At 40.8% G+C, this 46,582-nt stretch carries 51 protein-coding genes and 1 pseudogene; 16 read left to right on the forward strand and 36 right to left on the reverse strand.

Annotated elements, in window-relative coordinates; translation table 11 throughout:
- Positions 1-281: 281 nt before the first annotated feature.
- The 3 genes from K8U60_RS18235 to K8U60_RS18245 all read right to left on the reverse strand — a co-directional run bounded on the left by K8U60_RS18235 (position 282) and on the right by K8U60_RS18245 (position 2,704).
- Positions 282-644, reverse strand: a complete 363-nt coding sequence (locus K8U60_RS18235) for a YolD-like family protein (protein ID WP_223643393.1) — start codon at positions 642-644, stop codon at positions 282-284.
- 121 nt (positions 645-765) lie between these two features.
- Positions 766-1,017: a DUF3006 domain-containing protein gene (locus tag K8U60_RS18240; protein WP_223643395.1), complete on the reverse strand. Its 252-nt coding sequence runs from the start codon at positions 1,015-1,017 to the stop codon at positions 766-768.
- On the reverse strand, positions 1,004-2,704 hold the full coding sequence (locus K8U60_RS18245) for an S-layer homology domain-containing protein (RefSeq protein WP_223643397.1): 1,701 nt from the start codon (positions 2,702-2,704) through the stop codon (positions 1,004-1,006). Before K8U60_RS18245 ends, K8U60_RS18240 begins: the two co-directional genes overlap by 14 nt.
- Before the next feature lie 238 nt (positions 2,705-2,942).
- On the opposite strand from K8U60_RS18245, the gene K8U60_RS18250 reads away from it, so the two are divergent.
- Entirely contained in the window at positions 2,943-3,284 is a 342-nt protein-coding gene (locus K8U60_RS18250; protein ID WP_223643399.1) for a hypothetical protein, read from the forward strand.
- A gap of 290 nt (positions 3,285-3,574) precedes the next feature.
- On the opposite strand, the gene K8U60_RS18255 is transcribed toward K8U60_RS18250, so the two are convergent.
- The 21 genes from K8U60_RS18255 to K8U60_RS18355 all read right to left on the reverse strand — a co-directional run bounded on the left by K8U60_RS18255 (position 3,575) and on the right by K8U60_RS18355 (position 22,475).
- Complete coding sequence (locus tag K8U60_RS18255) at positions 3,575-4,999, reverse strand: ArdC-like ssDNA-binding domain-containing protein (protein WP_223643401.1); 1,425 nt, start codon at positions 4,997-4,999, stop codon at positions 3,575-3,577.
- An 8-nt stretch (positions 5,000-5,007) separates the two neighbouring features.
- The gene (locus K8U60_RS19125) at positions 5,008-5,943 is read right to left on the reverse strand and encodes a DUF3991 domain-containing protein (protein WP_223643403.1); all 936 of its coding nucleotides are present in this window, start codon (positions 5,941-5,943) and stop codon (positions 5,008-5,010) included.
- Between the two features lie 33 nt (positions 5,944-5,976).
- Entirely contained in the window at positions 5,977-6,261 is a 285-nt protein-coding gene (locus K8U60_RS18265; protein WP_223643405.1) for a hypothetical protein, read from the reverse strand.
- 18 nt (positions 6,262-6,279) lie between these two features.
- Positions 6,280-6,735, reverse strand: a complete 456-nt coding sequence (locus K8U60_RS18270) for a hypothetical protein (protein ID WP_223643407.1) — start codon at positions 6,733-6,735, stop codon at positions 6,280-6,282.
- Positions 6,736-6,770: 35 nt separating this feature from the next.
- Complete coding sequence (mobP2, locus tag K8U60_RS18275) at positions 6,771-7,913, reverse strand: MobP2 family relaxase (RefSeq protein WP_223643409.1); 1,143 nt, start codon at positions 7,911-7,913, stop codon at positions 6,771-6,773.
- The gene (locus K8U60_RS18280) at positions 7,903-8,157 is read right to left on the reverse strand and encodes a hypothetical protein (protein WP_223643411.1); all 255 of its coding nucleotides are present in this window, start codon (positions 8,155-8,157) and stop codon (positions 7,903-7,905) included. Before K8U60_RS18280 ends, mobP2 begins: the two co-directional genes overlap by 11 nt.
- Before the next feature lie 220 nt (positions 8,158-8,377).
- On the reverse strand, positions 8,378-9,223 hold the full coding sequence (locus K8U60_RS18285; RefSeq protein WP_223643413.1) for an AAA family ATPase: 846 nt from the start codon (positions 9,221-9,223) through the stop codon (positions 8,378-8,380).
- On the reverse strand, positions 9,224-9,865 hold the full coding sequence (locus tag K8U60_RS18290; protein WP_223643416.1) for a hypothetical protein: 642 nt from the start codon (positions 9,863-9,865) through the stop codon (positions 9,224-9,226).
- 3 nt (positions 9,866-9,868) lie between these two features.
- Positions 9,869-10,984, reverse strand: coding sequence for a lysozyme family protein (locus K8U60_RS18295; protein ID WP_223643419.1), 1,116 nt, complete (start codon positions 10,982-10,984; stop codon positions 9,869-9,871).
- Position 10,985: 1 nt separating this feature from the next.
- The gene (locus K8U60_RS18300; RefSeq protein ID WP_223643422.1) at positions 10,986-12,944 is read right to left on the reverse strand and encodes a VirB4 family type IV secretion system protein; all 1,959 of its coding nucleotides are present in this window, start codon (positions 12,942-12,944) and stop codon (positions 10,986-10,988) included.
- Between the two features lie 11 nt (positions 12,945-12,955).
- The gene (locus tag K8U60_RS18305) at positions 12,956-13,585 is read right to left on the reverse strand and encodes a hypothetical protein (protein WP_223643424.1); all 630 of its coding nucleotides are present in this window, start codon (positions 13,583-13,585) and stop codon (positions 12,956-12,958) included.
- Between the two features lie 2 nt (positions 13,586-13,587).
- Positions 13,588-13,881, reverse strand: a complete 294-nt coding sequence (locus K8U60_RS18310) for a DUF5592 family protein (RefSeq protein ID WP_223643426.1) — start codon at positions 13,879-13,881, stop codon at positions 13,588-13,590.
- A gap of 46 nt (positions 13,882-13,927) precedes the next feature.
- Positions 13,928-16,315, reverse strand: a complete 2,388-nt coding sequence (locus K8U60_RS18315) for a pLS20_p028 family conjugation system transmembrane protein (RefSeq protein ID WP_223643429.1) — start codon at positions 16,313-16,315, stop codon at positions 13,928-13,930.
- 31 nt (positions 16,316-16,346) lie between these two features.
- Entirely contained in the window at positions 16,347-16,745 is a 399-nt protein-coding gene (locus K8U60_RS18320) for a hypothetical protein (RefSeq protein WP_223643431.1), read from the reverse strand.
- A gap of 43 nt (positions 16,746-16,788) precedes the next feature.
- A complete protein-coding gene (locus K8U60_RS18325) occupies positions 16,789-17,223 on the reverse strand; it encodes a hypothetical protein (RefSeq protein WP_223643433.1) in 435 nt (144 codons plus the stop codon).
- A gap of 18 nt (positions 17,224-17,241) precedes the next feature.
- A complete protein-coding gene (locus K8U60_RS18330) occupies positions 17,242-17,469 on the reverse strand; it encodes a hypothetical protein (protein ID WP_223643435.1) in 228 nt (75 codons plus the stop codon).
- On the reverse strand, positions 17,466-20,006 hold the full coding sequence (locus K8U60_RS18335) for a VirD4-like conjugal transfer protein, CD1115 family (RefSeq protein ID WP_223643437.1): 2,541 nt from the start codon (positions 20,004-20,006) through the stop codon (positions 17,466-17,468). Before K8U60_RS18335 ends, K8U60_RS18330 begins: the two co-directional genes overlap by 4 nt.
- A 45-nt stretch (positions 20,007-20,051) precedes the next feature.
- Entirely contained in the window at positions 20,052-21,173 is a 1,122-nt protein-coding gene (locus K8U60_RS18340) for a hypothetical protein (RefSeq protein ID WP_223643439.1), read from the reverse strand.
- Between the two features lie 71 nt (positions 21,174-21,244).
- The gene (locus K8U60_RS18345; RefSeq protein ID WP_223643441.1) at positions 21,245-21,472 is read right to left on the reverse strand and encodes a hypothetical protein; all 228 of its coding nucleotides are present in this window, start codon (positions 21,470-21,472) and stop codon (positions 21,245-21,247) included.
- A 27-nt stretch (positions 21,473-21,499) separates the two neighbouring features.
- A complete protein-coding gene (locus K8U60_RS18350) occupies positions 21,500-21,691 on the reverse strand; it encodes a hypothetical protein (protein WP_223643444.1) in 192 nt (63 codons plus the stop codon).
- Positions 21,692-21,983: 292 nt separating this feature from the next.
- On the reverse strand, positions 21,984-22,475 hold the full coding sequence (locus K8U60_RS18355; protein WP_223643446.1) for a helix-turn-helix domain-containing protein: 492 nt from the start codon (positions 22,473-22,475) through the stop codon (positions 21,984-21,986).
- 450 nt (positions 22,476-22,925) lie between these two features.
- Here K8U60_RS18355 and K8U60_RS18360 point away from each other — a divergent pair, with 450 nt between their 5' ends.
- The 7 genes from K8U60_RS18360 to K8U60_RS18390 all read left to right on the forward strand — a co-directional run bounded on the left by K8U60_RS18360 (position 22,926) and on the right by K8U60_RS18390 (position 29,085).
- Entirely contained in the window at positions 22,926-23,150 is a 225-nt protein-coding gene (locus K8U60_RS18360) for a helix-turn-helix domain-containing protein (protein ID WP_223643449.1), read from the forward strand.
- Positions 23,151-24,079: 929 nt separating this feature from the next.
- Positions 24,080-24,910: a ParA family protein gene (locus K8U60_RS18365; protein WP_223643451.1), complete on the forward strand. Its 831-nt coding sequence runs from the start codon at positions 24,080-24,082 to the stop codon at positions 24,908-24,910.
- A 1-nt stretch (position 24,911) separates the two neighbouring features.
- Positions 24,912-25,265, forward strand: a complete 354-nt coding sequence (locus K8U60_RS18370) for a DUF5388 domain-containing protein (protein ID WP_223643453.1) — start codon at positions 24,912-24,914, stop codon at positions 25,263-25,265.
- Between the two features lie 499 nt (positions 25,266-25,764).
- The gene (locus K8U60_RS19130) at positions 25,765-27,276 is read left to right on the forward strand and encodes a primase C-terminal domain-containing protein (protein ID WP_223643455.1); all 1,512 of its coding nucleotides are present in this window, start codon (positions 25,765-25,767) and stop codon (positions 27,274-27,276) included.
- 137 nt (positions 27,277-27,413) lie between these two features.
- Entirely contained in the window at positions 27,414-28,256 is an 843-nt protein-coding gene (locus K8U60_RS18380) for a site-specific integrase (protein WP_223643457.1), read from the forward strand.
- Between the two features lie 80 nt (positions 28,257-28,336).
- Positions 28,337-28,789 (forward strand): hypothetical protein, encoded by a 453-nt coding sequence (locus tag K8U60_RS18385; protein ID WP_223643459.1) that lies wholly within the window; start codon positions 28,337-28,339, stop codon positions 28,787-28,789.
- 5 nt (positions 28,790-28,794) lie between these two features.
- Positions 28,795-29,085, forward strand: a complete 291-nt coding sequence (locus tag K8U60_RS18390; RefSeq protein ID WP_223643461.1) for a helix-turn-helix domain-containing protein — start codon at positions 28,795-28,797, stop codon at positions 29,083-29,085.
- 181 nt (positions 29,086-29,266) lie between these two features.
- Here K8U60_RS18390 and K8U60_RS18395 read toward each other — a convergent pair whose 3' ends face one another.
- A complete protein-coding gene (locus K8U60_RS18395; protein ID WP_223643463.1) occupies positions 29,267-29,923 on the reverse strand; it encodes a Type 1 glutamine amidotransferase-like domain-containing protein in 657 nt (218 codons plus the stop codon).
- Between the two features lie 153 nt (positions 29,924-30,076).
- Complete coding sequence (locus tag K8U60_RS18400; protein ID WP_223643498.1) at positions 30,077-30,640, reverse strand: GNAT family N-acetyltransferase; 564 nt, start codon at positions 30,638-30,640, stop codon at positions 30,077-30,079.
- A gap of 325 nt (positions 30,641-30,965) precedes the next feature.
- Here K8U60_RS18400 and K8U60_RS18405 point away from each other — a divergent pair, with 325 nt between their 5' ends.
- Positions 30,966-32,564, forward strand: a complete 1,599-nt coding sequence (locus K8U60_RS18405; protein WP_223643465.1) for an AAA family ATPase — start codon at positions 30,966-30,968, stop codon at positions 32,562-32,564.
- Positions 32,564-33,775, forward strand: a complete 1,212-nt coding sequence (locus tag K8U60_RS18410; protein WP_223643467.1) for a hypothetical protein — start codon at positions 32,564-32,566, stop codon at positions 33,773-33,775. Before K8U60_RS18405 ends, K8U60_RS18410 begins: the two co-directional genes overlap by 1 nt.
- Positions 33,776-34,408: 633 nt before the next feature.
- On the opposite strand, the gene K8U60_RS18415 is transcribed toward K8U60_RS18410, so the two are convergent.
- Together K8U60_RS18415 and K8U60_RS18420 are read right to left on the reverse strand one after the other, a co-directional pair.
- Positions 34,409-34,753, reverse strand: coding sequence for a hypothetical protein (locus K8U60_RS18415; RefSeq protein ID WP_223643469.1), 345 nt, complete (start codon positions 34,751-34,753; stop codon positions 34,409-34,411).
- A gap of 565 nt (positions 34,754-35,318) precedes the next feature.
- On the reverse strand, positions 35,319-35,936 hold the full coding sequence (locus tag K8U60_RS18420; protein WP_223643471.1) for a recombinase family protein: 618 nt from the start codon (positions 35,934-35,936) through the stop codon (positions 35,319-35,321).
- A 357-nt stretch (positions 35,937-36,293) separates the two neighbouring features.
- Here K8U60_RS18420 and K8U60_RS18425 point away from each other — a divergent pair, with 357 nt between their 5' ends.
- Both K8U60_RS18425 and K8U60_RS18430 read left to right on the forward strand, forming a co-directional pair.
- A complete protein-coding gene (locus K8U60_RS18425; protein WP_223643473.1) occupies positions 36,294-36,776 on the forward strand; it encodes a hypothetical protein in 483 nt (160 codons plus the stop codon).
- A 191-nt stretch (positions 36,777-36,967) separates the two neighbouring features.
- A complete protein-coding gene (locus K8U60_RS18430) occupies positions 36,968-37,525 on the forward strand; it encodes a hypothetical protein (protein WP_223643475.1) in 558 nt (185 codons plus the stop codon).
- Between the two features lie 166 nt (positions 37,526-37,691).
- On the opposite strand, the gene K8U60_RS18435 is transcribed toward K8U60_RS18430, so the two are convergent.
- The 7 genes from K8U60_RS18435 to K8U60_RS18465 form a co-directional block, all read right to left on the reverse strand.
- Entirely contained in the window at positions 37,692-38,156 is a 465-nt protein-coding gene (locus tag K8U60_RS18435) for a DUF2691 family protein (protein WP_223643477.1), read from the reverse strand.
- Between the two features lie 130 nt (positions 38,157-38,286).
- Positions 38,287-38,451 carry a hypothetical protein gene (locus tag K8U60_RS18440; protein ID WP_223643479.1) on the reverse strand — a complete coding sequence of 55 codons (165 nt, stop codon included), beginning with the start codon at positions 38,449-38,451 and terminating at the stop codon, positions 38,287-38,289.
- Positions 38,452-38,676: 225 nt separating this feature from the next.
- A complete protein-coding gene (locus K8U60_RS18445) occupies positions 38,677-39,075 on the reverse strand; it encodes a hypothetical protein (RefSeq protein ID WP_223643481.1) in 399 nt (132 codons plus the stop codon).
- Between the two features lie 525 nt (positions 39,076-39,600).
- A complete protein-coding gene (locus tag K8U60_RS18450; RefSeq protein WP_223643483.1) occupies positions 39,601-40,032 on the reverse strand; it encodes an SMI1/KNR4 family protein in 432 nt (143 codons plus the stop codon).
- A gap of 106 nt (positions 40,033-40,138) precedes the next feature.
- Positions 40,139-40,444 carry a hypothetical protein gene (locus K8U60_RS18455; RefSeq protein WP_223643485.1) on the reverse strand — a complete coding sequence of 102 codons (306 nt, stop codon included), beginning with the start codon at positions 40,442-40,444 and terminating at the stop codon, positions 40,139-40,141.
- A gap of 269 nt (positions 40,445-40,713) precedes the next feature.
- Positions 40,714-41,115: a hypothetical protein gene (locus K8U60_RS18460; protein WP_223643487.1), complete on the reverse strand. Its 402-nt coding sequence runs from the start codon at positions 41,113-41,115 to the stop codon at positions 40,714-40,716.
- Between the two features lie 404 nt (positions 41,116-41,519).
- On the reverse strand, positions 41,520-41,945 hold the full coding sequence (locus K8U60_RS18465) for an HIT family protein (RefSeq protein ID WP_223643489.1): 426 nt from the start codon (positions 41,943-41,945) through the stop codon (positions 41,520-41,522).
- Positions 41,946-42,270: 325 nt separating this feature from the next.
- Here K8U60_RS18465 and K8U60_RS18470 point away from each other — a divergent pair.
- From K8U60_RS18470 to K8U60_RS18480, 3 genes and pseudogenes are all read left to right on the forward strand, one after another.
- A pseudogene (locus K8U60_RS18470) lies at positions 42,271-42,681 on the forward strand (DUF5412 domain-containing protein).
- 110 nt (positions 42,682-42,791) lie between these two features.
- Entirely contained in the window at positions 42,792-43,082 is a 291-nt protein-coding gene (locus K8U60_RS18475) for a hypothetical protein (RefSeq protein WP_223643491.1), read from the forward strand.
- A 595-nt stretch (positions 43,083-43,677) separates the two neighbouring features.
- Complete coding sequence (locus K8U60_RS18480) at positions 43,678-44,223, forward strand: hypothetical protein (RefSeq protein ID WP_223643493.1); 546 nt, start codon at positions 43,678-43,680, stop codon at positions 44,221-44,223.
- A 96-nt stretch (positions 44,224-44,319) separates the two neighbouring features.
- On the opposite strand, the gene K8U60_RS18485 is transcribed toward K8U60_RS18480, so the two are convergent.
- The gene (locus K8U60_RS18485; RefSeq protein ID WP_411730380.1) at positions 44,320-45,108 is read right to left on the reverse strand and encodes a lipid II flippase Amj family protein; all 789 of its coding nucleotides are present in this window, start codon (positions 45,106-45,108) and stop codon (positions 44,320-44,322) included.
- Between the two features lie 431 nt (positions 45,109-45,539).
- Between K8U60_RS18485 and K8U60_RS18490 the strand changes: the two genes are divergently transcribed.
- The gene (locus K8U60_RS18490) at positions 45,540-46,424 is read left to right on the forward strand and encodes an HNH endonuclease (protein ID WP_223643496.1); all 885 of its coding nucleotides are present in this window, start codon (positions 45,540-45,542) and stop codon (positions 46,422-46,424) included.
- The last annotated feature ends 158 nt before the right edge of the window (positions 46,425-46,582 follow it).

Here is a 46,582-nt window from a genome sequence, read left to right on the forward strand (position 1 = left end):
CGACAGGTCGCTTAATACGTAACTATGACTAACTAGATTAATTTCTTTCTAAGGACCTTTCCCCAATGCGCTTCTTCATGTGCAGGGAATTGGTTTGAAAAATACGGTGAATCGAGTCTTTTACTTAACCCTGATGACTTGGGAAACAAACATAATATTCATTAGAAAAATTTAGAACTGGCTGTTTTTTCTTCACTCTAAAAATTGATTAATTGCTCACTAATGACAAGATAACCATTGTTCTCTTGGTTTTACTCGAAGATAACTGACTCTAAATATCTTCAATCAATTAACCAGATACCGATCAGCTCGTTTATCGGCAGCCGGTGCAATCCTTCAGGATCTTCATAAACAATTAATCGGTTCTTTGCGTTTAATTCCCGAATAGTTCCAATGTGATAATGAAACTTCTTCTCCTTCCACGACTTCATCTTTACCTGGCACTTGCATTGTGCGGCCAATACCAGTTCTTCCTGCAACAACTGCAGGTCAGTTTCATCCAAGTCCGGCTTCGCATCGTGCTGATCCTCTTCGTACCAGGCTCGTATCATTTCCACATGCTCGGTCAACATCATTCCCTGCCACTTGATAATCCCGCGGTCCTTAATGTCCCCTACCTGTTTCAAGTGTTTATTCACCTTCATTTTTGACCACCTCCTCATTATTATAAGAACATACGTTCTTATAATACCACTTAAATAGAGCCGGCAATCCTTTTTGGGTAAATAAAAAAGCCCTCTACCGATTAAGGCGGAGGGCTGCTCACTACTGTTTATTCTTTAACTTCTCGATGAGATCTGAAACGTCTTTTTTGCGCGTATCCGTTTCTTCTTGCAACACAGACGCTTCTTTAAAGGAGCCATCCGGATTCCATTCCACGTCGAGAATGTCGCCTTCTTTGGCATAGCTTTCCAGCTTGGAGCGCTCGATCAGCTCCTGGTGGGATTCATTGCCCTTTTCTACTAGAACGGCAAACTCCTCGTCGTATCGATCCAGTGTATATTTACTTGACTTCATGGATTAGCGCTCCTTTAGAATCATAGAGTTTCGCTGGGTCCCCACTGTTCAACCACATGTTGGCCGTGGTCCACTTCAAGTAGTTGCCGCCTGATTTAGCATTCGGTCCACTGGTGACATGAACATTCGCCCCTGCTTTTAGCGTGTAGGTTGGGAACGTGAAGGACTGGTTTCCTTGGACGGAAACGAGCTTCCAGCCAGCCATTGCCACATCGGTCGTTCCAACGTTTTGAATCGAAACGATTTCCGTCGACAAGTCTTTCTTCACGATCTGCAGCTTGCCTGTGGTGCCAGCTGGTGGTGGCGTTGGCGTCGTGGTCGGTGGCGTCCACGCTTTTGCACTTACGCTATGTGCTTGGCCATTTGTTGTTACCGTCACATCACCGGAAACAGCTGTCGAATAGATTTTCGATTTCACATTCGTCAATCGAGATACAACCTCTTCATGGGGATGTCCGTAGGAATTGTCTTTTCCGTACGAAAGAACAGTGCCCATTGGGTAAACCTCATTGATGAAGTTGGCCGATGAACTTGTGTTCGACCCGTGATGTCCGGCTTTCAAATACGTGCTCTTCAAGTCATATTTCGGCAGCATCGTATTTTCGATGGCCACATCCGCATCACCTGTCAACAAAAAGCTGACTTTGCCGTATTTGGCTTTCAAGACAATCGATGCATCGTTGTTGTCGCTTGCTTGTGAGTCCACATTCAGGACTTGAACACCCAGAACACTGTCAAATGGTAGTTTCTGGCCCACTTTCGGCACTTCAAACGCAATGTTCTTGGTATCAATCAACTGAAGCAGTTCATAGTACGTATCCGTCGTATGCACTTTCCCTGAGTCGTAGAACTTGGCTACGGGGAAGCTGTTCAAGACCGAAATCAACCCGCCGATATGATCCGCATCCGGATGCGTAGCAACGACAACATCGAGTTTGGTCACGCCTTTTGATTTCAGGAACGACACGACTTTTGCGCCCTGGGCTTTCGTTCCGCCGTCAATCAGCATGTTTTTGCCGTTGCCGGATTGAATCAGAATAGAATCTCCTTGGCCCACATTAATGAAATGGACCTTCGCTTGCTTGTTCCCGGTCTCTTTCATCACCATAGCGCGAGTTAGGAAGGCTGAGAGCTGTCCTTTGGTGATGGTCTCATTCGGACGGTACGTCCCATCTAAATTCCCTACCGTAATGTTCGCATGGATGATGCGTTTGATATACGGGTAGGCTTTCATAGTTGGGCTGAGGTCTTTAAATGATTTGGTCGATTCGGTCGTTAGGTTAAAGGCACGGGAGATAAAGATGGCCATTTCGCCGCGGTTAACGATTCCTTTTGGCCGGTAGGTCCCGTCTGGGTAACCGGAGATTACACCGGCTTTCACAGCGGAGTTAATGTAGCCGGACGCGGGCGAAGAAGCTGGCACGTCTTTGAATGGCGTATTCGTTGGTGTGCCATTCAATTTGAGGGCTTTGGCTATCATGATTGCCGCAGATTCCCGGGTAATCGGTGTATCCACGCCGTACTTCGAACTGGTTCCCACCACGCCTTTTTCATACAAATAAGCGATGTCATCATAGAATCGGTGATTCACCGGAACGTCGCTGTACGTTGCGGCCTCAGCGTTGTTCATGGGCGCTAATGACAGCAACAGGACAAATGCCAGCATGAACATCATTATTTTTTTCAAATTTTCTCCCCATTTCTTGTAAGATAATTCAATCATAGAGGCGACATGTATGGAAGTCTATACAAATTTATAACTATCTGAGAAATAAAGGGTTTTTTTGTTAAAATTTATTGTTTAGTGTGTATATTCAATTTTTTTATTGACCTTCTTGGAACTTATGATATATTTCAGGTTAACAACAAAGGAACATCGAACTACTTTTGTGTGAATCTAACTATGAGGGATGAGGAGTAATGAGATGGAAAAATTGTTTGAATTACCGAGGAGTATTACAGAACAATTAGAAGACAATATGGAGGTTATTACAACCATTTTCAGTCCTACACTTGCAGGGATTGGGATATTGATTATTGGAGAAGATTATCATGCGGATGCTGATCACGTCGTCGTTCGAATCTACTTATTAGGAAATGAAGAAGCAGAGTGGTTTATCCAGGATGAGTTACAGGCGTTCGCTTTCCATAATTTGTTTAGTGCTAAAAAGTTCATCGGCAACTTGCCTTCGATGTCTGCATTGGATTTAATGCTGGTCATGAGTGGCCATGGTTCGAAGAGTCATCAACCGGTTTTCTTTCAGTAATCTGTAATCAGCGTTCTTCTAGTTCTCGTATTTTCCATCAGCTAATAAACACAAAGCAATATAACTTTTCTTTACTTTTTTCATTAATACAATAAAGCGGGCCGCTATTTACTCTAATTAACCGAGTCACGGCCCTTTCATGTTTAATAGACGATTGAAGTGAACTGTTTTTTAACTTAGACAAGTGAATCCATTCTTTAAGACAAACAATCCAATATCATCTATGTCTTACTCCATTCCATGTGATGTGATTTAAATGAATGATTCCGTTCTGAGGACGCTTTTCATCTTCATCTTTCGATTGTGTTTTTTTTGAAGAGCTGTTTGTCCTTGCCGACTGTGGGAGTATCCTCTTTATAAACTTCTGTCCTCAACCGAGCAGCAAATGATTGGATATAGTCATCGTCTTGCTTCAGCAATTCATCGTGATAGCCAGTTTCTAATGTGGTGAACGTCTCCTTGTCCACCAGCTGCTCCTTCTCTAACTGATGGAGCGGATGAATGTAATCGCCTTTCTCGTATTGAGAGCTGATTACTAGCGTAAGGCCCGTGTCCCTTGGAATGGCCACAGTATAGGCTGTCCGCTCTTGATTGTATTGATCAAAGTCGAGGTTGTTCACTTCCCCGAATGGCTTAAACTGGCTACTAACGCCGTGTATAAACATCGCCGGTTCTTCGTTGGCCAATTCGTTTCCGGAAGAAGCCTCATGCGCTTTTAACGCTTGATTCGTGAGATTATAGGAAAGATCATCCACTTTGCCTTGCTGCAGATCCTGTTCTTTTACCTGGTCAAAATGCGAATCGATTTCGTCAATAAACTCGCTGGCAGTGCTTTGGACTTCCTTCAGCAACCGCTCCTTGTCTTTCAATTCAGTCCCTTGTGTCCAGTTTGCCAAATAGGAAAGCGTGAAGTCTTCTGTATCGATGCCGTACCGATTGGCGACCACATAGGAAACCATTTCCGCCTGAAACTCCTTTTCGTTCGTCGACAGCTCTTTGGACCGTTCCGGCGTGTGCATCTTCGCGTGCGCCAGCTCATGGATCAGCACAGAGACGTTTTCGAATTCCGTATTCCGCGGATTCAACGTGATAATCTTTTCGTGCGGAGCGGCTGCTCCTTTGGCCGTGCCGAGTTCGAATGGTGCCTCGTCGACAATGCTGAAATCCAACTTGTGCGCGACTTTATTCAACGCGGCCATCATTTCCTTGCTGCTTTCCAGGCTGCCGTCCCGGTGGTACTTCCCGAAGATTTCAGAGACGGACAGATTCAATTCACGTGCATTGGTCTGCGTGTATTCGAATACATGACCAATCTTAAAGAACGTTTTTTTCGATGTTTCCAGTTGCTTCTTCTCAATCAGTTCTCGTTCTTGCTTACTGGCGGAGGAGACTGGCACATCAATGCCATCCTTCTTGAAAAAATGGACCGGCGTCGGGACCAATATCTTGATGCCCTTTTCCCCTTTCTGGACAGCCGCTCCTTTGCTTTTCCAAAAATGAAAGGAGCCCACTGCCTGGGCTCCCCTGAACTGCTTATCGATTAACGTCATATTGCGTTGCGAGTAGTTGTGGAAGTTGGCCATGAAGGCCAGGTGTTCCCGCATCGCTTTTTCAGAAACGAAATACGATTCAATCTGCTGATCCATACCGGATGTCAGCTCTTCAATCTCCTTCATCTTCTCTTCCGGGGTTTTCTTTTTCCCTTTGAAGGCCATTCAGTCCATCACCTTTCCATCTCGACCGCTTTTTCTTTGGCAGGAGTTTTCGCTTTCACCAAATCAATGTTCCAGTCTTTATTCTTCGGCTTGTCGACTTCAAGAGTCGTTAGATAATTGGACCAGCGATTTACGAATTGTTCACCGGCTGCATCGTTGTCGACCGCAAAGATGACCTGTTCTACGACCGCCCCACGCTCCTTGCAATCCTTAATCAAATCCCGTATGCCAGCGGTGGCGGATTGGTCTTTAAGGCCGGACATCGACAGCAGGCGGATGTTTTCCGGCCGCTTCAACTCGAAATAACTGAGCGCGTCAATCGGGCTTTCGAATAACGCAATCTTGTTGGGCGAGCCGATGTCCACCCGGAATCCGCCATCTTCTTTGCTGTTGGCCAAGATCTGTTTGAAGGAGCCGCGCTTGTTTGCCATCTTCACCGTGCCTTGCCGATCTCCTCCGACAATCTTGCCGGCAGAATCTTTCCATTTAAAAATTCCGTTCTTTAATTTGTCCTCGGCCAGCAAATCGTTCCGAATCAGCGCAGCGACGATTTTCGGATCCAGCTTCCGCTCGTTGATCAAATACTTCGAAATGTTTTCCTGTCCTTTCACTTCTTGATGGAGCGGATAGTCAAATTCCTGTGCGGTATGCCGCTCTGCTTCTCGCGAGAAGGTCTTCGAATGATCTTGTGCATTGACGTCCCGGACGGCATCCTGGAAAGTCAGCTCGTAATACTCTCGGGCGAAACTGATGGCGCCGTATCCGCCCTTGCTTCGGCTGTTCCAGTACCAATGCCCGGTGTCTTTGATGACAAGGGAATCGTGTTCCGGATGCCGGTAGTAGTGTCCCTGCCGCTCCAAGGTCTCGCCTTTCGCATGCAAATAATCCAGTACATGAACCTCATTGGCTTTTCGAACTTCTTCTTTGTCCACTCGATCACCCACCCCATCCACTCCTTTTGATTACTAGAAAAAAGATTACGCTTCTTCATCGAATTCTTCGGCCGCTCCCAGCAGTTCAGCTAACTCCATTTCCGGAAACGCTTCGCGCACTGCCGACTCTTCCATGTTCAGGATGAGTTCGTTTGTATCGGAATCGACCGGGACCAAGAAGACATTCTCTGTCATCATATGGAGTAGCACTTCGCGATCCGATTCCTTTAGTTCGATTTCAATGTCTTCACCGTTTATCGAAACCAATACATCTGCTTCTCCCACTTCCTTGATTAAACCGAGTGTGTAGTTGTGGCTAAATACGGCCATTGTCATCCGCTCCTTTTTCTATTGATTGTCTTTCCGCTGCTTCTGTTCAGTGATCCGTGACTCAATCAACTCATCGACTTGTTTCAAAAACGGAGGCGTGTTCATATCCGTCGTCATGATGTGGTCGATGTTCTGTAACTGCAGAAGGCCCTGGACCAATTCAATGAGTTTCTGTGTGTTGCGGTCGGTATTGTTGGTGCCTAAACGAATTTTGTTTACTTCTTTTGCCACGCCAGCTTCAATCATTTCTTGCACAGAAGTCGTCACGTTATGAGAGATGGCTTGCGACATTAAATTCATATTTGCTTTTTCAGAAGTAAGTTGTTTGTGCTCTTTAATGATCAGTTCCAATGCGAGTGAAGCACTTTCCAGCGGCAAATTATTGGCGGCTGCGTAATCTTTAAGGTATTGATCGGAGTCCGGTTCAATTCGATAGCGGAACTGTTTTTTATTGTGTGTATAGGGCGCTACCATATTCCCACCTTCTTTCTATTTTTCAGTACGAAGAATCACCTTTCGTATTCCTCCTCCTGCTGCAATTCTTCGTAAGCCTTTTGGTTTTTGCTTGTTTCCCAATCATCCTTGGCAAAACGATTGACCAAATAGATAGCCTTGTTGAGATCGCGCTGAACAATAAACTTGCTCGGCTTCTTGCCGTTTTTTCTAGAAAACTCTTTTTGTTTCCAATCGTAGTCGCTCACTTCTTTGAGGATGGTGTTGCCCATGCGTGTATACAAATCCGTCATTTTCGTTTCACGGTACCGCTCTGAATTGGCTGAGTTCCCATACATGCGTTTATGAATGTCGACTTCTTTCTCCAATTGCTTTTGGAAGTCTTTGAATTCTTCTTTGAAGTTCTTCTCGATGTATAGAGTCGTGAGCTTGTCTATCTCTGGCCAGACTTCTTGAATGGCGTTCATGTTGTAGCGCCACATTCGTTTGTCATCCGGCAGCTGCTTGTGGATCTTTTTAAACTGCCAGACCAACTCGCGGTTCATGACTTGATTCTTCAGACTGAGGAACGGATCGTCACGCTTGGAAGTGATGACTCGCTCTCGGATAAATTCATTGAGCTTTTCATTATGCTTGGAGCGGTCTATTATTTTATTGGCCACTTTCGATTTCATGGAATCAATGGAGCCTTGTTTCCGTTTCCCCCGCTCCTTAAGGTTCTTTGTCTGCACGATGGCGACATGGACATGAATGTTATCCGTGTTGTAATGGATAGCTCCTGTCCAGATGGCTGAATCAATCATGCCTTCCTTCTTCAACATGTCCTGTACGGCGGAGCGAGTGGCATCTTGAATCTGCTTCGTGTCGATGTTTTGTTCATGCAAGACGCCGCTCTCTTTCAGCCATTCATTATCAAAAGAAATGACATCCTGCCACAAAATGCTGCCGCTCGCCTGTGCTTTTTTGAATTCATCTTTGTAGTAATCCTTGTCCTCATCGTTGAGAGTGTCTTTGATCAACGTGAAGAGCCCGGTCGACTTCTCTTGGTTGCTCATGTAGTCCTGGTACTTTTCAAAATCATTCACTTTGTCATGCGTTTCCGCACGATCCATGTAATTCAAGTAGTTGTTAAATGAGGTCCCGCCATTACTACCGGCGATAAATTTTGACTTGATGACAACCGCCGGTCTAGTCGTCATCGATCATCAACTCCTTCAGAATGTCGACCAATCCATCCAGACTGTCGGATGTTTTCTCCAGGAACAGCGTATTGACTTGGAGCTGCTTCTCAAAACTATCGTCCGCATTCGAAATCATTTCCAGCATCGTTGCTTTTTCAATAAACTCTTTTAGGTAAACTTGACGCGACATCTTCTTTTTCTTGGCCCATTCATCAATCTTTTTGACCGCGTGGGGATCTACATCCCGAATGAAAAGATCCATGTCAAAACCTCCTTTGGTAAGTGCATATGTGATTACTGAGATAGTCCAATACCGGGTGGTGGGAAGAGAAAGAGCATAAGGGAAATCTGCTATCACTTTCAGTGCTAGACCAGGCGGAGCCTGGGGTTTGAGTGATATCGCGAAAAAGGGCGATATGCCTCCACGTGGAGGCACGTAAAACACCCATTTGTCTCCACGTGGAGACAGGTGAAAATCACCGTTAAATGTTCAAATCGTATTGTTTTTGTTTCAAGCGTTCCGCTTTTGCGCGAATGTTTTTGGCATCGTCGCTGATCGTTTGTTGGTCCCGCTCGTAGTCTTCAATGCGCTTCTCCAACTGGAAAACATCGTTATTTGTTTCGACCTGTTCATCAACAGTTTGATACAAAAGATCCGACTGCAGTTGTTCAATCTCTGTACGAATCTCCGCAATGACATCGTCCATCATGCGGCTTTTCTCTTCCAGTTCTTCGATGTCCCGCTCCGCTTCCTCGATTAGTTCATCGTTGATTTCAAGCGCATATTCGGTAAAGTTCCGGTCAGGTATCGCTTCTTCTTTGACTACTCGTTGATCCGTGTAGATGGTGGAAATTACTTTGTTTTCTTCTTCATCCGATTCGCCTTCAGCAAACAACTCATCGTAACTCTTTTCGCCTTTATTGAACCGAAGGGCAATCTGGTTGAACTCCTTCGGAACGTCTTTAATGTGAATGATGTAAATATCGCTTTCGTCATAAACGATTTCTATCGGCAGCTCGGCAGACAGTTTTTCTCTGCTGACCGCGGTAAAATCTAACTGGGTCATGTAATCTTCAATGCCGTTTGTCACCAGCGTGACTTCCATCATGTTTTGTTCTTTATCGTATGCCCATTCTTTTATCGTGAATTTTCCATTTGCCCGCAAATCAAATTCTTCGTTCAGTTCGGTCTGGTTGATCGGAATGTCTTCAGCCATAAACAGCTTCGAGGTTCCGAAAAAGCCGAAGCCCAGGATGAACAGAAAAGCTACCGCGATATACAGATTCGACATGTTGAGCTTTAGATTCTTTTTCTTCTTTTTCGACATCTAAATCCCCCCGTATTCATTTTCAAGCGGTTGAATATCAGCGACCTTCAAGAGATTTCCTTCTGCTGTAAACACGAGTTTTGCATACATTTCCTTTTCTTCTGCGTATCCAGAAGCAAGGATTTCTTCGCTGTAGGTGTAATGAACAATGGCTTCATTTTCGCTCCGGCCAGCCGCAAAAACAGTTACCTCTTTGATTTCAACCGCTATTTTCTGCTGTTTTCCATCCATCCCATCGGCAGGATACAACGTTTCATACAGGCTCCCAGTCATATAGTTAAGCGCTAATTTCTTTCGTGTTGTATACGACTCAGGATCACTTTCAAACGCGTATTCAATGAAGCGTTGAGCGGTATTGACGAGTTCATCCGGTTCCGTTCCGGCTTCTGAATCTGTTTGTTTCACTTCTTCGCTCTCATCAGGAGCAGTGACTTCTTTTACGTCCAGTTCTTCCTGGAGTGATGCAATCGTATTCTCTTTTTCTACTAACTCACTTTCGTATTCTGCTTCCGTCTTCTTTGATGTATCGATAGCTCCTCGGTCCGCCGAATCATCTAAAGTGAAGCTATAGACATTAGCGGCCAATGAGATGGCTAGAAGAAAAGAGAGAAGAATGAGCAATGATTTTGTTGTAAATTGCATTCATTAGGCCTCCTTAAATAAGAAAGGAGCGGGATCCATATAGCCGCCCCACATCTGGGTTTTGATTTCAAAGTGTAGATGCGAGCCGAAGGAACGTCCGGTATTGCCGCACATGCCGACTTGATTGCCACCCTCGACCTTTTGGTTTACCTGAACACTGATGCGGCTTAAATGGGCGTAGGTAGAGAATGAATTAGCTGCGTGTTGAACGGTGACGACATTCCCATATCCGCCATACGTGCCGGCATAGACGATGGTGCCATCTTTCACTGTATGGATGGAATCAGCCTCGCTGCAACCCAAGTCGATGCCGTCGTGATGTTCCGGTCCAGCTCCGATGTTCCGCCATCCGTAATTGGAAGTGACGCGCATGGCATTGCTGACAGGAGCGGCCATGTCTCCTGCAATCATTGCTGAACTTCCGGCGCGGGCAGATGGCAGATACTTCAGCACCGCTTCTACATAGCCGATATCTCCGTAACAGGCATTGTGCTGTATCGCTTCCGGACGACTGCATTTATAAAGGCCAGTGTGCGCTAATTTCTGGTACTGCAATTGCGAAAAGGAAATGGCCAGCTCTTTCGTATAGGCACCGCCATTCTTCAATACATAATCGATAAAGCCGCTCCCAAAGTTGTAGCTTTGCAGCGTCAATTTCACATCTTTCTTGGCACTTTTGAAGACAGAAACGAAATGCTCTACGCCGTGGGATATACTTTCGTCTGGATTGGTAATGCAGCCAATTGAACCGCATTTCGATTCACTGGCTTGCATCGGATCGTTTCCTTTCCCGCCAGATTCCTGCATCATCAACGCCAGCAACAATTCGGTCTGTCCTTCCATCTCATACTTGGCAAGCTCACTCGAAATGGCATCTCGGTATTGAGCAACTTCTGGAGAAACGGATGCCGGACCGACGCCGACACCAACTCCAGAAGAGCTGTCATCAGAGTTAGAGAACATGGAGAATAGCCCTGCGGTGAAGATCAAGATAATCAAGATTGCCAGAGCGGAACCGGCAATGATCAGCTTAGCTTGCAAGCCAATCGGATTGTATTTCAATAACGCTAATTTCAAAGCGGTCTTGGCTAGTTGAGCTTTTGAACGTGGCTCCGGCATGTTATGCACCCCCACCAAACATCGCCAGTTCCCGTTTCGATACATCCACGGAAAAGACGATGTTCTGATCACCCGAGATGGAAAGAACGACCTTCCCTGTTTCAAGATGTGGAATGACCCGCGTCTCCGATTCGGTCAGTTGTCCCTTGAATACATTCTGGATGGCCGATAAGGATTGGGCGTCTTGCTGCCCGATGAATTTGTATTGCGTCAAGTCGAACAGTGCTTTGACGTTTTCTGCGTATTCGTTGTTGGAACCGTCCGGCACGAAGTCGGAAATAAGGTGTGAGGCGAAGAAAAGACCGCCGAAATACTTCCGGGCTTCCCGCATGAATTTGTTCAAGTACAGCACCGCGGGTTGGGAAACTTCGCGTGTATTGATGAGGTGATGCGCTTCATCAATCAGGACCAGGAATTTCGATGCATCCTCAAAAGCCAGCTTTCCTTTGTTGTAGGCATTGAACTGCGGCGCTCCCTCTGAAATCATGCTGTCCCACAACATATTGAGAATGCTGAAGATCTGCGCTTGGTAGATTTCCGATTTCAAGTTGGTTAGATTCCGGAGCGGGAACGACACGATTCCTTCATCATCGAAGCTTTCAATGGAAGACGTGCCATCAAAGATGCTGCCGTAGTTGTCGACCAGGTTCGTCAACGACAACTCGATATTCGACAGGCGCAGCTCGCGTTCCCGGGCTAAATTCTCATGCCGGATTTGCTGGTCAAAGTCTTTGTACAATTCCGTCCTTACTAGAAAAAGAAGGTCTGAAAATGTCGGGTACTCCTCCGCTTTGAATTGAGTAATCGGAATGATCTCTTCCGGATCTCTAGACCACAACTTCCGTTCGACATAGAGTTTGCGAAGCAAAATTTCAAACTCCGTACTTTCATTTGCACTTGCCTGCGGGTTGATGAAGTTGTAGAACACGCTCATTTTCGATAAGTGCTGCGTAAAGGATTGTATCTCGTTTGTTGTCCCATCTTCCTCGTGCGTCACTGTCTTGAACACCTGGAGCGGGTTGATGATGCCACGAGATCCGTCCAGGGCAATCTCTTTACCGCCCAATTCTTCCACGATGTTTCTGAATTCGCCGGTTACGTCCAGGATGCGGACTTTGTTTCCTTTGCTCGCTTGGTCCATCACCGTTTTTTTCAATAACGTGGACTTCCCGGAGCCCATTTTCCCGACCATCAACGCGTTATAGGACTTGCGGTTTTTGTCTTTGTGAAAGAGATCAAAGACGACGCTGCCATTAGTTTCGGTGGTCCCGTAATAAGTGCCGTGCTCGTCTGTCAGGCTGGTGTAATGGAACGGATAGCCGCCGGCAACCGACAGGGCTTGAATCTCCTTGCCTTTCCGTTTGTTGATGAATTGCAACTGGTTATCGTAACTGGCAAAAATGCCGGACCACAGATAATCCTGCTCGTTCAACAAGACCGATCCGCGGAAGTTGAGGCTTTCCAGTTCATCCAGTACGTGTCTCACCCGCTGCTCCAGCTCTTCGAATGTCTTGGCTTTTACATAAGCCCGGAGATGGATGCGTTTCATGATTTCCCCTTTGGTGATCTGCTTGTAGACCCCATCGAGCTCTTCGTAACTGGCTCTGGCATCGATACGGTCCACGTTATCCTTCGCCGTTTGGTAGCGGGTATTTTGTTCGGCCATGGATTTGTTGATGGATTCGATAATCTCTTTCTTATCCGCTGTGGCGACATCCAGTGTGACTACGGCATCTTCAATCCGCATTAACTCTTCGAGCCAGAAGTCACCGACCAGGGATTGGTATTTGTAGACATGGATGCAGGACACGTAGCCATCCCCTGTCTTCACGTAACCGCTCTCGAATTTGATGCCGCCCTGCGGTTGGATTTTCGACAGCAGATAAGGGTTGTATCCTTTTTGCGCTTTCACTTCCTCGTCATTCTTCGGTTTCAGTATGGTGCTTAAAAAATTCAGCATGTCGTGTCCTCCTATACGTCGGATAGTGGTTTGGAATTCAAGTTGGCCAACTGGTACAGGATGCTCAGTTTCTTTTCCAGTGATAATTCACGGAGCGGGTTGCTGCGCACCATCAGCTTCCGCGCATGGACTTTGTTCTCCAGCATGGCCTTTTCGTCGTTTGCGTAGATGAACAGAAAAAACTCCCGGTCCGTTCGGTTATTTTCGAGAAACTCCAGGTCCCGCAATTTCTTTTCCAGATGCGGCAGGTAATACGGGTTCTGGTTTCGCCGGATGTCCCGCATGACCTGCCGTTTCGGTATCTCCAGATTGACGGGTGTATTGAGCGGAATCACTTTGACGGAAGGCAAATACGCCTGGAAAAAGTGTGCGAGCGAATAGATATCGTTGTCTTTATCGGTATCGTTTAGTGAATAGATGTCCTTGCTGGTGATTTGAAGAATCTCCATGAATTCGCCGTTCCGCATTTCAAAGAACTCGGAATCGGTGATGTCAACAATTGGTGAAATGTCCGCAAAGGAGGACAGGACTTTCTTCTTTGTACTGTGCGCTTTCCGCTCGGCCGCCATGTCCCGCTCGTCCAGCAAGGCGGTTCTATTTTTGGATGTTGCGCGTTTCGTCGTTTCATCAAATAGAGCCATCTTTATTCCCCCTCCTCGTAGTCAATCGCACTGTACGTATCTTTTTTTCGAACCATGGCATATAGGATGGCTTGATTCATTCGCTTCTGTGGGTTCGTAGTGGGCCGGATAATCAAGAAGAGCCCGAACAGAATCAAAAATCCGGTAAATGGCCAGACCAGCGATGAATGTACGAACGGTAAGGCGATCATTCGGAAAACGATCAATCCGATGATCAGAAACAAATCAAACAGGTATAGCGCTTTGTTAATTTTCAATTCAGTCGTAATTTCATTCGGAATTTGGTAAATTCTCATTGATGCCAACTCCTTTAGGAACGAAAAAAGAGACAACTGCAAGCAGCTATCTCCCTCTCCGGTAATTCTTAATGCGATCCAATGTGTTTGAGCTTTCTTGGTTTAGATTATGCGTTCGCGGTCGCCGTATATCGTTCACGCTGGTTCTGTCGGTCTGTTGTGTATGTTGCTGATGATTCCGGTTGACCGTTGTTTCATTCAAGATGTTTTCGCGAGAAGTACTATCTTGATTAATCGTCCGATTGGATCCGCTGCTTGATGTAGACGAAGCGCCTGAATCAGCAGGCACTTCGGAAGTGAATCCGCTCGCCCCAGAAGCACCGCTCGTATTCGAAGTCACATTATTGGTTCCTTGCGCAGTGTTGTCTTGTGTTTCGTTCACCACGACATTTTCATCGATGGTTTGATCACCGCCGGAGCGGGTGATGGTGGTCGTGTTTTGCTGACGCCCTGAAGGACCGTTGCCGGTTTCATTGCGGCTTTGTCCTCCTGCTGAAGAAGGAGCTGCTGCGTTTCCGACATTTGGACTGGCTGCAGCACGTGGACCTGAAGCGGAACTTCCAACCGAGCTGTCACGAATGGCCGTATTACCTTCCGTCTGTTCGTTGATGCTTTCGACCTCGTGATCCGTGGGGCCGTTTGTCCGTTGTTCCAGCTGTTCATTTTGGACACTGCCTGCAGCGGGAGTCGCCGACAATCTGCCGCCCGGACGGTCTGTATCGTTTGGTGATGGTGCAGAAACGCTTGAGCTAGCTGTTCTCGTACCGATTCCAGAAGTACTAAAATCGTCGTGTTCTATGTCATTTGGTGAAGGGATGCGTCCTCCGGATGTTTCCATGCCTTGTGAGGGCTCCTGAGGCCCTTTTCCGTTGTCCGACAAACTCGCTTTATCTGAATGGGTAATTTCAGGAGCGGCGTCGCCGTTTCCGGATGGTCCGTTCAATTCTGTACTTCCCTTCACATGTCCTTTCGTAAGCTCAAGCCCATCATTCGGAGAAGGAACATCTCCTTTTTTCTCACTGTCTTTCTTTTCATCCATCCCTTCATGGGTGCCTTTATTAGCGACAACTCCCCCAGCTACGGCCGAACCAGTCGCAATTCCACCGGAAGCCACTCCCATTTGGGCTCTTTCTTTTCCTTTTCCGTCGTTAGGTGATGCGGCCTGTTCGGTAGCTGATCCATTCTTTTTTGGACGACCGGCTGCGTTCTTACCTTGGCCGTCCCCCTCTTCAGAGTCACCAGGCCCACGGGAACCACCAGAGCGGTTCATGGTATTCATTACGGCTCCACTGGCACCGGAAATCAATTTGCCGCCGGCATAAGCCCCAGCCAAGACGCCCCAGCCGTTTTTGAGGCCGGCATCAATGCCGAATAACCGTTCCACAATGTTCGGGCCGTCTATAACGGCGACCGAGAAGGCGATTAAGGCAATCAAATACGCCAACCCTTCCAATTCAGCTGCCACATAGGCTGTTCCGATCATGTAAATCTTCATCGAGAGAAAAATCAAGATGATGACAAGAAACGTATTCAAGATAGACTGCATGATTTTCTTTGTTTTTTGTCCGTCATGTATATCGGCCGGAGCCACAAGTAAGGCCAGGATGTAGTTGAACGTTAATTCAAAAGACAGCCTGGCCAGTTTGTATGCGATTGAGAAAAGCGTGAACGCCATGACGGCCAACGTCGTCAGCAATGTAAGCCAGTTGATGTCGTAGCGGTAGTAAAATTCGTTCGTCCAAGGCATCAACGTGCTGTCTTCCAGTTCGACTAATTCTTTTTCGCTCGTTGACCATGTCAATTTATGCGATATAATGTCTTTTCCTTCTGGTGTAATTTCCAACTCTTTTCGTTTCTCATCTAGCTTTTCCGTAATTGACAGGTGACCAATCATGGAAAGCGGTAGCGTATTAGGTGGATTGAGCTCGGGTATTTCCCATCCATTTTTATCAAACTCCAATACATCCGTGAGTTGCCTTGAAATGATGTTGGCAGATAAAGAACCTTCTCCCTCCTCGTACAATTCCGTCGTATTGATGGAGTTGATGGCCTCGTCGGTAAATTCGTTGGCCTTACCCATCCCTTGGGACAAGGCCACAATGATTGCCAGAGCGATAAACAAGTTCAAAGCCATGCCTTCCCGGTCGAATTTCTTTTGCATGATTAGCAAATAACCGGTATACACCAAGCTGAACGCTAAAAGAATGTACAAAAAAGGGCGTATCGTGTCAACGAACGCCGCAATTTCTGGATTCTGAAAGAATTGTTTGACGAGCAACACGTCGTCCGTCACGCTTTCGAGTCCATCCACTATAAAAGCAAGCCCTTTGATAAACACCCACCCCAACCAGCGAACCATATCGCTAACTGCGGTGCCGATGCTTAGAAACTCACCAAATTCCTCAATTTTCTTTACAATTTCCCCGTCTTTCATGTAGCGTCACTCCTTATCAATCCGACGGAAATTATTTATGAAGATTTACGAAATGCTTGGTTTCTTCAGTAAGTCGCATATCTTCATAAGCGGTTACTTCCAAACTTCCCTTTTCCTCATTATTTTCAACATAATATAGCTCATTGAATGTATCAAAGCCATCAAATGGCACTACGGGGCGATTGTCTTGCGCTCCTTTTTCCGATTCATAGACGTTGTACATGCCGATTTCAACTTCTTCACTCTTAGCTACATTCTTTACATACTCCTGGAAGTCTTGATCGTTTTCATTCACGACAAGAATAAATCCGCTCTCCCCTTCTTCCATGAATGCGTTCATGTCTTCGAGATAAATCTGTTTGAAGTATTCCTTTTCACTACAGCCGCTCAACATCAGGACAAGAGCCAGCAGAACACCGATTTTTTTCATAGAACCCACTCCTAGATACAATTTTGATACTGCTTTGATATATTTACCTTAATTTTGCGCTGGTCTCTTCCACTCCGTAACTTATGGAACCAAAAGTCACTACCTCTTTGTTGCGGTAATGTTCTTTGAAGCGTTGAAGAAAGGTGCTTCTATCTAACTTAACATAACAAGCCGGGTTCATCACAGGGTATAAAACCTTTCCGTCATCCAACGTCATGGATTGATAATCTCCTTTGGTTTCATCGTAAAACTCGTACTCGAATATAAATACGTGGTCAAAGTACTCGTTTTCAATCACATCAAACACAATATCTTCTTTCGCTGTTGCGTAATAAGGCGTGAAGTAATCCGATAGTTGCTGAAGGGTTGTGGCTTTTTCCATCGCCTCTTGTCTATTCTTTGCCTCAAATACGTGGTTGGTGCCGACTGATATTTCGAAATCATCACTTTGGTAGACAAAAGAAACAGCATAATTCATTTTGCAACGACCTCCTTCTTAAAAGTTGTTGGACTGGTTTACAAGTAAATCCTGAACTTCGAAGTCCAGGTGATCATCAAATTCTTCAACTAACGTAATTTGCTTCTTTTTCCCGGTTTCCAAATCCTCCTCTTTATAGACAGTCAACAAGCCATTCAACAATTTAACGGTTAAGACATCCCCTGCTTCGAGCCGGTCTTCGCGAGACAGCAAATAGCGGTCCAGCAGCTCCAATTTTTCAGTCATATGGTTACACGCTCCTGTTCTTCTTTTAGTTTCGTTAAAACGCCGTTTATCTTCGTTAAGATCACGGAGCAGAACTTGTCTTCGATTTGGTGAGTGTTGGCCAAGATGAATTCCCGGAAGTCGACGATGCCCATGTCCAGGTAGTGTTCCGGGTGTTCATTGTCGATGTTTTTTAGGAATGTGCTGTTGAAGAGCTGCTCCACTTTGTAGTGTTCATTCACATACTGATTAAACGCCGTCTCTTTTTGCATTTTCGCTTTTCGCTTTTGATGCTTCGCAGCGCTGCTTTTCTGTTTGACCGAAGCGATGTCTACCGAACTTTCAGCAGCCTCTTTTTCTAGCAACTGTTTTTGTTCCTCTTGCTTCCTCAAGTTATCCGCAAAGTTGTTGGTGCGGAACGAAGCACGCAGCTGGTTCAGGTCCGTCATGGAATGCTCACACGGTATATCGATGTCATTAATGGAGTTATCGGTGTTGTAGTATTCCGATAGATACTCCCAGCGGTACTTCAGCGCGGTTTTGCCGGTCAAGAAAATCGGGTAGGACTTGATTCGCTTCCGCTCCTTGTCTTGCCGCTTGATGATGCGGATCACGATCATCTCCCCTTCTTTCAGGCCCATGACTTCCGTGGCAGTCATCAGCCTCCTGGAATCCACGCTCTCTGTTTTGGATTTGCTCATGGATAGCGTCTGGCCAGAGCGGGACTTCGTGAGGATCGTTTCATCGCCGAGCTTCTTGGAAATTAATTCCGCCGTGGACTCGTCCGCAGTCAACAGATAGAGTGTATTCCCGCAGTTCCCGTCAATGGTCTTCCAATCGTCGCCATACAGGTTTTCCAGCTGGGCATACGCCTGGATGACCAAGTTGAAGCGAATATTCCGTCCCAGGCAGACCGTCACGATATTAGCCATGCCTTCAATCGCGGGCATGTTCCCGAATTCGTCCAGGATGAAGATGACTTCTCGATGGCATTTGCCACCTTCTGAGTTTGAGGCGATGCGGGCTAAGTTCGTATAGACCTGCTTAACGTAAAGGGACGCAATGACGTTCAACGTGGCGTCGTAATCCGGCACAATCATGAATACCGCGGTCGGCTTGTCGAATTCCATAATGGCTTGAATCTCGACGTTCCCGTTCGCCACTTCATATTCCAGGAGCCCTTCGTGAATCAGCTGGCCATCTTTCCGCTCCCGCTTCACCAGTCCGGTAATGTTCACCACCGTTTTTTCTTTGCCGACGGTTATGGTGAAGGAATCGTCAACTTTTAACGGGTTCTTATGGAATAGCGTGAACATGCCATCCGCATCGGTTCGGATGGTCGCGGTTTGATTATCGGAGAACGTCACATGGATTCGCGTGTCTGGAGCAGCTTTCCCTTTGATCCAACGTGAAAATCCGATTTTCGACATATCGAATGAATTCCGGGATGTCAGCTTCGCCGTACCGTCCAGCGTGAAGACACCGAGTTTGGCATTGGCGTTGGCTAAGATGCTGGCTCGGGTTTGGCCTCCGGAGAAGTTGATGGTGGCGTATTGCATTTTGGCTGGATGATTTTCTGGAAATTTGGAAAAGAAATCGTCTAGGGCACTGACTTCCTCTTTGGCTTTGTTTTTGACTGTCCGTGTCCCTAAATCCGAGAGCATCAACGCCACGTTGTACATGTTGATTTTTTCCCGCTCGTGCTTGCATTGCTCGCATAACGCCAGAATCAACGCAGTACACAAATCCGTCGCCGAGTTCGCCCAGAACGGATCCTTCGCTTTCGGGTCGTGATAAAGCATAAAGGCCACGGAGCGGGCGTACTGTTGCGACAACGAAAAGTTGCCTTCCATGAACGCATCGATGGTGAGCTGCAGCAAGTTGTAGGACATGCTCTGAATCGGATTCATAAGATTTAGCACTTCGACGTGATAGCCAAGCCCTTCGAGCGTATCTTTGGAAGCAGCATAGAGCTCCCCTTTCGGATCATTCAGGATCATACTGGCTTGCTGTTCTGCGCGGCTGTAGATGTCGATGGCCGAGAACACGAACGTCTCCCCTTTCCCGCTTCGCGTGGTCCCGATCACCATGTTGTTCACCGGGCTGTCGTCGATAAAGAGACTTTTTTTGTAGCGGCCCACCGGCACACCGCCACTCCCTTTGAACCGCTCCCCTTTTTCGGGGACATCTCGGTACTGTTGCTGGATCTCCTTGAACGTGGTGAAGCGGGCGCTGCCTTTCTGTTCTTTCCTGATTTGGCCATAGTTCGTGACGTATTTGAAGACGATCACGGCAGCCGCTACGAATGAAACCAGGCACAGCACACCATAGACGATGGATGCAGTTCCTAGATAAGGAACACTGTAAATCATGGATGCTGTCAGCTGGATGGGTTCCGGTTCCAGTAGACTTTCGGTACCGAGTGTTTTCTGGAAGACCTCGACCATCAGATTGACGAGGAAGTTCAGTAAAAAGAAAAAGACCGCGAACGATACTGCCAGGAGCAACAACGGAATCCCAACCTTCTTTAGGTAATACATAAATCTCTCATTGACCATTTGCTAGCTTCCTCCTTTAGGAACTCGCGATACATGCCCCCTCTTTTATAGTGCAGCCAATTCATCTTTTTTCTTTTTCAGTTCAGTAGTGAGACCTTTAATTGCCTTGTCGTCCTTTTTAGCGTCTTTTTTTGCATCCGCTAAGTTGGTTTCGAGCGTCTTGATTTCGGCTGTCAGCACTTCGTATAAATCGACTTTCTGTTTCAGCTCCTCACTATTGTTGTTGTTTAGCTCTACTTTTGCCTCTTCGACCTTCCCAAGCTTCAGCAGACCATAGGTTTTCATTTCAGAACGCTCGACCGTCATGTTAATGGAAGGAATGTTCATCATCAATTCGTAATCGGCTTCATAGTAGGCCAGATCGAAACGGGCTTCGTTCGTCGGGTACAGCTGGTTGAACGCGTTGATTTTCTTGATCTTTTCCTCTTTGTCCAATTGAGGATTCTTCAGTAGGAGTGTTTCCACATACACAGTATCCTTCATGATCTGGACGGCCTTCTCGAATTCGTCCTTTTCTAAGTAAAGACTAGCCAAGATCCGCTTTTGGCTTTCGGTCAGCTCGTCCTTTGCTTCGAGGGATTTCAGGAACTCTGCCTCTTCTCCTAAAAGACCGTACTCATAGGTTTCGATGGTTTCTTCCTGCTGACTGACAATACTGCGTCCTTCCTCTAAGGCTTCTTCGTACTGAGCTTTCTGGAGAAAGTGCGAAACCCCCAAGAGCAGCAGTCCTGCTCCTAAGGCGACAGCCAACGAGTAGACCGTGACCCGCTGCCACTTCTTCAATCGGGAGATGCGATCTTTGTCGACGTTGATCAACGTCCGGTCGATCGTTTCTTCTTTCTTGAATTCTTCCGGCGTTAGCTTTTCAATCTGTTCCAGCAAAAAGAGCTTGTCGGCCTGCTTTTCTTTATCCACGCGGATCTTTGTTGCCTTGTCTTTGATTTGGTGATAAATGTTCGGGTAATCATAGGATCCGAAGTTGAACGCCCCTTTATAGAGATCAAGGCCGTCTTTGCCAATCACAAAAAACTCCGCAGCTGCTTCTCGCTGTTCGTTGCGATACGTCAATTCCAACTCATGTGTCAACGCAACCGCTTGGCCAAAATCGAGTTTTTCGTGATTCGGTATTGCGTCAGCTGGTGCGCCCACAAATAATATCTTCAACATGTAGCAGTTCTCCTTTAGCCGGTTAATAGAAAAAAGCCACTCATTCCGGAGCGGCTCTTCCTTTGTGCTTATTAAAATTTAATGTTGCTGTCAATGCTTTCTGCAATACCGTAGGCACCCATCACAATGACCAACCCTGCCGCTGCTCCAATAAAAAAGCCAATCGCTTTTGGTCGTCCACGATCGCCTCCTAGTATTAGAAAGAAACCGCCCACACAAAAAGCAATCGCCGCGGCGATTAAGCCTAATCTTTGCGCCCATTCCAATATCGCTAGACCTGTCTCGATTAATCCATCCATTTAAAACCCTCCCCTGCTATTAATTACTTAGTTTTGTGAAGCCGAGCCAGGACTGGCGGCTTTTCGTTCTTTCTTTAAGAGGTTCATCAACAGCGGAATGTTTTCGGAAATCACTTCCCGGTGCTTCTCCTCTAACCAGTCATCGTAATCTTTGCCGTTATAGGCTAGGAGATCCTCTGCATTCGTCTTCAGTTCTTTTTGTTCTTTTGTTGCTGCCATTCCTAAAACCGCCTTTCGATTTGGTTGGTAGTAGCACACCCTTAAGAACAGTAAGGGTAGGCGAATTTATAGCAGGTTCATTCGCTAACTCTCTGCAGCTTATAGCTGCAGCGCACAGGGTTTTTAGCACACCCAGAACTAGAATCTGGCAACAGAACAACAGCCAGTTTTAGGAGACTCTGGCCAAACCATCTCGTCGTATATCCATACCGCAAGTTGCCAGTTGCGACAGACACGCACTATAAAGTTGTCCTTTGTGTTGCTTACTGTTCTTAAGGGTGTGCTACTGTACTCATTTCACTTTTTTGATACCCTTTACTTTCTGCAATTCGTCCTGGGCGTTTTTTCGCTTGGCCAACAGTCGCTTGTCCGAAATCACCGACCGTGTGCGGTAGTAGAGATCCGTGATGTGGCGAACTTCTCCGGATTCCGTCTCGACGCCGACAGCCCCTTTCAATTCGTATGTCTTTCCTTCGAATGTTCTTAAGCTGGATGCCGATGCTAAGTCGTATAGATAAAACCGCTCTGCCATCTGATTACACCTCGCTTCCGTAGTCTTGTCCTTGAACCGGACATGTTCCCAGGGAAAGTTCTGCATGGACATCCCCAATGACTCCACCAAAAGCCGGACATTTTGAGCGGAAGGGTTTTCGTTCTTCCGCTGTTCCCACATGCTGATGGTGCTTTGCGGAATCTGTTTGCCGGTCCTGTCGGATAACTCGGATTGGGAAATGCCGAGTGCCTTCCGTTGTTCCTTGATCCAGTCGCCAAACCATACGGGCATCTCCTCCCTCCTTTCAACGAGTCGTGAGTGTCCCAATGGATTAGTCCGAGTTTATCAGCATGCTGATATTATTTCAACAGTATACTGATAAATAAAACAGTATACTGATACTAAAGTCCGTGAAAGCTTTAAGAATAGGATATAAAGAAAAAATGATTTCACAGTTTTTAAAGTGAAATAGGCTGAATATCAATGGGGAAAGTAATAGATTTTTCTTTAGCAGAAAATAAATTATTTGAAGTACTAGGAAAAAACACTCATACAATAACGACTATGTAATCATTTTTAACTTTTGTTCTTTTTTCTTCAAAAAGGTCTTATTGCCATTGGTAGCTTCTGTCTATTGATGTTAAAATATCTTGAGTTAAAGATTTCGGAGTGAAGGGTGGGTCCTTGATGCTCCTGAAAATCCACAATATCGAATAGAATGGGAATGAAAAGAGGTATTGTATGCAAATTGATGAGGCCGTAACGAATCGTATCCAGCAGCTACTGAAAGAAAGAGGCTGGACACCCAATGAATTGATTAAACGCTCAGGCATCAACCAATCTACGATTTCGGAAATCATGGCTGGCAGATCGAAGTTTCCACGGATTAGCACAATCCAAAAAATCGCTCACGGTTTCGGAATGACGTTATCGGAGTTTTTTGACCATGATATGTTTGAAGAATGAGTAAGTTATAATATAAAAAGGTTTATATAAAAGAAGAAGGCTTCATGTTTTCACCAGATTTATAAAGGAATATGAAAAAGGGCTGAGAAGTGATTCTCAGCCCTTTTGATTTGTTCTATAATTGTTAACTCAATTAAATTCTATTCTTCTGTTATATGTAGTTTTAATAGAGTGAGTTACTTTAAAATCCTATACTTTCAAATTTAAGATTAGATATAGAATCTAAAGCCTTTTATAATCACTATCAGATATACGCATGCTGGCATATGCATATACATGTATGCTAGCATACGATAGACTAAAACTTTAAGCAAATTACATCAAATCCCCATACCTAACTCAAGTAGATATTTCTACTTGAGTTAGGTATGGGGATTTGTTAGTAAAAGTAAATGGAATTTCATAAACTAATGACCATGATTCTTCGGTGAAATTAAAGAGTAAAGTTTATTAGTTTATTTGAGGGTTTTAGACACTTCTTTTTTAGCAAAAGAAATATAGACTCACCTTCTCATGTCTATTTAGTTTTCTGCAAAGAGAATAATTCCAAAGCAAATCTAATATCAAAGAGGAAATTTATATCTTTTCTCAATAACTAAACTCTCCTTTCTCCACTTATAGAACATCACACTAATGTATACGCGCATACCAATATGTCTGCATGCTCGTATGCTGATATACTGGCATGCTAATATACCAATATGCTAGCATATTGGTATGCAACTGAAGGAAACTTTTAAAATAGTATTAACCTCAATTTTTCTTGATTATTGAATTAAAAATGCTGTGTCTTATCAAATGAACTTCCATATTCACAGAATTTAATAAAATATTTTGTACATACTTTTCCGCAGTGATATACTTGCATATGAGTAGCGAAAACAGTTTATACCAATTTTAAGTATAATTTAAATAAGGGAGATGAGAAGATGAAAGGTAAAGGTCGAGCAACAGTAGTTACGTTTGGAAATTTTAAAGGTGGAACTGGAAAGACGACGAATAGCACTATGATTGCCTATGCACTCTCGAATATGGGTTATAAGGTTTTATTAAGTGATCAAGATCCACAAGCGAATGCTACCAGTTTATATCTTAAAACTAAATCCGAGATTTCCGGTGAAATCGTAAGTTTTAAAAAGACATTAATGACGGCTATTCAAGAGGAAAATTTAGGAGAAATTATTACAGAAATAAAAGAAAACCTGTTTCTCTTGCCAAGCTTTAGCGATTTTGCGTTATATCCGAGATTCTTGGAGAAAAAGTTCCCTAAGGAAGTCGATCGGGTCCAATACTTTTCAAAGTTAATCGGACCGCTTAAAAATGATTTTGATTTTATTTTCATAGATGTTCCTCCGACCATATCAATTATTACAGACTCGGCGCTCTACGCTTCAGATTATGTGGTGGTAGTTTTGCAAACTCAGGAACGTAGTTTACAAGGTGCAGAGGTATTTACTACATATTTGCAATCTCTTATTGATGAATATGGTGCTGATTTAGATATTATTGGTATCCTTCCTGTTTTACTCAAAAATGGAGCTGCTGTTGATTTGGCTACACTAGAGAATGCTAGAAATATCTTTGGGGAAGAAAATCTTTTCAAAATTGTCGTCAAAAACATGGAGCGTTTAAAACGTTTTGACATTACTGGTATTACTGATTACGATATGCATGATCGAAAAGTGCATGATAGTTATAAAGAGATTGCAAAAGAATTTATTTCAAGGCTAAATGCTGAACTTGAAAGGGTGAATATATAAGATGAGTAATTTATTAAATAAAAATCCGAAAAAGAAGTTATTGGATCGTGGGCCAAATATTGCTCCAACAAACCAGTTCAAAATGGAGTCGGTTGAACAAACTGAACGAGTTGTTGCAGAACCGGTCCAAAATTCTGAAATTAAGAAAGCGGCCTCTTCAGAAAGAAAAGCGACAAGTGTTAGAGTAAGAAAATCAACAAGAAATAAATTAAATGCTTTGGTTAGTTTAAACAAAGCAGAAACAATCGATGATTTGTTGGACATAATGATTGAAGAATATATGTCTGCTAATCTTTTAAAAGATGAGAAAAAACAATTTGAGTTAATTTTAGAACTTTATAAATCAAAAGGTTAATCAAAACGCCTTAGTCTTTAATTCTGAGACTAAGGCGTTTTTTTTTTAATTATAAAATCTGCATACTGGCATGCAAATATACCAGTATACGTATATGCAAGCATGCAAATATACCTGCATATCAGCATGCGGATATATTTGCATATACATATACCAGCATGCTGGTATATGTATATGCTGGTATGCAAGCATGCTAGTATATTTCCTTTCACACCCTATAAACCGTTGATATAGTAGGCTTTTAGAAGAGTAAGTATTTTTTCTTCTAAAAATATGCTGGTATGTTTATATGCTTGCATATCAATATACCAGCATATACATATACTAGTATATTGATATGCAAGCATGCGCATATATCAGTATACCAGCATACTAGCATGCGAGTATGCTGGTATATGACTTAAAGAAACTCCTTAAAACCCTATTGTAACAAGCATTTCACTCTCTTATACTTTAAACAAATTAGAAAATGTGAAGTAAAATGAGAGGTGGGGGAGCAGTGGAGACAATACAGAAGATAATCTTGTCAATTTTGCATGAAGGAATTGATACTTTTAAAAAGAGAGGATCTGCTGCATCTCTTCCTCATTTAATTGAAGCCCAAAAGAAGTCAAAGAGACATAAAAAAGGTGCAATATGTGTTACACGTTCCAAGGAAGATTTATCAACACCTGCTGGTGTCAAAGGATATGTGGTTACGTCGAAAGAGACTCTCTTGGAGGATTCTGTTGAACTTTCGCATTGGACCCCCAATGTACATAACTACTTAGGGTATAGCGATAAAGAAAAGCGGCACCTCAAGGGACACACCGAAAAGAACCTGCAGCAAATCAATACGTTCGTCGTCGACATCGACACGAAGAAACAGCCGTATACGGAAATCCTGACCGCCGCACTCGATCACAGCGTCGGAATCCCGACCATGGTTCTGGAGACGCCGAAAGGCTTTCAGGTCTATTTTGTGTTGGAGACGCCACTGTTCATCAGCAACCAAAACGACTACCGCGGACTGAAGGTGGCCAAACGTATTTCTGAGAATATCCGGCGCAGCTTGGCCAAGGTCCTAGAGGGAGTGGATCTCTCCTGCAATGACTTTGGCTTTTTCCGCATGCCCAACCAAGAAAACGTCCGCTGGTTCTCTGAAAAGATGGTCTTTTCCATGCACAACTTGATCGCCTGGTCAAAACGGCAGGACGATGACCAGAACCGCGGGCTGTTTGTGGTGGAAGCGAGAGGGGAGGCCCTCGATCCGACACAAGCCGAGTGGTTCCGGGAGTTATTGGCCACGCGTCATGTGAAAGGAAGCGACGGGCAGATTGGACGCGACAACCTGATGTATACGCTGGCATTGGCCTGTTACAGCGCCGGAAAAGGAAAAGGGGAGACACTGGACCTGCTGGATGAATACAATTCCTCTCTGGAAGTGCCGGTGCGCCACAGTGAGGTCCAGAAAATCGTGAAGAGCGCCTATAAGGGCCGTTTCAAAGGAGCGAGCCAGACCTATATTCAGGAACTTCTAGAAGCCTGGCTGCCTGGAAAGGATATATCGGTGACCAATCACCTGGGAGGCTGGTACAAATTCAAGAAGGAACGGAAGGATCGTGTCCGCAGCCATTACGACGAATGGGAAGGGGACCTATTGGCTTACATCCAGTCGGAAGCCAGTACGGTCCAGCCGATTGTATGGACCACGCAGAGCGCGGTGTGCGAAGCGGTCGGCATTCCTCGCAGCACGTTCAACGAAGTGATCCGCAAATCCAAGAAACTCCTCATCAAGCGAATCGGAAAAGGGCGCAGTGCACAGACCGGTTTGACCTCTGTTGCGGTGCTTCTTCAGTGTGCTCTCGAATTCAATCAGCAGCACCGTGCCTTGTACTACGAAGCCGTTACCTTAATGAACGGCTCACGGGAGAACGCAAGCGCTCTGTGGGAGCTGGAAGTCCAGCTGGAATTGCTGACGAATCGCCCTGAAAACCAATCCTCAGTTGGAAAAAATTTCAATTCTTCTTAATGGTCCAGTCTGCCAATACATATCTGTATACGTGTCCTGTTTTGGGGTCAACGATTTACTTGTAGCTTTATCGGATTGATTTTGGGGATTCTCTTTAGACCTGTTAAACTGGATGAAAAGAAAGGCAGGGAAAGAAAATGCTGTATGGCTATGAGGAGTATCGATTAAAGGAAGGCATTTCTCCTGGTACGCTGGTGACGGAATTAGAACTGTTGAAGTCGTTTGTTCGTTTTGTGAACCTGCGGAATGAGAAGCAGCTAGAGCCGTATGAAATCAAACCGGCTGATGTCCGGGCATTTTTGGATCAAGAGAAGGCGAAAGGGTTAAAGCCAGGTACGGTTAAACGGAAACTGTCCCATATCCGTCAGTATTTCCATTACTTGTGGAAGGTGGGGAAGGTGCCGGTTGATTTCATGCCGAAATTTGAATATCAATTGGTCATAGAGAAACCAGTGGGGCAGCTTGTGTATACAGAATTTGTACAGGAAAAGAAAAAGGTGCTGCAACATCAGACTTTGATGTTGAATGCCAAGCTTTACTTCCTGTTTGCAATGTCAGGATTCAGGATGCGGGAGATTGAACGGTTACGGAGCAGGCACTTCCGTGATTTGGGGGACCGAGTGGAAATGAACTTTGTAACGTCACAAGATGTTTTCTGGCAGTTGGTTTTTGAGGATCCGACAGAAGTAGCGGTGATTGTGCAGGCAATAGAGCGGGCGGTTTTTCGGGAGCATGATTACCTGGTCGCATCAGAAAAGAAATACGGACCGGATTACGTGCGGAACAACATGAAGGATATTTATTCGGGTTTAACTGCGCTGTTACCGAAACCGTTTAAGACGGAAGAGGTCCGGATTGCGTATATTTACAATCTTTACAAGGTTCAGGAGAAGTCGTTTGATGAAATGGTGAGGTTATTGGGTGTAACGCCCGCGTCGCTTACATCGACTTTGAAGCTTGTTTTTGAGCGTCATAAATAAATGTAAAAATGTAGTAGGTGAAAGGAGTTCGAAATGACTTAAAGTGTTAGACAATTTAAGTCATTTCGATTACAATACATATGACAGAGATTTATTTTTCCAAAACAATTGAGAATCAGTACCAAGTGTTTCCCTTTATTGAAAAACTGGCCAATAATGATATCGAACTTGGTGTGTTAATTTTTCAGGGGTTTGAAGACCTCAAAGCGGCTCCAGAAGCGATGTATCCATTAGGTGAAACGGAACCTTATCGGGTAAAACGGATTTTTCGAGGCCGGGAAGTGGATCTGGAGTTGGTGAAGCGTCTTTCAGAACCCCGGATTTTCGAGATGAAGGCTGATGATCGAGCTGAATTTCATCGATTCATTTATTTTCCTTACTATTACAAGGATGAACCCTGTTATATATTTGTTTATGGATTTACGAAAGTTCATGGAAAACCGGATATGACAAATTTCTACATGAGAAAAGCAAAGCAACTACATGATTATGTGAAGCGGACGAAGCGAGAAAAAGAGTTCTTTGAGGGGTGAAAAAAATGGCCACATTAAATGATTTGAGAAACAGTTTGGTACAAAATGCTACGATAAAAGAAGCATTAGACAGCGATGAATATAGCCAAAGTCGAACTATCTTTAAAAGACGTATGGAGTTAGGATTTTCTCAAGTGGATCTTGCGAAAAAAGCAGGTCTTACTCAGAAAACCATCAGCCGTATTGAAGGTGGAGATCCAGGAATCCGAAAGAGCACCGTCGAGAAAGTTTATGCAGCCTTGAATTTAAAGGAAGATGGGACTTCGACTGATAAGGAGTACGCAGTACATCAGTAATTCTGAAGATAAAGACTTAAAAGTAAAGAGTTTAGACACAGGTGTACAGGAAAAGGTTGCCAAAGGGCAGTCTTTTTTTGGTGTTATCCACGTATTTTAAGTAGTTGTTCAAATGCATCTCTAAAGAGTTTTTTGTTTGTATATAGAATTAATTCCATTTGATCATAGTAATTTACTAAGACTAGAACGTCTCCTCCAATTTCTGAATCTCTGAGTGAGAAATTAAATAGACAACGCCTAAAACATCGATTTTGTTTCCTTTTACACGTAAAGCGCAATCTTTATTCGATGCGTAAACATCAATTTCTTCCGATAGGAGAGACAGTTCGTCTTGAACCAATGCCATGTTATTCTCAAGATCAAAATGAGACAGAACGGAAAAATTGCCAAGACCAATTCCGTCGTAAACAGAGGCTGTCTCAACTTTATAGCCAAAGGTTTTTGAGCATAACCATTTAGCCGACATATTAATCGCACCAGCGCTTGCTCCGATTACAATAGCACTGCTTTTTCTGATCCAATCCGACAATTCATAGGACAGCAAAAACTCATTTTGTTTAAGCGTATCGCCACCCAACAAGAAAATGACGGAAGCGTTTTGAATCAAGGTGTGAGCATCTTCACTTTGAACGCAATAATTGATTAAATGATAATCATCAAATAAGATGCCGGCCTGATCAAGCCACGAGTGTTCAACAGCACCATCTACTTCATCGTCTAATGGATTCGAGCTAATCATAACAAGTGATTTTCTATCCGTTATATCCTCCCGCAACACTTGACTCAGACGTTCAGGGACAAAATCGGTAAACCAACCTAAATAATAGTGAGTGTTCATAAATACCTCCGCACCAAAGTATAAGCAACAGCAATTTACTATGCTACTCCTTCTTTTCTAAAACGTATGATTAACAATCGCGCCCGATTTTGAAAGAACAAGTCAGCAATTAGTACAGCTGTCCTTGACTAGTTAAACCAACGTCCTTTTAGTTCAATAATCATTTCTTCGTCTGTTAAGCCAATTCTCTCTTGTTAACTTCATATTAAGTGAGTCAATCCAGTCGCCTTCGAACTCCAGGTCGTTTTTATCAATGCTCGATAATACAAAGCCAACCTTTTCATAAACATGCTTGGCTCTTGGATTAAAGTCAAAAACGCTTAAAGTTAGTTGGTTAAGTGTTGTATTTTCAAATACATAATCAATGATAAGTTGAGTCGCTTCTGTTCCCAATCCTTGATTTCTTCCCCTTGGTCCAATGAGAATCCTGAAATTCATACTATGATTTTTTTCATCGTATGCATTGATCACCACTTCTCCTACTAAGAAGTCCTTGGATGGGTCAACAATAGCAAGATCCAAGCGATTCGTTTGTCTATTTCTTGTATTGTACCAATGGAGAGTCGCTTTCTGATTAAAATCCGAATTGCTTCCTGTCAGTTTTAATACTTCGGAGTCCTTTAAACATTCCTCTATAAAAGAAAAGTCCTCATCCTTAAACGGTCTAAGAATAATTTTTTCTCCTACTAGTAGTGGCTTATCACCTAGATAGACCATTCCATTCACACGCCCTTCATTCTATTGAATTCCCCTTTGCAGCTCAAGCGAGTTGCAGCAATTGTTCAAAAATGGTTCGTTAGTTGAAGCTTAACCATTCTTACTCACATCTTGAGTTAAATCAGTAAGCAATCCAGAATAATACAAGTTTAATTTAAGCTTACTTTCCATAAATAGACCAGTTGGTTATAAAAATAGAGGATTACCATAATCATTTCTATAAAATAAATAAGAACTTAGATGTAAAAACTTGTATAATTAGATATTGATAAAACTTTCAAATTCCCTTAAGTAAGTGATATTTAATTTTTATTGGAGGTTAATAATGGATAGCATAAGAATAAAGAATTTACGAAGCTTAAAAGACACTGGTGAGGTTGAACTTAAGCCTTTAACTTTATTAGTAGGAAAAAACAGCTCAGGAAAAAGTACCTTCTTAAGAACCTTTCCACTATTTAAGCAAACTATAGAAACAAAAACTAATGAACCAATACTATGGTATAGCAGTAGGTATGTTGATTTTGGAAGTTTTCAAGAAAGCATCAATAAAATCACAGATAAAGAAGGACCCGAAAAGAAATTAATAAGTTTTGATTTTAAATTTAATATTCCAAGTGCGTTTGTTCAAGTGGGAACTATAGAGTTAATGAGTTACCGTTATTTTTTATACAGAAGAAAGATGGATAAAATTGGGAGCGATGTTAGAGATATAACTGTTAAAATTAATATTGAAACTAATGAAAAATCACTAACTAGATTCACCATCTCTATAGAAGATTATTTGTTTGAAATGACTTTAAAGGAAAAAGAGAAACTTAGTCAGGTTGAGCTTAAGATTAACGGGAGGTCTGTTTTAGAAACAGTAGGATTAAGAGCTCAATACTCTAAAGACTATTCTCAATTCTTACCTCATATTTTTGTTGAAAAAGATACCTCTTCTGACTATTTTAGAGATGAATTATTTAAAATATTTTATAGTCTAGCTTATACTTCGACAAAGAGAAGTACTATAACAAAATTCATAGATGATATAATGTTTGGAAATACTGATGAATTTATTACTGGTCTGAAAAAACAAGATACGACAGCAAATGTATTATTGGAAAATATAAAAGCACTAGATTCTAATAGTGAAACTATGAAAGAAATTATAATAAATTATTTAGGAATGAATATAAATCCTATAATATCTATATGCAATAATTACTTAGAACAATATTTTTCTTCTATTAATTATATAGCACCAATTAGAGCGAGTGCTGAAAGGTATTATCGTATCCAAGGTCTTTCTGTAGATGATATCGATCCGCAGGGAGAAAATATTCCAATGATTTTTAACAATATGACTTATATTGAAAAAGAGAACTATAACAAATGGCTAGCTGAAAATTTTGATTTTCAAATATCAGATAGTCCAGCAGGAGGCCATTCATCAATAAGTATAAAGTATAGTAATGGCGAGGAAGTAAACCTAGCTGATACTGGTTTCGGTTATTCTCAAATTCTTCCAATTACTTTGGTGTTATGGCAAATTTCAAAACAGGAAGAAAAAGAGAGACTTTCCTTCAGTGGATTCTATAAAGCGGACTATAATTTTTTCAACTTGGTTATTGAGCAGCCAGAACTACACTTGCATCCAGCTATTCAAGCAAAACTAATAGATGCATTTATAAAAATAATTATGTTGTGTAGAGAAAAAAATATTGATATAAAAATCATCATTGAGACACATAGCGAAACTATGATTAATAGAATTGGGTATATAATTGCCAAAAATAAAGATAACTTTAATGAAGATTTAGTAAAAGTAATTATTTTTGAAAACGATGAAGTCTTTGATACAAAATTAACTGTTAGTACCTATTCAGATAAAGGGTACTTAAAAAAATGGCCACTAGGTTTTTTTGAGCCGGAGGAACTTTAATGTTATTAAATATTGATGATTCATTGATTACGTATTTAAAGAATAATTCCTCAAATTCTGATTTGATAGTCGAGGAAGTTCAAGCTTTAAATAATCTTTCATTAGCACATAGAGACAGAAAGCATATATTGATTGGAACTCTGAACGCAGTTGAATTTTTAAAGGATTTTACTCCATTAGATCATTCCACACAAAGAGTTTTTAGCAATTTATATAGCAAGTTTAGTTTTATGGGAGCATATGAAGAAATATTTGATAGTCAGATATTAATTAAAAGTAGAGAACATATATTTTCAAAGGATTCAATTAAGGAGAAAATAGTATTTCAAGTTCCGATTACTGAATTTATTGATAGTGAAAGTATTAATAGAACAGCCTTGATTGGAGAAGATAGAACTGACTGTGAGTTCTATGAAGGCTTAGCAAAAAAATATTTAAAAGAAAAATATGGAGATATAAGTTTTAGCGTAAACTTTCATCCTGAAAATGGTGGAGGAGATAGCACATGGAAAGCTTTGAAATATTATAGTGAAAACAAAAAAATTTCAATTACAATTGCAGACAGTGATAAGCGTTATCCAAAGAGTACTGTGGGTAATACTTTAAAAAAGCTAAGAACAGAGTATAAAAAACACGAAAATAACGCCATAACTGAACTGGTGGAATTGACGGTTAGAGAAAAGGAAAATTTAATTCCTCCCTCCTTTTATTTATATTGCTGCAATAGTTCTGATACAGCCAAATTGAAGAAACTCAGTTTGTTAGAAAAATCAGAAGAGCATTTTGAAAAGTTATTTTACTTAGATTATAAAGAAGGATTAAGAGTTGGAAATTACAAAAGTGATCCAAAATTACAAGAATATTTAATTGATTCTTTGAATGACATTCCAAATTTAGCATCTTGTAGGTTAGAAGATTTAGATGTGTTACCTGTCCTACCTGAAAATCACTGTTTGATTGAAGGGATTAGTACACATATTTCGGAGTATTTTAGTAAAGGAGTTTTTTATAACGGTTTAGAAAAAGATTTGGAAGAAAAATTAAAAGTTCCTGATATACCTAAACATGTAATAGATGAGCTACGTAGTAATATAGAAAGAAAAAATAAAATGTTTAAGCACATGCCAGAAAGTTTCCAGGTTCATTTAAACGAAATATGCAAGAAACTAGTTGACTGGGGATGCTCTAATAATATCTTCATTTCTACCTGAGAGAATTGAAGATAGAAGTCACTTTATATCCTTGAAATTATTTTAGATTTATGGACTCCGAAACTTACTCTGCTTTTTAATAACTTTTGTCTTAATTCAAATATTATAATATCTCATAAACGATGGTTTTTAATAGGGTACTGAAGAAGATGAAAATCTTCTTCTTTTTTATGTGGTTTTATACCAAAACTCATATTAAAAACTATATATTTTAAACGGGTGTTTTTGATATGATTAATCTAACATTTAAAGTAAAAAAAGGGATTTCATGATTATTGGATACGCTTGAGTAAGTACGATTGATCAATCGTTGAATTTACAGTTGGATGCTCTAAAATAATTTGGCTGTGAAGTGATTTTATAGGAGAAATTATCTAGGGTAAAAGATGATCGTCCTGTGACTTACCGGAACCAAAGTCACCAAACAAGACAGTGAATTTTCCTTTGTTATTCAGTGGTATTAAGGTGGCTTCATTGAAGAAAGGCTTGTCTATATTCAATTTAATGGATAGCATAGCTGCAATCTTCTTTTTGCATAGAAAAAAGCCAATCCCGGTGTCTGAGATTGGCATTTTGACGCATTTAATTATTCTTTCATGGATAGTTGTGTTTAAATCCCTCCAGGTCCTGTATTTAAGGGTCTTGCCTTAAATTTTCTATTTCAAGGGCAGCTGTTGCAAGCAAGGCTGACACTTCTTGGATAACAGGGATGTGTCTGTTCTTCTCAAGGAACTTCTTCAATGTCTGGGCTTTTGGTAGAAGACGTGCTTGGTAGACGACCTCTGCAAGTGACATACCATGATGGCCAGTCAGAAGATGATACTTGACAGCAAACTCTTCAAGCTTGTTTAGCAAATCCAGTAGTCTATCAATAGCATTAAGTTCTACTGGGTCAGTGATGTGCTTCTTATTCTTAACTACCTTCTGAAACTCTTTAATTAGTTCCAAGAAGTCTTCTGCTTTATGTTCATGATTCATTGAGACTATCCCCTTTTCTATAAGTAGTAAGCCTTTTTAAAAGCCCTTATAAGTAATGTCCTTCTTAGCCCCATAATCCTTTAGGAAAAACAAGAAAAGTTTTATTACTTTTAATGTTACTTCAAAAGGTGAGGTCAAAAGTGCCATGATAGTGACATCATTTGCAGTGGATATTACTTCAAAGTCTTTATATCTGCTTACTAGTAAGTGTAAAGGAATAGTCTGGAAAAAATTGTTGATTTCTGCTTTATTTTTTCTTGCAGATATGCTAAAATAATCAAGTTGTCTAAAAAATATTTGAAATTAATTAGGGTCATAGCGTCCCTTAATCCTATAGAATACATAAGAGAAGACACCTACATTATTCATTGGGTGTCTTTTTATATGGCTATGAAGTTGATAGTCTATCTACGAATTTTCTGCATATGTTGTTTGTTGGCGAACTGCTCGGTATGCCTAAAAAATGAATTATAAGAAAATCCACTTCCGCTTAATTAAAAGTCAGGGAAGTGGATTTTTTATTTTTATCGTTTACAATAAAGGATTTCTTGTTGAGTTTCTTCTATTATAATAGTTTAACTGCCTCTTCCTCGAGTGCTTTGACTAATTTATAAAAACTGGTCTTTTTGACCCCAGCTTCCTGCATTGCTTCCACAGCTGTTAATTCTCCAGCTTTCCATTTTCTATAAACTTCTTTAAAATCCTCTGAAACAAAAACGGTTGGTCTGCCAAACTGAATCCCATTTTGTAACGCCAAGTCGATTCCTTCACGCTGCCGTTTCCGTATACGTTCCCGTTCCTCTTCAGCCATCCAGGAAAGAATCTGTAAAACTAAATCGGCAATGAAAGTCCCCATACTGTCTTTGTATTGAGTCGTATCGAGTAACGGCATATCCAGCACAACAATATCGGCTTCAATATTTTTCGTCAGATCGTTCCACTCTAGGAGAATCTCTTCTTTGTTCCGGCCAAACCGATCCAAGGAATGGATATACAAAATGTCTCCTTTACGAATAACTCGTTTCAGTAATTGATAGTTTGCCCGTTCAAAGTTTTTTCCACTTTGCTTGTCCAAATAGATGTCCCGTTCATTGATGCCCATTTTTCGCATGGATTCCAATTGACGGCCTTCGTTTTGATCTTTGCTGCTGACGCGTATGTAACCAAATTTGCGATGTTCCATAATTCACCTCTATAAATGATTGTTTCCTCCAATTATACCTGAAAACCGTTCGTAAAAGTGTATGCAATTTCGCGAACGTTCGTAAAGTCATTTGATACATTTACGAACACTCTTTTCGGCCATTTTCAGCTCTTTTCAAAGCGTTCGTAAAAGTGTACTTTTACGAACGCTTTTTTAAGGAACGGTTCAAATTCAATAATCTACCAATAAGTATCTGTATGATGTGATAATCTATAATAAAATAAAAAAGCAAAAAAAGTTTAGGGATTAACAGATGTAAAGAACTCGTTTTTTTTTTCGATGGAGGCTTCTTAAAAGAAAAAAAGAAAATGAATTGTATGGGGAGGAAGGACGAGAATGAAATCCATACGTGTTACGAAGTATAATCCTCAAAACAGGGATGCGAATGGCCACTACACCTTAGTGGAGGAATGGATTGGCATGTCCGATGTCGGGAAGTCGTACCAAGGCCAGATTTTCACGATGGAGCAATACCTGGTGACCGAAGAAAAATACATCCAAGCTGTTGAAGTGCTCATACAAAAAACTGAGGTCAATAATCTGAAGCTGGTGGACCTGGAAAACTATTCACATGAAACCGCATTAAACTTGTCCGAAGGCAAGACCATTCCCCTCAGCTTGGTTAGGGAGTTAATTAAGATGATTCTCAGAGGAGGGGTCTGGGGAAGACTCGTTGCTAAAAATCAGTTTGAGGTCCATTTCGGCTACGATTACTATATGTATTTTGTGGGCGAAAGCCTGACGGATGACATTATCGACGAACTTAGAAAGATCGACGGCTTGTATGTGGAAGATGTGCGATCTCCTCACCTTGATTAATGAAGTATAAGTACCACCGCCAAAACAACTGATGCTTCTGTGAAACGAATGTAACTTAAGTGCAGAAAAGTTACATTCACCCCAATTTTTTTAAAATCTAGTCTCACTTGCATTGAAAATGCAGTTGCTTGTCTTTAAAAGAGATGTCATGGTAAGCACAATTTAAAATAGGGAATAGGGTGGGTTTGTACATGACAATTGTTTGGAATTGGTCTGAGGTAGATGCATTAGAGGCTCAAGAGAAGTATAGGGATGCGCTTGATTATATGATTCAAAATTTGAAATCCAATCCTGATGACTTGAAAGGTTTTGTCAGACTCGGTTTTCTCTGTTGGTATATTCAAGTGGACTGGGGAATCCTGCCAGACGGCGACTTAACCGATAAAGATTACAAGGAATGCGAGAGCCTCCTGCGCGAATTAACTGATTTTGGACTGAGGAAATACAGGAGCCATCCTGACTTCTTATGGACTTTTGGATATATGATCTCTTTGTTTCCTGAAGTTTTTGTCGATTCGCATGATGAAGAGACAGAAATGAAAGGGATAGAGATGCTTAAAGAAGCCCAAACCAGAAGGCCAGAAGACCCTATCATCAAACTAGTGGTTTCAGGTTCAAGAGAAAGCGAAGTAAAAGGTTCAAGTGAGCTGAATGAACAAGTAAAACACCTGTTACCGGTTCGTTTCAAAGGCACTGGGGAAATGCAGCAATATTTCCGCGATGTTTTAGACCGAACGGAGAACCATTAATTAATTTAGTTTACATAAACCTTCCACCTTAAATCATATAAGAAAACTGAATGTAACTTAATTCACATTAAGTTACATTCAGTTCAAGAGAAATTAATATTAGTAAAGGACTAACGAAGTTAAACTAACATCATTGATTTCAGAAGCATTAAGTAACGTTCTCTTCTTACCATACGGACAGCCTTGTCCTCCCATCATTTTCATCGGTTATATATTCAATCTCTTCAAATCCACAGGCGATTGCATTCTTGTTTAATAATTCGATTGACTCCTGATTTTTACAATAGATCGTGACGTATATGCAATCAACCACTAGTAGGACCAGTTGACAATCGCTTTCAAGAAATTCTTCAAATGTTTCGACACGGGTGACTTCATTCTTTGGAAAGGCTTGTAGATCAGTGAAAATAATATAATATCGGTTTGCTTCTATTCGATTTTTTAGTCCTGCACCTTCAATAATATTTCTCTCGTTTGAGAAAAGTTCTTCATCCAATTGCTCATCAATCACTGTATATGACTCACCACTTCCGATTTGCCAGTCAAAAGCAGTAATATCAATCGGCTTTAGTATCTCTCCAAGCCATCTGCCATACTTATTTGGAATCTCAAAGCTGATTCCTCTTTTCATAGATTCATCCTCCTAAGATAATGGATGCAAAAAATCAACAGCGTCATTTAACATAGCTAAAAATAAAAAGGGAGTAGCTGAATGTAACTTAACTGCACATAAGTTACATTCAATTCCTTGATTTTCTATGTTATTTTGGTTCCTCCGTTTCTATCAGCTTCTTGCAGATATATCCGACAATATATTCTCTCTTTGTTATTTCTTCAATGTCCTGATTTTCAACTAACTCATCTAGTACCTGATTTACTTTTTTCCATAGCTCTGTATTTTCATATTTTTCATATGGATGTGTCATTCTATTATTTCCCTTCACTTTCATTATTGTTTCACGTCTCTATAATATTTATTTTACCATTCTTAAGATTTATAGATAGAAGTCGATAAATTGTTTTTCGCTAAAAAACCGTTCGTAAAAGTACATTTTTCCAAACAAAAAAAAGAAAAAAGCTCCACTAGTTTCTTCCCTTCCGGTAAGTTTTGATATGTAAACTAGATTTATTTCGATTCACGATTCAACTTGTTAAACTAATCTATATGATTTTATTTCCTTAACCTTTCCAGATTTTGCAGTATTACTAAAGACATATACATCGCAGAAATCAACTTTTGTTCCATTTGCTAATGAAATCACACCATTTATTGAAGCATATTTTCCGTGAGTTATCACTTGGTAAACTTCCAAGGTTTCAATGATGTCTTTATTATCATCTTGCAAAATAGTAATCAGTGAGCTTAGATTCTCTATTTTTTTCTTATCTTTTAATTGAAACCATACAACAGATTCATCCGCATACTCTTCAATAATTTCATTTTGTTGCTTTAATATAGCTACTGTAAAATCAATAACTATTTGCTTTCTTGGAGCATTGTCACACCCCTTTGGAATAATAATCTTCATTTCGTCTGATGAACTGTTCACTTAATTCAACCTCCTCATACATCTAGATGTATTAAATATAAAACTCTTTAGAAATAAGTTTTATTGCGTAGTTAGTCTTTCTATATCCCTCTAAATTAATCCTTCTAACCAGAAAACTAAACTATTCTCGAAATATTCAGTTTAGCATAGATGGTTATTGAAAATTACTACTTTCAAGAATAGGAAAAGTGAGACCTTAAGCTTCATATTTTGTTTTTCAATTGTTATTTTAGCAAAGCCAGAATATTTTGAAATAAGTTCTAAGCGTTCGTGAAAGTACACATATACAGACAAAAAGGGAGAAAAGAGTCTGATTCCAGTACTTCTTTTCTCCCTTGATATTTAAATGACTTCTAATAAGTTCGGATATCTAACCCTAGATCATTTGAGATTCAAGCTTCAAAACCTTACAGAACAGCATTCTGAATATATCATTTTTTCCAAAGGAAATAGTTTGAAATGATTTTCTAGTGAAGTCAATAGAATCAAAGAACTGAATGTAACTTAATTAGGATTAAGTTACATTCAATCTTCGTCAAAATCTTCTAGTTCTTCTTGAGCGATGATAATAAAATCTTTTAAAGTAGGAGCTAGCTCTTCCGTTTCATCTGTTTCATGGAGCCATAAATAAACTGGATCTCCTGCTTTCCCGTCTTCTACTTTCAAGCACAAGTAATCCCCAGTGCCATCTTCAGCAATCGCAATCAGATTATCAGAAATCTCTCCATCCAAAACTTCCTCATTTTGTCTAACCACGTCGTCCCATGTTTTTTTCATATTCTTAGGGTCTTTGATGGGAAATAGAGTCCATTCTCCAACTTCAGGGCCATTGGCCAATTTAAATAATTGAACATACTGATCTGGGAAACGAATATTTAACTTTTGTTCCGTTTCTCTTATCGCAGATTCCTCTACACCCTTTTTATTTGTCTCCAACAACTTAATAATCTCTTGCATAATTTAACCTCCCTTCTTTAATCTAGCTGCCAATCTGAATGTAACTTAATTGCTATTAAGTTACATTCAGATTGGGTGAAAATTTTCTTGAAATCCAACAACAACATTAGAAACGTTCCCCTTTTTTTCCAAGTAAAACAGCTAATACTACAAAGATATAAGGGTAAGACAGAAGCGTCAATTCGAGAAATCCATACCCAAATAACATTGCTGTCGGCTCTTCATCCGAATAATATCCAACGTCCACCATATAAGTGCCAAGTAAAAAATAACTGCCGATTGATAAAAAAATGAAAATAAGTCCAATAATATTTAGTTTTAATTTGAAGAGTGTATAAAGCAAAACAGGTATATAGATCAGCCCTAATATAAGCAAAAATCCGAAAATATATAACGGTTCAAAGACATCCATTTTCTTTTCCTCCTTTCCAGAAAACTACGTTTCTCAGCGGTTTTAGCCGTCACAAAAACCCCTGCCATTGATATTAATAACAACGACAAAGGTTTACAAAAGTTTCCATCTAGTGAAAAGTTATTAAATAAATTGACCCTGCATTATTGGGATTTTGAATGTAACTTAATTCACATTAAATTACATTCAGTTCTTATTATTAAAGTTCTTTACATTGAAAACTTTTTCAAGTTTAAGATTAAGATTTGGCATGCAGAGACTACCGTTATTTAGCGGACAGTTCTACTGTTTTGGGAATCAGAACGTGTCGGAATAAATGATGTAAACAAGATCAGCAAAGATAAAAATAAACCTGTTTTCCCCCAAATGTAAGAATACTGCCAAGGGATATAAGATATCCCATTTATGAAATGGTAAAGCCAAAACAACCAAAATAGTGTAATAGGAACACCAGAAAGAAAATAAAAAATCCCGGGTTCCTTCTTACGAAGAACAGTGTATAAACCGCATAAAGCAAAAATAGGAGCCAAATATAAAATAAACAAGAAATCAATCCGTTCCCAAAGTGGGATTGTGAAACCATTTAAATCTCTATCAAAAGAATTATACCAAGGCATCACAAAGAGAATTAGTAAGAAAATCAGTAAAGCGGCTTTAAAGCTTCTTGACACGACGCGCTCTCTCCCTTTATAAAAAATTTTAGTTGACTACTGGAGATTGTTCTTTTAATTTTTTGTATTCTGCTCTTTTAGTTCAATAAAACTCATTATAAAAATTTCATCCTTGAATGTAACTTAACTGCACTTTTGTTACATTCAATTCCTTGAACCCATTACTACACCATCAGCCAGCAATTCATATATGTAATACGATGTTATATTCATTATACCAAAAAATTACATTTGATAAATTGAAATAAGTAGACGTTAGAAAAGAAAACCGTTCGTAAAAGTACGCTTTTGCGAACAAAAAGGAGAGAAGATGAACTGATAACAGCCTCTTCCCTCCTTCTGCATTTAGGCAACTTCTGATAAGCCCTCATATGTAAACTAGTAATTTAAGATTATGGTGAAAGTTATGTCTTAAGAGCACTAGACAGTTCACTTCTGGTAATGGAGAGCTTCTTCTTAAGATGGTCATTTTCCCAGATTTCATCATTAAAAAAGCTGGAAAAGTCTTGGTTTTCTTTTCTAGGCACCACATGCATATGGTAATGAGTTAAATCGTCGACCCCGCCACCATTTTGACAAATCGTAATTCCATAAGGGTTATATAATTTTTTAATCACTTTTGTAAGTAATTGCGAAGCCTTAAGAACTGCAAGTGCAGTTTCTGAATCAAATTCATCTACATAGCGTAAATGTTTCTTTGGAATTATTAGAGTATGTCCTTCATTAAAAGGGTCATGATCCAGTATACAAGTAACATAATCATTTTCATAAACTACATTTACCGGTAACTCTTTATGGGCTAACGAACATCCTAAACATGCTGTATCCACTTAATTCACTCCTACTTTTTTTAATTAAAATTTCATTTATCCAACGATTAAAGGGTTCTGCATTGAAAAACGTTGGCGAAACCTTCAAAAATTCCAGCTTTAGAGACCTACAGGGCTGTCTTTTGAATGTATCATTTCTTCTAGCAAACTCAGTTTTGTTGAGATTTGCGAAGAAATCAATAGAGCCGGTTTTTTGAATGTAACTTATTTAGTAATAAGTTACATTCAGATTCAATAAAAAAATCAATAGCCAATCCCCGTAATTTAATCATTTTTCCAATTACAGAACTTTCTCTTTGGTTTCGACGTAGTATTCAAAAAGGGGATGAACCATGAGAAAACAAGATCTAACTACAGAATTTCAGAAAAAGAGAAGAAAAAACGATTGAAGAGCTTCGCAATTGTTGGTTTAGTAGTAGTTTTATTGCTAGGATAGGGCGTCTATTGGGCATTCTTTGATATGAACAGGCTGCCAACAGGGGAGTATTTGACCGAAGAAACTTCACCGGACGGGAAATACACGTCAAAGGCATATGTCACCAACGGAGGCGCAACCACAGCGTATTCAGTTCGAGGTGAATTAGTGATTAACGATAAGAATTCCAAAGTAAAAAACATCTACTGGAACTACCGTGAAGAGACTGCGGATATTAGTTGGCAAGACAACGATACAGTCATTATCAATGGACATTCATTGGATGTACTTAAAGAAAAATTTGATTTTAGAAATCAGTAAAAGAGCTACTAAAATAAGAGGATTGAATGTAACTTATTACTAAGTAAGTTACATTCAAATCCATTAAGCTTATATATCGAAAACAAGAGTGAGAAAGGAGCAACTACATAATGATCGTTGAAATTGATTTTGGAAATGAAGAAATTCGATACATTTCTTGCTCGACTAAAGTAGGGAAAAAAATGAACAAGTTAGAAAATGAACTGATCCATTGGTTCCACGATAAAAATAAGAATAAGAAGTATTGGACTGAAGATGCGGATGTAGGAGAAAGTATCCCAGTTTTGAGTGCTCACGCAGTAGTTGATTGGCTAAATAACGTGAGATTCAAAAAAGGAACGGCCAAAGCGAAAGAAATTGAATTTCCAGATGTGAAAGCTAAAAAGAAAATATATATATAACATTTATACATGGCTGCTACAAAATTAAACAAGATTTGAAGTCGCATTTTGAATGTAACTTATTCTAAATTAAGTTACATTCAGTTCCCTGATTCCATTGGTTTTACCAGAAAACCATAACAATCTGGGTTCATTATAAAAAAAGATACATTCACAAGACTGCGCTATCAGGTTTTAAAGCGTGGTTTTCAAAAGGATCTAGGTTTACATATCATTGAGTTATCGGAAGCTGAATAATTACAAAGAGAGAGGATGCGATTTAATCAGCTCCTGTCATTCCTTTTCATCTGTAAAAGTGTATCTTTAAGAATGATATTATATAAAGTAAATGCCTATTCATCTATCTTTTAAAACACAAAATGGTAAAATAAGTATATAGTTTTTAGATAAAAAGTTTATACGCGCATAAATATTTATAATTGATGAAGATTTGTGAAGTGCTATAAAATTTGTCAAAAGCAAATAAGATAATCATCCTATTTGGACCGATTTATCTAAGTCTGTTAATCTGTTTTTTAGATTTTTGTTTATATGATTAGCCTGATCGACTGGTTTTCCATTTCTCGCACATGAGGATTATATAAGGGGGATTAATTTGGGGAAATATAAATTATTAGTAAAGTTATTTCTTTTATTGAGTTTAATGCTTTTAACCGTAGGCTGTTCATCAAAACCAGATTTCGAACTCTATGAAGGTAAGAACTTAAGTATCGCTGTACTGGGCACTGAGCCAAAAATTGAAGAGGAGCAAGTGAATCTTCAAGAAATTTCGTTCGAGGAATTTACTACAGAAGAATTGAGAAAGTATGATGCGGTCTTCGTAACAAAAGAAAGCTTTTCAAAAGCCGCTGAAAGTCAATATGCATCTACTTATCTGGATTCACATATTCCATTCTTTTTCATTGAATCTAATAGAGGAGCATACCCCTTTATTGATGCAGAATTAGCGTATGAAGATGCTAGAGAGATGCCTCATACTAAATACTACGCCAATGGGTTCCTAGCAATCAGCAAAGAAGAACAAAAAACATGGAATTATGGGTTATACAATGACGAAGTAAATGAAGAGAATATAAAGGAAATGTTTTCAAGGATTTTTGAAACGATTGAAACAAATCCAAAGGGATCAGATGATAGTTAAGAAAATAAAAGAAGGAAGGCTGGGGGACATTTACATGTCACCTAGCCTTCCTTCTTTTAGCAGGCGAAATTTAAATCATGCTAAGTTTTATTAGCTTTAGACAATAAATTTCGTGAACCAGGCAATGTACCTTGCACCAGGTAAAAAGAATAATTGAGCAAGTATGGTACCCAGTAATCGGGATGCGATCATCATTACAGCGATGCTTTTAAGATTTAAGTAACTGCCGCGTCGATTGAGGACATCATCGGCTAACACTGAGATTTTCGGATCGACAAAAACAATTAGAAGGATGGTGGCCAGTCCATTGATTAGACCAGAAGCCATGATAGCTGTAGCAGCTCTTTCTGGAACAATGATGGCTGCATATAGCGCAGAAAGAACGCCAATTGTGTAAACAGCGGTAATGATCATATTGATAAAAAATAACTGGACCGGAATATCTTTTAAACGGACACCTTTTAAATAAGACAGTTTTGGCAGATGAATGTGACCGATTCCTCTTCTAATATAACTAATATTCATTCCTTTTTTGACGAGTCCGGGTATAGATCCTCTTTCGGCTGAAAGATGAATGATAGCACGTGAAAATATAGAGATGAAAGTCGGGAGCAAAAGAATCCCTATTATAGTTCCCACAGTAGAAGAACCGATGATTATCCGGTATTGTGCCTCGACGAATTCAAATGTATTCGTCTCTGGAGCAGAGTCAATTAAACTTCCAGTAAAGGGTTGCTGCATCATATTTGCCAAACGGGAAACCATGACCATGACATTGAACAAGGAGAGAGCAGAGGCCAGCAGGCGTACTCTTACGCCTGATAAGCGAACGGCATAGGCCAGTGTTTCAATAGAATGGATGATCAAGACAAATAGGGCAATCATGATCAATTTTTCTGTGAAAAGTTCCAAATGAAAACCTTCTTTTACTTTTATCCTTATATTACCATAGCCTTACAGTTAAAAAATAAAAAATGGAAATATTGATTGCCAATTTTGATATTTCAATGGAATGATATTCCTAACAAACTATACTAGTTTACATATGAGGGATTATCAGAAGTTAAGGTTTTGATGAAATAAACAATGAATATCAGCTTCAAAAGAAAGCCCGAATACCTAATGGGATTCGGGCTTTCTTTTGAAGCTACAAATTATACGACGAGCATTTAACTATTAATAAAGGGGGCTGCTGCTTTTATTCTTTAGTAGTGACTACAATTCTAAATAAATGGTTTCCTTTTTCGCAGCCCAATATTTGCCACTGTAGTAGAATATATTTACAAAGAAATTAAACGCATTGGGGGTTACTTTCTATGAAAATGAGACGTCCGTTAGCAATAAATGAAGTAATTAATAACCAGCAACTTCGTGAAGTATTTTTATGTGCTCCACAGGGAGGCATGCGTAGATCAATTCGAACAAATTCATTAACGCTTATTTCGGACAAGACGAAGCTATACGATGATCGAGTTGTCGGAAATATTTATCATTATACTGGCATGGGCCAGAGCGGTGATCAAAAAATGAGCGGACAAAATTTGACGTTAGCAGAATCCAATCAAAATGGAGTAGAAATTCACTTCTTTGAGGTAATGAAGCCAAAAGAATATACTTATCGCGGACGAGTAGTGCTTGCTGGGGAACCCTATAAAGCTCAACAAAAGGATCAAAATGGCAAACAGCGTCTTGTATGGATTTTTCCACTCCGTTTAAAAGATAGTAATGCGACATTTACGAAACTCTCAACAGCCACAGATGATGAGAAAGAGCTTCAAGAAGAGTTTCAAGACATTAAGCAAGTTGAAAGCTTGACAATTAAGCAAACTGAAAAAGAACGGCTAATCAAAGCTCGCATTGGCCAAGGAACTTTTAAAAAATTACTAATTCAGCGGGAGTGCAAATGTGCATTGTGCGGTGTAACAGATCCCCGCATATTGATTGCGAGTCACATTAAACCCTGGAGTATTTCTGCAAATGAGGAGCGACTAGATGTACATAATGGATTATTGCTATGTCCAAATCACGATGTCTTGTTTGACAAGCAGTTAATTTCTTTCACTACGGACGGACAGATTGCGATCTCGCACACAGTTGATGAAAAAGCACGTATATTTATGAACGTTAACGATAAGATGCGAATTGCGTTAACTGAACGGCAGAGGAGCTATATGCAGGATCATTATAACAATCTAGTCTAATGAAATTTACTAAATTAATAGGACAAAAATAAATACTAACTAGCAATTCATTGACAGAACTACAACTCTAGATAATAGATAAGAGGAAGTTAATTTGGGAAAACCCTTAGAAAGAAGTTAATCTAGTTAGTCATAGTTACGTATTAAGCGACCTGTCG

It is taken from the genome of Planococcus circulans (assembly GCF_020023385.1).
Taxonomy (GTDB): domain Bacteria; phylum Bacillota; class Bacilli; order Bacillales_A; family Planococcaceae; genus Planococcus.

What these genes read in the sequence shown, in the direction of transcription:
- K8U60_RS18235 (WP_223643393.1), bottom strand. Translation starts at nt 644, where the DNA reads ATGAAGGTGAATAAACACTTGAAACAGGTAGGGGACATTAAGGACCGC.
- K8U60_RS18240 (WP_223643395.1), bottom strand. Translation starts at nt 1,017, where the DNA reads ATGAAGTCAAGTAAATATACACTGGATCGATACGACGAGGAGTTTGCC.
- K8U60_RS18250 (WP_223643399.1), top strand. Translation starts at nt 2,943, where the DNA reads ATGGAAAAATTGTTTGAATTACCGAGGAGTATTACAGAACAATTAGAA.
- K8U60_RS18255 (WP_223643401.1), bottom strand. Translation starts at nt 4,999, where the DNA reads ATGGCCTTCAAAGGGAAAAAGAAAACCCCGGAAGAGAAGATGAAGGAG.
- K8U60_RS18265 (WP_223643405.1), bottom strand. Translation starts at nt 6,261, where the DNA reads ATGGCCGTATTTAGCCACAACTACACACTCGGTTTAATCAAGGAAGTG.
- K8U60_RS18270 (WP_223643407.1), bottom strand. Translation starts at nt 6,735, where the DNA reads ATGGTAGCGCCCTATACACACAATAAAAAACAGTTCCGCTATCGAATT.
- mobP2 (WP_223643409.1), bottom strand. Translation starts at nt 7,913, where the DNA reads ATGACGACTAGACCGGCGGTTGTCATCAAGTCAAAATTTATCGCCGGT.
- K8U60_RS18280 (WP_223643411.1), bottom strand. Translation starts at nt 8,157, where the DNA reads ATGGATCTTTTCATTCGGGATGTAGATCCCCACGCGGTCAAAAAGATT.
- K8U60_RS18285 (WP_223643413.1), bottom strand. Translation starts at nt 9,223, where the DNA reads ATGTCGAAAAAGAAGAAAAAGAATCTAAAGCTCAACATGTCGAATCTG.
- K8U60_RS18290 (WP_223643416.1), bottom strand. Translation starts at nt 9,865, where the DNA reads ATGCAATTTACAACAAAATCATTGCTCATTCTTCTCTCTTTTCTTCTA.
- K8U60_RS18295 (WP_223643419.1), bottom strand. Translation starts at nt 10,984, where the DNA reads ATGCCGGAGCCACGTTCAAAAGCTCAACTAGCCAAGACCGCTTTGAAA.
- K8U60_RS18300 (WP_223643422.1), bottom strand. Translation starts at nt 12,944, where the DNA reads ATGCTGAATTTTTTAAGCACCATACTGAAACCGAAGAATGACGAGGAA.
- K8U60_RS18305 (WP_223643424.1), bottom strand. Translation starts at nt 13,585, where the DNA reads ATGGCTCTATTTGATGAAACGACGAAACGCGCAACATCCAAAAATAGA.
- K8U60_RS18310 (WP_223643426.1), bottom strand. Translation starts at nt 13,881, where the DNA reads ATGAGAATTTACCAAATTCCGAATGAAATTACGACTGAATTGAAAATT.
- K8U60_RS18315 (WP_223643429.1), bottom strand. Translation starts at nt 16,315, where the DNA reads ATGAAAGACGGGGAAATTGTAAAGAAAATTGAGGAATTTGGTGAGTTT.
- K8U60_RS18320 (WP_223643431.1), bottom strand. Translation starts at nt 16,745, where the DNA reads ATGAAAAAAATCGGTGTTCTGCTGGCTCTTGTCCTGATGTTGAGCGGC.
- K8U60_RS18325 (WP_223643433.1), bottom strand. Translation starts at nt 17,223, where the DNA reads ATGAATTATGCTGTTTCTTTTGTCTACCAAAGTGATGATTTCGAAATA.
- K8U60_RS18330 (WP_223643435.1), bottom strand. Translation starts at nt 17,469, where the DNA reads ATGACTGAAAAATTGGAGCTGCTGGACCGCTATTTGCTGTCTCGCGAA.
- K8U60_RS18335 (WP_223643437.1), bottom strand. Translation starts at nt 20,006, where the DNA reads ATGGTCAATGAGAGATTTATGTATTACCTAAAGAAGGTTGGGATTCCG.
- K8U60_RS18340 (WP_223643439.1), bottom strand. Translation starts at nt 21,173, where the DNA reads ATGTTGAAGATATTATTTGTGGGCGCACCAGCTGACGCAATACCGAAT.
- K8U60_RS18345 (WP_223643441.1), bottom strand. Translation starts at nt 21,472, where the DNA reads ATGGATGGATTAATCGAGACAGGTCTAGCGATATTGGAATGGGCGCAA.
- K8U60_RS18350 (WP_223643444.1), bottom strand. Translation starts at nt 21,691, where the DNA reads ATGGCAGCAACAAAAGAACAAAAAGAACTGAAGACGAATGCAGAGGAT.
- K8U60_RS18355 (WP_223643446.1), bottom strand. Translation starts at nt 22,475, where the DNA reads ATGCCCGTATGGTTTGGCGACTGGATCAAGGAACAACGGAAGGCACTC.
- K8U60_RS18360 (WP_223643449.1), top strand. Translation starts at nt 22,926, where the DNA reads ATGCAAATTGATGAGGCCGTAACGAATCGTATCCAGCAGCTACTGAAA.
- K8U60_RS18365 (WP_223643451.1), top strand. Translation starts at nt 24,080, where the DNA reads ATGAAAGGTAAAGGTCGAGCAACAGTAGTTACGTTTGGAAATTTTAAA.
- K8U60_RS18370 (WP_223643453.1), top strand. Translation starts at nt 24,912, where the DNA reads ATGAGTAATTTATTAAATAAAAATCCGAAAAAGAAGTTATTGGATCGT.
- K8U60_RS18380 (WP_223643457.1), top strand. Translation starts at nt 27,414, where the DNA reads ATGCTGTATGGCTATGAGGAGTATCGATTAAAGGAAGGCATTTCTCCT.
- K8U60_RS18385 (WP_223643459.1), top strand. Translation starts at nt 28,337, where the DNA reads ATGACAGAGATTTATTTTTCCAAAACAATTGAGAATCAGTACCAAGTG.
- K8U60_RS18390 (WP_223643461.1), top strand. Translation starts at nt 28,795, where the DNA reads ATGGCCACATTAAATGATTTGAGAAACAGTTTGGTACAAAATGCTACG.
- K8U60_RS18395 (WP_223643463.1), bottom strand. Translation starts at nt 29,923, where the DNA reads ATGAACACTCACTATTATTTAGGTTGGTTTACCGATTTTGTCCCTGAA.
- K8U60_RS18400 (WP_223643498.1), bottom strand. Translation starts at nt 30,640, where the DNA reads ATGGTCTATCTAGGTGATAAGCCACTACTAGTAGGAGAAAAAATTATT.
- K8U60_RS18405 (WP_223643465.1), top strand. Translation starts at nt 30,966, where the DNA reads ATGGATAGCATAAGAATAAAGAATTTACGAAGCTTAAAAGACACTGGT.
- K8U60_RS18410 (WP_223643467.1), top strand. Translation starts at nt 32,564, where the DNA reads ATGTTATTAAATATTGATGATTCATTGATTACGTATTTAAAGAATAAT.
- K8U60_RS18415 (WP_223643469.1), bottom strand. Translation starts at nt 34,753, where the DNA reads ATGAATCATGAACATAAAGCAGAAGACTTCTTGGAACTAATTAAAGAG.
- K8U60_RS18420 (WP_223643471.1), bottom strand. Translation starts at nt 35,936, where the DNA reads ATGGAACATCGCAAATTTGGTTACATACGCGTCAGCAGCAAAGATCAA.
- K8U60_RS18425 (WP_223643473.1), top strand. Translation starts at nt 36,294, where the DNA reads ATGAAATCCATACGTGTTACGAAGTATAATCCTCAAAACAGGGATGCG.
- K8U60_RS18430 (WP_223643475.1), top strand. Translation starts at nt 36,968, where the DNA reads ATGACAATTGTTTGGAATTGGTCTGAGGTAGATGCATTAGAGGCTCAA.
- K8U60_RS18435 (WP_223643477.1), bottom strand. Translation starts at nt 38,156, where the DNA reads ATGAAAAGAGGAATCAGCTTTGAGATTCCAAATAAGTATGGCAGATGG.
- K8U60_RS18440 (WP_223643479.1), bottom strand. Translation starts at nt 38,451, where the DNA reads ATGACACATCCATATGAAAAATATGAAAATACAGAGCTATGGAAAAAA.
- K8U60_RS18450 (WP_223643483.1), bottom strand. Translation starts at nt 40,032, where the DNA reads ATGCAAGAGATTATTAAGTTGTTGGAGACAAATAAAAAGGGTGTAGAG.
- K8U60_RS18455 (WP_223643485.1), bottom strand. Translation starts at nt 40,444, where the DNA reads ATGGATGTCTTTGAACCGTTATATATTTTCGGATTTTTGCTTATATTA.
- K8U60_RS18475 (WP_223643491.1), top strand. Translation starts at nt 42,792, where the DNA reads ATGATCGTTGAAATTGATTTTGGAAATGAAGAAATTCGATACATTTCT.
- K8U60_RS18485 (WP_411730380.1), bottom strand. Translation starts at nt 45,108, where the DNA reads ATGATTGCCCTATTTGTCTTGATCATCCATTCTATTGAAACACTGGCC.
- K8U60_RS18490 (WP_223643496.1), top strand. Translation starts at nt 45,540, where the DNA reads ATGAAAATGAGACGTCCGTTAGCAATAAATGAAGTAATTAATAACCAG.